The sequence below is a fragment of the Pseudomonas sp. JDS08PS003 genome, from assembly GCF_045013505.1.
Lineage (GTDB): Bacteria > Pseudomonadota > Gammaproteobacteria > Pseudomonadales > Pseudomonadaceae > Aquipseudomonas > Aquipseudomonas protegens_B.
Map to the genome: position 1 here is coordinate 114,226 of NZ_CP120724.1, position 53,610 is coordinate 167,835.

General features: G+C 63.2%; 58 protein-coding genes (2 of these 58 cut by a window edge). 32 read left to right on the forward strand and 26 right to left on the reverse strand.

Annotated features, from left to right (window positions below; translation table 11 throughout):
• Positions 1-110 carry the 3' end of a CHASE2 domain-containing protein gene (locus P7C00_RS00535; RefSeq protein ID WP_404937970.1) on the forward strand. 2,209 nt of this gene lie to the left of the window's left edge, so only the last 110 of its 2,319 coding nucleotides appear in the window; its start codon lies beyond the left edge, outside the window; the stop codon is at positions 108-110.
• Between the two features lie 181 nt (positions 111-291).
• On the opposite strand, the gene P7C00_RS00540 is transcribed toward P7C00_RS00535, so the two are convergent.
• The 4 genes from P7C00_RS00540 to glyQ all read right to left on the reverse strand — a co-directional run bounded on the left by P7C00_RS00540 (position 292) and on the right by glyQ (position 4,700).
• Positions 292-1,062 (reverse strand): 1-acyl-sn-glycerol-3-phosphate acyltransferase, encoded by a 771-nt coding sequence (locus P7C00_RS00540; protein ID WP_102862434.1) that lies wholly within the window; start codon positions 1,060-1,062, stop codon positions 292-294.
• 82 nt (positions 1,063-1,144) lie between these two features.
• On the reverse strand, positions 1,145-1,678 hold the full coding sequence (gmhB, locus tag P7C00_RS00545; protein WP_346634700.1) for a D-glycero-beta-D-manno-heptose 1,7-bisphosphate 7-phosphatase: 534 nt from the start codon (positions 1,676-1,678) through the stop codon (positions 1,145-1,147).
• Positions 1,679-1,695: 17 nt separating this feature from the next.
• Entirely contained in the window at positions 1,696-3,750 is a 2,055-nt protein-coding gene (gene glyS, locus P7C00_RS00550) for a glycine--tRNA ligase subunit beta (protein ID WP_123723720.1), read from the reverse strand.
• Entirely contained in the window at positions 3,747-4,700 is a 954-nt protein-coding gene (gene glyQ, locus P7C00_RS00555) for a glycine--tRNA ligase subunit alpha (protein WP_003177094.1), read from the reverse strand. Before glyQ ends, glyS begins: the two co-directional genes overlap by 4 nt.
• Before the next feature lie 81 nt (positions 4,701-4,781).
• On the opposite strand from glyQ, the gene tag reads away from it, so the two are divergent.
• The 3 genes from tag to P7C00_RS00570 all read left to right on the forward strand — a co-directional run bounded on the left by tag (position 4,782) and on the right by P7C00_RS00570 (position 6,587).
• Positions 4,782-5,345, forward strand: coding sequence for a DNA-3-methyladenine glycosylase I (tag, locus tag P7C00_RS00560; RefSeq protein ID WP_123723721.1), 564 nt, complete (start codon positions 4,782-4,784; stop codon positions 5,343-5,345).
• A gap of 42 nt (positions 5,346-5,387) precedes the next feature.
• Positions 5,388-6,275 (forward strand): lysophospholipid acyltransferase, encoded by an 888-nt coding sequence (locus tag P7C00_RS00565; protein ID WP_123723722.1) that lies wholly within the window; start codon positions 5,388-5,390, stop codon positions 6,273-6,275.
• Positions 6,276-6,347: 72 nt separating this feature from the next.
• Positions 6,348-6,587: a PilZ domain-containing protein gene (locus P7C00_RS00570; protein WP_346634699.1), complete on the forward strand. Its 240-nt coding sequence runs from the start codon at positions 6,348-6,350 to the stop codon at positions 6,585-6,587.
• A 17-nt stretch (positions 6,588-6,604) separates the two neighbouring features.
• Here the strand turns inward: P7C00_RS00570 and P7C00_RS00575 are convergent, their stop codons facing one another.
• The 5 genes from P7C00_RS00575 to def form a co-directional block, all read right to left on the reverse strand.
• Entirely contained in the window at positions 6,605-6,925 is a 321-nt protein-coding gene (locus P7C00_RS00575) for a tetratricopeptide repeat protein (protein ID WP_167365710.1), read from the reverse strand.
• A 30-nt stretch (positions 6,926-6,955) separates the two neighbouring features.
• The gene (gene trkA, locus P7C00_RS00580) at positions 6,956-8,329 is read right to left on the reverse strand and encodes a Trk system potassium transporter TrkA (RefSeq protein ID WP_011058408.1); all 1,374 of its coding nucleotides are present in this window, start codon (positions 8,327-8,329) and stop codon (positions 6,956-6,958) included.
• A 22-nt stretch (positions 8,330-8,351) separates the two neighbouring features.
• Positions 8,352-9,677, reverse strand: coding sequence for a 16S rRNA (cytosine(967)-C(5))-methyltransferase RsmB (rsmB, locus tag P7C00_RS00585; RefSeq protein ID WP_404937971.1), 1,326 nt, complete (start codon positions 9,675-9,677; stop codon positions 8,352-8,354).
• Positions 9,674-10,633, reverse strand: coding sequence for a methionyl-tRNA formyltransferase (fmt, locus tag P7C00_RS00590; protein ID WP_404937972.1), 960 nt, complete (start codon positions 10,631-10,633; stop codon positions 9,674-9,676). Before fmt ends, rsmB begins: the two co-directional genes overlap by 4 nt.
• Positions 10,634-10,702: 69 nt before the next feature.
• Complete coding sequence (def, locus tag P7C00_RS00595) at positions 10,703-11,209, reverse strand: peptide deformylase (RefSeq protein ID WP_102862442.1); 507 nt, start codon at positions 11,207-11,209, stop codon at positions 10,703-10,705.
• A 399-nt stretch (positions 11,210-11,608) separates the two neighbouring features.
• On the opposite strand from def, the gene dprA reads away from it, so the two are divergent.
• The gene (gene dprA / locus P7C00_RS00600) at positions 11,609-12,715 is read left to right on the forward strand and encodes a DNA-processing protein DprA (protein WP_346634696.1); all 1,107 of its coding nucleotides are present in this window, start codon (positions 11,609-11,611) and stop codon (positions 12,713-12,715) included.
• A 54-nt stretch (positions 12,716-12,769) separates the two neighbouring features.
• Positions 12,770-13,327 carry an L-threonylcarbamoyladenylate synthase gene (locus P7C00_RS00605; RefSeq protein ID WP_346634695.1) on the forward strand — a complete coding sequence of 186 codons (558 nt, stop codon included), beginning with the start codon at positions 12,770-12,772 and terminating at the stop codon, positions 13,325-13,327.
• A gap of 64 nt (positions 13,328-13,391) precedes the next feature.
• Here the strand turns inward: P7C00_RS00605 and P7C00_RS00610 are convergent, their stop codons facing one another.
• Positions 13,392-14,369 (reverse strand): NADPH:quinone reductase, encoded by a 978-nt coding sequence (locus P7C00_RS00610; RefSeq protein ID WP_346634694.1) that lies wholly within the window; start codon positions 14,367-14,369, stop codon positions 13,392-13,394.
• A gap of 168 nt (positions 14,370-14,537) precedes the next feature.
• Between P7C00_RS00610 and hemF the strand changes: the two genes are divergently transcribed.
• Positions 14,538-15,455 carry an oxygen-dependent coproporphyrinogen oxidase gene (gene hemF / locus P7C00_RS00615; protein WP_346634693.1) on the forward strand — a complete coding sequence of 306 codons (918 nt, stop codon included), beginning with the start codon at positions 14,538-14,540 and terminating at the stop codon, positions 15,453-15,455.
• 95 nt (positions 15,456-15,550) lie between these two features.
• Entirely contained in the window at positions 15,551-16,372 is an 822-nt protein-coding gene (aroE, locus tag P7C00_RS00620) for a shikimate dehydrogenase (RefSeq protein ID WP_404937973.1), read from the forward strand.
• 117 nt (positions 16,373-16,489) lie between these two features.
• On the opposite strand, the gene P7C00_RS00625 is transcribed toward aroE, so the two are convergent.
• The 3 genes from P7C00_RS00625 to betC form a co-directional block, all read right to left on the reverse strand.
• Positions 16,490-18,058: a SulP family inorganic anion transporter gene (locus P7C00_RS00625; protein ID WP_346634691.1), complete on the reverse strand. Its 1,569-nt coding sequence runs from the start codon at positions 18,056-18,058 to the stop codon at positions 16,490-16,492.
• 127 nt (positions 18,059-18,185) lie between these two features.
• Positions 18,186-19,103 (reverse strand): choline ABC transporter substrate-binding protein, encoded by a 918-nt coding sequence (gene choX, locus P7C00_RS00630; RefSeq protein WP_404937974.1) that lies wholly within the window; start codon positions 19,101-19,103, stop codon positions 18,186-18,188.
• A 15-nt stretch (positions 19,104-19,118) separates the two neighbouring features.
• Entirely contained in the window at positions 19,119-20,633 is a 1,515-nt protein-coding gene (gene betC / locus P7C00_RS00635) for a choline-sulfatase (RefSeq protein ID WP_404937975.1), read from the reverse strand.
• 114 nt (positions 20,634-20,747) lie between these two features.
• Here betC and P7C00_RS00640 point away from each other — a divergent pair, with 114 nt between their 5' ends.
• A complete protein-coding gene (locus tag P7C00_RS00640) occupies positions 20,748-21,698 on the forward strand; it encodes a choline sulfate utilization transcriptional regulator (RefSeq protein WP_404937976.1) in 951 nt (316 codons plus the stop codon).
• On the opposite strand, the gene P7C00_RS00645 is transcribed toward P7C00_RS00640, so the two are convergent.
• Positions 21,664-22,125, reverse strand: coding sequence for a DoxX family protein (locus P7C00_RS00645; protein ID WP_404937977.1), 462 nt, complete (start codon positions 22,123-22,125; stop codon positions 21,664-21,666). The genes P7C00_RS00640 and P7C00_RS00645 overlap by 35 nt on opposite strands.
• 53 nt (positions 22,126-22,178) lie before the next feature.
• Positions 22,179-23,087, reverse strand: a complete 909-nt coding sequence (gene ubiA, locus P7C00_RS00650; protein WP_404937978.1) for a 4-hydroxybenzoate octaprenyltransferase — start codon at positions 23,085-23,087, stop codon at positions 22,179-22,181.
• A gap of 231 nt (positions 23,088-23,318) precedes the next feature.
• Between ubiA and P7C00_RS00655 the strand changes: the two genes are divergently transcribed.
• Positions 23,319-24,317, forward strand: a complete 999-nt coding sequence (locus P7C00_RS00655; RefSeq protein WP_404937979.1) for a LysR family transcriptional regulator — start codon at positions 23,319-23,321, stop codon at positions 24,315-24,317.
• A gap of 105 nt (positions 24,318-24,422) precedes the next feature.
• The gene (locus P7C00_RS00660) at positions 24,423-24,749 is read left to right on the forward strand and encodes a DOPA 4,5-dioxygenase family protein (protein ID WP_402894600.1); all 327 of its coding nucleotides are present in this window, start codon (positions 24,423-24,425) and stop codon (positions 24,747-24,749) included.
• 86 nt (positions 24,750-24,835) lie between these two features.
• On the opposite strand, the gene trpA is transcribed toward P7C00_RS00660, so the two are convergent.
• Both trpA and trpB read right to left on the reverse strand, forming a co-directional pair.
• Complete coding sequence (trpA, locus tag P7C00_RS00665; RefSeq protein WP_404937980.1) at positions 24,836-25,648, reverse strand: tryptophan synthase subunit alpha; 813 nt, start codon at positions 25,646-25,648, stop codon at positions 24,836-24,838.
• Complete coding sequence (trpB, locus tag P7C00_RS00670) at positions 25,648-26,868, reverse strand: tryptophan synthase subunit beta (protein WP_346634685.1); 1,221 nt, start codon at positions 26,866-26,868, stop codon at positions 25,648-25,650. Before trpB ends, trpA begins: the two co-directional genes overlap by 1 nt.
• Positions 26,869-26,998: 130 nt before the next feature.
• Here trpB and P7C00_RS00675 point away from each other — a divergent pair, with 130 nt between their 5' ends.
• Positions 26,999-27,892, forward strand: coding sequence for a LysR family transcriptional regulator (locus P7C00_RS00675; protein ID WP_404937981.1), 894 nt, complete (start codon positions 26,999-27,001; stop codon positions 27,890-27,892).
• Here the strand turns inward: P7C00_RS00675 and P7C00_RS00680 are convergent.
• A complete protein-coding gene (locus P7C00_RS00680; protein ID WP_346634683.1) occupies positions 27,889-28,215 on the reverse strand; it encodes a DUF883 family protein in 327 nt (108 codons plus the stop codon). The genes P7C00_RS00675 and P7C00_RS00680 overlap by 4 nt on opposite strands.
• 158 nt (positions 28,216-28,373) lie before the next feature.
• On the opposite strand from P7C00_RS00680, the gene P7C00_RS00685 reads away from it, so the two are divergent.
• Complete coding sequence (locus P7C00_RS00685; RefSeq protein ID WP_016965134.1) at positions 28,374-28,589, forward strand: dodecin; 216 nt, start codon at positions 28,374-28,376, stop codon at positions 28,587-28,589.
• Positions 28,590-28,723: 134 nt separating this feature from the next.
• The gene (locus tag P7C00_RS00690; protein ID WP_102862460.1) at positions 28,724-28,948 is read left to right on the forward strand and encodes a DUF1161 domain-containing protein; all 225 of its coding nucleotides are present in this window, start codon (positions 28,724-28,726) and stop codon (positions 28,946-28,948) included.
• A 66-nt stretch (positions 28,949-29,014) separates the two neighbouring features.
• Here P7C00_RS00690 and P7C00_RS00695 read toward each other — a convergent pair whose 3' ends face one another.
• On the reverse strand, positions 29,015-30,016 hold the full coding sequence (locus P7C00_RS00695; protein WP_346634681.1) for an LLM class flavin-dependent oxidoreductase: 1,002 nt from the start codon (positions 30,014-30,016) through the stop codon (positions 29,015-29,017).
• A gap of 239 nt (positions 30,017-30,255) precedes the next feature.
• On the opposite strand from P7C00_RS00695, the gene P7C00_RS00700 reads away from it, so the two are divergent.
• The gene (locus tag P7C00_RS00700) at positions 30,256-30,687 is read left to right on the forward strand and encodes an OsmC family protein (RefSeq protein ID WP_123723742.1); all 432 of its coding nucleotides are present in this window, start codon (positions 30,256-30,258) and stop codon (positions 30,685-30,687) included.
• Between the two features lie 151 nt (positions 30,688-30,838).
• Entirely contained in the window at positions 30,839-31,072 is a 234-nt protein-coding gene (locus P7C00_RS00705; RefSeq protein ID WP_102862463.1) for a DUF1161 domain-containing protein, read from the forward strand.
• A gap of 6 nt (positions 31,073-31,078) precedes the next feature.
• Here the strand turns inward: P7C00_RS00705 and P7C00_RS00710 are convergent, their stop codons facing one another.
• Positions 31,079-31,498 (reverse strand): hypothetical protein, encoded by a 420-nt coding sequence (locus P7C00_RS00710; RefSeq protein WP_346634680.1) that lies wholly within the window; start codon positions 31,496-31,498, stop codon positions 31,079-31,081.
• Positions 31,499-31,780: 282 nt separating this feature from the next.
• On the opposite strand from P7C00_RS00710, the gene P7C00_RS00715 reads away from it, so the two are divergent.
• On the forward strand, positions 31,781-32,848 hold the full coding sequence (locus tag P7C00_RS00715) for an aminopeptidase (RefSeq protein WP_404937982.1): 1,068 nt from the start codon (positions 31,781-31,783) through the stop codon (positions 32,846-32,848).
• Between the two features lie 27 nt (positions 32,849-32,875).
• On the opposite strand, the gene P7C00_RS00720 is transcribed toward P7C00_RS00715, so the two are convergent.
• Both P7C00_RS00720 and P7C00_RS00725 read right to left on the reverse strand, forming a co-directional pair.
• The gene (locus P7C00_RS00720) at positions 32,876-33,526 is read right to left on the reverse strand and encodes an HAD family hydrolase (RefSeq protein WP_404937983.1); all 651 of its coding nucleotides are present in this window, start codon (positions 33,524-33,526) and stop codon (positions 32,876-32,878) included.
• 27 nt (positions 33,527-33,553) lie between these two features.
• Positions 33,554-34,099, reverse strand: a complete 546-nt coding sequence (locus P7C00_RS00725) for a gamma carbonic anhydrase family protein (RefSeq protein WP_123723748.1) — start codon at positions 34,097-34,099, stop codon at positions 33,554-33,556.
• A gap of 75 nt (positions 34,100-34,174) precedes the next feature.
• Here P7C00_RS00725 and prlC point away from each other — a divergent pair, with 75 nt between their 5' ends.
• Both prlC and P7C00_RS00735 read left to right on the forward strand, forming a co-directional pair.
• Positions 34,175-36,253: an oligopeptidase A gene (gene prlC, locus P7C00_RS00730; protein ID WP_404937984.1), complete on the forward strand. Its 2,079-nt coding sequence runs from the start codon at positions 34,175-34,177 to the stop codon at positions 36,251-36,253.
• Positions 36,250-36,528 (forward strand): YheV family putative zinc ribbon protein, encoded by a 279-nt coding sequence (locus P7C00_RS00735; protein ID WP_047290196.1) that lies wholly within the window; start codon positions 36,250-36,252, stop codon positions 36,526-36,528. The genes prlC and P7C00_RS00735 overlap by 4 nt, the downstream gene beginning before the upstream one ends.
• 126 nt (positions 36,529-36,654) lie before the next feature.
• On the opposite strand, the gene P7C00_RS00740 is transcribed toward P7C00_RS00735, so the two are convergent.
• The gene (locus P7C00_RS00740; protein WP_346634676.1) at positions 36,655-37,314 is read right to left on the reverse strand and encodes a tyrosine-protein phosphatase; all 660 of its coding nucleotides are present in this window, start codon (positions 37,312-37,314) and stop codon (positions 36,655-36,657) included.
• 295 nt (positions 37,315-37,609) lie between these two features.
• Between P7C00_RS00740 and P7C00_RS00745 the strand changes: the two genes are divergently transcribed.
• Genes P7C00_RS00745 through P7C00_RS00755 form a run of 3 tightly spaced genes read left to right on the forward strand, consistent with a single transcriptional unit; the run spans position 37,610 to position 41,466 of the window.
• Positions 37,610-38,362, forward strand: coding sequence for a gluconate 2-dehydrogenase subunit 3 family protein (locus tag P7C00_RS00745; protein WP_346634675.1), 753 nt, complete (start codon positions 37,610-37,612; stop codon positions 38,360-38,362).
• A gap of 2 nt (positions 38,363-38,364) precedes the next feature.
• Positions 38,365-40,149: a GMC family oxidoreductase gene (locus tag P7C00_RS00750; RefSeq protein WP_346634674.1), complete on the forward strand. Its 1,785-nt coding sequence runs from the start codon at positions 38,365-38,367 to the stop codon at positions 40,147-40,149.
• A 12-nt stretch (positions 40,150-40,161) separates the two neighbouring features.
• Positions 40,162-41,466, forward strand: a complete 1,305-nt coding sequence (locus P7C00_RS00755; RefSeq protein ID WP_404937985.1) for a c-type cytochrome — start codon at positions 40,162-40,164, stop codon at positions 41,464-41,466.
• 45 nt (positions 41,467-41,511) lie between these two features.
• Here P7C00_RS00755 and P7C00_RS00760 read toward each other — a convergent pair whose 3' ends face one another.
• Positions 41,512-41,868: a hypothetical protein gene (locus P7C00_RS00760; protein ID WP_404937986.1), complete on the reverse strand. Its 357-nt coding sequence runs from the start codon at positions 41,866-41,868 to the stop codon at positions 41,512-41,514.
• Positions 41,869-42,061: 193 nt separating this feature from the next.
• On the opposite strand from P7C00_RS00760, the gene P7C00_RS00765 reads away from it, so the two are divergent.
• The 3 genes from P7C00_RS00765 (at position 42,062) to P7C00_RS00775 (ending at position 45,724) form a co-directional block, all read left to right on the forward strand.
• Positions 42,062-43,120, forward strand: a complete 1,059-nt coding sequence (locus tag P7C00_RS00765) for a PA0069 family radical SAM protein (RefSeq protein ID WP_346634671.1) — start codon at positions 42,062-42,064, stop codon at positions 43,118-43,120.
• Positions 43,121-43,362: 242 nt separating this feature from the next.
• A complete protein-coding gene (locus tag P7C00_RS00770; RefSeq protein WP_102862473.1) occupies positions 43,363-44,097 on the forward strand; it encodes a carbonic anhydrase in 735 nt (244 codons plus the stop codon).
• Between the two features lie 91 nt (positions 44,098-44,188).
• Positions 44,189-45,724, forward strand: a complete 1,536-nt coding sequence (locus tag P7C00_RS00775; protein ID WP_404937987.1) for a SulP family inorganic anion transporter — start codon at positions 44,189-44,191, stop codon at positions 45,722-45,724.
• A gap of 67 nt (positions 45,725-45,791) precedes the next feature.
• Here the strand turns inward: P7C00_RS00775 and P7C00_RS00780 are convergent, their stop codons facing one another.
• The gene (locus tag P7C00_RS00780; protein WP_346634669.1) at positions 45,792-46,442 is read right to left on the reverse strand and encodes a hypothetical protein; all 651 of its coding nucleotides are present in this window, start codon (positions 46,440-46,442) and stop codon (positions 45,792-45,794) included.
• A 372-nt stretch (positions 46,443-46,814) separates the two neighbouring features.
• Here P7C00_RS00780 and coxB point away from each other — a divergent pair, with 372 nt between their 5' ends.
• The 4 genes from coxB (at position 46,815) to P7C00_RS00800 (ending at position 51,198) form a co-directional block, all read left to right on the forward strand.
• Complete coding sequence (gene coxB / locus P7C00_RS00785; protein WP_346634668.1) at positions 46,815-47,942, forward strand: cytochrome c oxidase subunit II; 1,128 nt, start codon at positions 46,815-46,817, stop codon at positions 47,940-47,942.
• 82 nt (positions 47,943-48,024) lie between these two features.
• Complete coding sequence (ctaD, locus tag P7C00_RS00790) at positions 48,025-49,620, forward strand: cytochrome c oxidase subunit I (protein WP_060836864.1); 1,596 nt, start codon at positions 48,025-48,027, stop codon at positions 49,618-49,620.
• 99 nt (positions 49,621-49,719) lie between these two features.
• Positions 49,720-50,277 carry a cytochrome c oxidase assembly protein gene (locus tag P7C00_RS00795; RefSeq protein WP_346634667.1) on the forward strand — a complete coding sequence of 186 codons (558 nt, stop codon included), beginning with the start codon at positions 49,720-49,722 and terminating at the stop codon, positions 50,275-50,277.
• Between the two features lie 33 nt (positions 50,278-50,310).
• Positions 50,311-51,198, forward strand: coding sequence for a cytochrome c oxidase subunit 3 (locus P7C00_RS00800; protein ID WP_346634666.1), 888 nt, complete (start codon positions 50,311-50,313; stop codon positions 51,196-51,198).
• A gap of 14 nt (positions 51,199-51,212) precedes the next feature.
• Here the strand turns inward: P7C00_RS00800 and P7C00_RS00805 are convergent, their stop codons facing one another.
• On the reverse strand, positions 51,213-51,416 hold the full coding sequence (locus P7C00_RS00805; protein WP_346634665.1) for a twin transmembrane helix small protein: 204 nt from the start codon (positions 51,414-51,416) through the stop codon (positions 51,213-51,215).
• A gap of 70 nt (positions 51,417-51,486) precedes the next feature.
• Here P7C00_RS00805 and P7C00_RS00810 point away from each other — a divergent pair, with 70 nt between their 5' ends.
• The 3 genes in view from P7C00_RS00810 to P7C00_RS00820 are tightly spaced (at most 10 nt apart) and all read left to right on the forward strand, a layout consistent with a single transcriptional unit that may run on beyond the window.
• Positions 51,487-52,227, forward strand: coding sequence for an SURF1 family protein (locus tag P7C00_RS00810; protein WP_404937988.1), 741 nt, complete (start codon positions 51,487-51,489; stop codon positions 52,225-52,227).
• Complete coding sequence (locus P7C00_RS00815; protein ID WP_346634663.1) at positions 52,193-52,783, forward strand: hypothetical protein; 591 nt, start codon at positions 52,193-52,195, stop codon at positions 52,781-52,783. The genes P7C00_RS00810 and P7C00_RS00815 overlap by 35 nt, the downstream gene beginning before the upstream one ends.
• A 10-nt stretch (positions 52,784-52,793) precedes the next feature.
• Positions 52,794-53,610, forward strand: partial view of a COX15/CtaA family protein gene (locus P7C00_RS00820; RefSeq protein WP_346634662.1) — the 5' portion only. The gene runs 263 nt beyond the window's last position; only the first 817 of its 1,080 coding nucleotides appear in the window; its start codon is at positions 52,794-52,796; its stop codon lies off the right edge, out of view.

Sequence of the window (53,610 nt, forward strand, 5' to 3'; positions counted from 1 at the left end):
TGTCCATGGTCAAGGCGGTGGTGGACCGGCATCAAGGGCGGATCAGTTGCCGCAGCGAGGTGGGCCAGGGCTCATGTTTCATCCTTGAGCTGCCCTTGTTGGAGGAATAAGAGCGCGGGGATATTCCAGGCGAAAAAAAACCGGCATCAAGGCCGGTTTTTTGGGTAGCGGTAAAACTTATGCACGTTTTTCCACATTTTATTAGCTTAGGAAATATACATATAAATCAGTGATTTATACGTCGATTTCAGCCGTTGTACGAATAGTCGTACACAGGTTATCCACAGAAGCTCATACAGCAATCTTATCCGTGGAAGTCGCCAATGGTGGCAATGAGCCCATATCCCGCTGGGCCTGTTCGTTCCAGGCGGCTACCCGGTCGTTAAGCTCGGCGATGGCTCGCGGGCCGCTGCCTTCGGCGTACATGGGGGCGCCAATGGTCACGGTGATGGTACCGGGCCGCTTGGCCCAGCCGGTCTTCGGCCAGAACTTGCCGGCGTTGTGGGCCACTGGCAGCACCGGCAGGTCGGCGTTCACCGCCAGGGCGCTGCCACTGCGGGAGAACTTGCCGACGGTGCCATAGGGCACGCGGGTGCCTTCCGGAAAGATCAGCACCCAGACATTGTCCTTGAGCAGCTCGTCGCCCTTGCTTGCCACCTGCTTGAGGGCCGCCTTGGGGTTGTCCCGGTCGATGGCGATGGGGCGCAGCATGGCCATGGCCCAGCCGAAGAACGGCACATACAGCAACTCACGCTTGAGGACCTGGCTCAGCGGCTCGAAGTAGGCCGAGAGGAAGAAGGTCTCCCAGGTGCTCTGGTGATTGGAGACGATCACGCATGGCCGCTCGGGGACGTTTTCAGCGCCCTTTACTTCCACGCGAATGTTCAAAAATACCTTGGTCAGCCACAGCGCGCAGCGACACCAGTAGACGTTGATAAAGCGGTAGCGCGCCTTGAATGGCAGGAACGGCGCGATAAAAAAGCTCAGGGAGCACCACAGCAAGGAACTGGTGCCCAACAGCAGGTAAAAGAAGAAGGTTCTGATGGCCTGCAGGATCGACATAGCGGCATTTACCATTGCGGGCTTGCCCGCCTGTTAAAAAGCGCTCTCCCGAACAGTCCTTGGTCAGGATGCCAGAAGGGGCCTAATTGTGGATAAGTTCAGCGGCAACGGCCGCCAGGTCGTCAAAAATCAAGGTGCCTACCGGCAGGGTTTTCCCCAGGGTCTTTTCGCCTTTCCCGGTCTTTACCAATACTGGCTGAGAGTCGACGGCTTTTGCGGCCTCCAGGTCACCGAGACTGTCACCGACAAACCATAGACCTGTCAGATCTGCCTGGTAATGCTCGGCAATGGTTCGCAGCATGCCCGGTTTCGGTTTGCGGCAGGCGCACCCTTCGTCGGGGCCATGGGGGCAATAGACGATCAGCCCGACCTCGCCGCCCTGCTCCGCCACTAGCTCGCGCAGGCGCGCGTGCATGGCGTCGAGGGTGGCCAGGTCGTAGTAGCCGCGAGCGATGCCGGACTGGTTGGTGGCGATCGCCACCGTCCAGCCGGCCTTGCTCAACTGCGCAATGGCTTCGATCGAGCCGGGGAGTGGAATCCACTCCTGCACCGATTTGATGTAGGCATCGGAGTCGTGATTGATCACGCCGTCACGGTCGAGTATCAGCAGTTTCACAGCAGTTCCTTACCTGATCAGCTCAGTACCGAAATGTCCGCCACACCCAGGAACAGGCCCCGCAGACGCGCCAGCAGCGCATAGCGGTTGGCCCGCACCTTGGCGTCCTCGGCATTGACCATCACCGCTTCGAAGAAGGCGTCCACCGGTTCGCGCAGGGCGGCCAGGCGGGCCAGGGTCTCGCTGTATTGACGAGCTGCGGCCATGGGCTGTACCGCCTGGTCCGCCTGCTGGATCGCCGAGTACAGGGAGAACTCGTTGGCGTTGTCGAAGTACTTGGCTTCGACGGTGGTCGGCACATTGCCTTCGATCTTGCTCAGCAGGTTCGACACGCGCTTGTTCACGGCGGCCAGGGCGGCGGCTTCCGGCAACTTGCGGAAGGCCTGCACGGCTTGCACGCGCTGGTCGAAGTCCAGGGCCGAGCCCGGCTTCAGGGCACGTACCGACAGGTAGGTGGCCACATCCACGCCTTCGTCTTCGTAGCGGGCACGCAGACGATCGAAGATGAACTCCAGCACCTGGTCGGCCAGGCCGGCGGCCTTGACCTTGCTGCCGAAGGCGCTGACGGCGAAGGCCACGGCGTCGTTCAGGTCGAGGTCGAACTTCTTCTCGATGAGGATACGCAGCACGCCCAGGGCCGCGCGACGCAGGGCGTAGGGGTCCTTGCTGCCGGTGGGCAGCATGCCGATGCCGAAGATCCCCACCAGGGTGTCCAGCTTGTCGGCGATGGCCACGGCGGCACCGGTCACGGTGCTTGGCAGCTCGGCGCCAGCGCCACGTGGCATGTACTGCTCGTTGAGGGCCAGGGCCACATCTTCCGGCTCGCCGTCATTGAGGGCGTAGTAGTAGCCGGCGATGCCTTGCATCTCCGGGAACTCGCCGACCATCTCGGTGGCCAGGTCGCACTTGGACAGCAGGCCGGCACGGGCTGCGCGCTGAGCGTCGCCGCCAATGCGCGGCGCGATGAAGGCGGCCAGCTTGGAAATCCGCTCGGCCTTGTCGTAGACGCTGCCGAGTTTTTCCTGGAACACCACGTTCTGCAGGCGCAGGTTGAAGTCTTCGAGCTTCTGTTTCTTGTCTTGCTTGAAGAAGAACTCGGCGTCGGTCAGGCGTGGGCGCACGACTTTCTCGTTGCCCTCGATGATCTGGCGCGGGTCCTTGCTCTCGATGTTGGCCACGGTGATGAAACGCGGCAGGAGCTTGCCGTCCACGTCCAGCAGGCAGAAGTACTTCTGGTTGTCCTGCATGGTGGTGATCAGGGCTTCTTGCGGCACTTCGAGGAAGCGTTCCTCGAACGAGCACACCAGCGGCACCGGCCATTCCACCAGAGCAGTGACTTCGTCCAGCAGGTCTGCCGGGACGATCGCCGTGCCTTCTTGCAGGGTTGCCAGTTCCGCGGTGCGCTTGCTGATCAGCTCGCGGCGCTCGTTGGCGTCGGCCAGCACGTAGGCGGCACGCAGGTCGTTGAGGTAGTTGGCTGGCGAAGTGATGCGCACGCTGTCCGGGTGGTGGAAGCGGTGACCACGGGAGTCGCGGCCGGCCTTCTGGGCAAGGATGGTGCAGTCGATGACGTCGTCACCCAGCAGCATCACCAGCCATTGGGTCGGACGCACGAACTCTTCCTTGCGCGCGGCCCAGCGCATGCGCTTGGGAATCGGCAGGTCGTTCAGGGAGTCTTCGACGATGGTCGGCAGCAGGCTGGCGGTCGGCTTGCCCTTGATGCTCTGGCTGTAGCGCAGTTTCGGGCCGCTCTGGTCGATCTCGCTGAGTTCGACGCCGCACTTCTTGGCAAAGCCCAGGGCTGCCTGGGTCGGGTTGCCTTCAGCGTCGAAGGCCGCCTGGCGTGGCGGGCCGTCGAGGTTGATGCTGCGATCCGGCTGCTGGGTGTCCAGCTGGGTGATCAGCACCGCCAGGCGCCGTGGCGCGGCGTAGACATGCTTGGCCTGAAAGCTCAGGCCGGCGCTCTGCAGGCCTTTCTCGATGCCGGCCAGGAAGGCTTCGGCCAGGGTGTTCAGGGCTTTGGGTGGCAGTTCTTCAGTGCCCAGTTCAACCAGAAAATCTTGCGCACTCATTGTGCCGCCTCCAGCTTAGCCAACACTTCATCACGCAGATCCGGGGTCGCCATCGGGAAGCCCAGCTTGGCACGGGCCAGCAGGTAGGCTTGCGCAACGGAACGCGCCAGGGTGCGGACACGCAGAATGTATTGCTGGCGCGCGGTAACCGAGATGGCACGGCGGGCATCCAGCAGGTTGAAGGTATGGGAGGCCTTCAACACCATTTCATAGCTCGGCAACGGCAGCGGCTGATCCAGTTCGATCAGGCGCTTGGCTTCGCTTTCGTAGAAATCGAACAGTTCGAACAGCTTCTCGACGTTGGCGTGTTCGAAGTTGTAGGTCGACTGCTCCACTTCGTTCTGGTGGAACACATCGCCATAGGTGACCTTGCCGAACGGGCCGTCGGCCCAGACCAGGTCGTACACCGAATCCACGCCCTGCAGGTACATGGCCAGGCGTTCCAGGCCGTAGGTGATCTCGCCGGTCACCGGGTAGCACTCGATACCACCGGCTTGCTGGAAGTAGGTGAACTGAGTTACTTCCATGCCGTTGAGCCAGACTTCCCAGCCCAGGCCCCAGGCGCCCAGGGTCGGCGATTCCCAGTTGTCCTCGACGAAGCGAATGTCGTGCACCAGCGGGTCCAGGCCCACGTGCTTGAGGGAACCCAGGTACAGCTCCTGGAAGTTCTCCGGGTTGGGTTTCAAGACCACCTGGAACTGGTAGTAGTGCTGCAGGCGGTTGGGGTTTTCGCCGTAGCGGCCGTCAGTCGGGCGACGACTGGGCTGCACATAAGCGGCGTTCCAGGTTTCCGGGCCGATGGCCCGCAGGAAGGTTGCGGTGTGGAAAGTGCCGGCGCCTACTTCCATATCGTAGGGCTGAAGTACCACACAACCTTGCTCGGCCCAGTATTGCTGGAGGGCGAGGATCAAGTCTTGGAAGGTACGCACGGCTGGCGTAGGCTGGCTCACGAAATTCACCTGTTACTTGGGCTGCGATTTAAGGAGCGGGAGTATACCCGATTCAGTCCTGCGCACGCCCCCTGGAGCCTTATGCCACGCTGCTTTTGGTGTTCCGAAGATCCGCTGTACATGGCTTATCACGATCAGGAGTGGGGCGTGCCGCTGCGCGATGGGCAGCGTCTGTTCGAGTTGTTATTGCTCGAAGGGTTCCAGGCCGGCCTGTCCTGGATCACCGTACTGAAGAAACGCGAGCGTTATCGCCAGGTGCTGTTTGGCTTCGATGTGCAGCGCGTGGCGCAGATGAGCGATGCCGAGATCGAGGACCTGATGCAGGACCCGGGCATCATCCGCAACCGCCTCAAGCTCAACGCCGCCCGGCGCAATGCCCAGGCCTGGCTGGAGCTGGAAGACCCGGTGGCCTTTCTCTGGTCCTTCGTCGGCGGCGTGCCCAAGATCAATCATTTCCGCGACCGCAGCGAAGTCCCGGCGGTGACCCCGGAGGCCGAAGCCATGAGCCGCGGCCTGCAGAAAGCCGGTTTCACCTTCGTTGGCCCGACCATCTGCTACGCGCTGATGCAAGCCTCGGGCATGGTCATGGATCACACGCAGGATTGTGATCGCTACGCCATCCTCGCCAACGCGCGGTTAGAATAGCCGGCTGCGACTAGGTCATGACCGACAGATCAGGAGTCATTTGTGGATAAGTTCAAAGGCGCCCTGCTGGTGGGTGCTCTGCGGTTGTTTGCCCTGCTGCCCTGGCGCGCGGTGCAGGCGGTCGGCGCGGCCATCGGCTGGATCATGTGGAAGACCCCCAACCGTTCCCGCGACGTAGTGCGCATCAACCTGGCCAAGTGTTTTCCACAGATGGACCCCGCCGAGCGCGAGCGTCTGGTGGGCCAGAGCCTGAAAGACATCGGCAAGTCCCTGACCGAAAGCGCCTGCGCCTGGATCTGGCCGGCGGAGCGCTCCATCGCCCTGGTGCGCGAGGTCGAGGGCCTGGACGTACTCAAGGATGCCCTGGCCTCGGGCAAGGGCGTGGTCGGCATCACCAGCCACCTGGGCAACTGGGAAGTGCTCAACCACTTCTATTGCAGCCAGTGCAAACCGATCATTTTCTATCGTCCGCCCAAGCTCAAGGCGGTGGACGAGTTGCTGCGCAAGCAGCGGGTCCAACTGGGCAACCGCGTGGCGGCCTCCACCAAGGAAGGCATCCTCAGCGTCATCAAGGAAGTGCGCAAAGGCGGTGCGGTGGGCATTCCCGCCGACCCGGAACCGGCCGAATCCGCGGGGATCTTCGTCCCCTTCTTCGCCACCCAGGCGCTCACCAGCAAGTTCGTGCCGAACATGCTGGCCGGCGGCAAGGCGGTGGGGGTTTTCCTTCACGCCCTGCGCCTGCCGGACGGTTCGGGCTACAAGGTGATCCTCGAAGCGGCCCCGGAAGACATGTACAGCACCGACACCGAAACCTCCTGTGCGGCCATGAGCAAGGTGGTCGAACGCTATGTCGGGGCGTACCCGAGCCAGTACATGTGGAGCATGAAACGCTTCAAGAAGCGCCCGCCGGGTGAGGCGCGCTGGTACTGACTGAGCTGGCACGATCTGTGGATAACCTCGCGTAGGGCGTTATCCACAGCACACAGAACAAGGGCGCAGATGATGTCCGAGCACCGCAAGTCGTTCCGTATCAAGATTTCCCACGAGAGCATCGGCGAATGCCTGGGGCAGACCCGCAACCTGTCTGCCAGCGGCGTCTATGTGCAAAGCCCGGCCCTGGCAACACTGCCCAAGGGCGCGGTGGTCTATGGCCAGGTGCAAGGCCTGCCGGTGATCGCACCACGGGTGCGCATGGAAGTGGTGCAAGTGGATGCGGAAGGGATCGCCCTGCGCTATCTCTGAGCAGGAGCGACTGGTGCTCAGGCCCCGGCTTGGCGCTCGAGCTTCTTGATGAACACGGTCATTTCCTTTTCCGCCTGCTTGTCGCCATGGCCGCGGGCGGCCTCCAGCCCCTGCTCCCAGGCCTGGCGCGCCCCTTGAAGGTCACCCTGCCCCTGGCAAGCCTTGCCCAGCAGCTTCCAGGCCGCTGAATACTTGGGATCGAAGGCCACACAGCGTTGCAGGTGCTCAACAGCCTTGGCGTACTCGGCCTGATCCAGATAGCCCTTGCCCAGACCAAAGCGCAGCAGGGCGTTATCCACACCCTTGGCGAGCATTTTTTCCAGCGATTCAAGCATCAGCGATTCCTCATCGTTGGCTGGCGCAGCGCGTCAGAAGAAGCTCAGGCCGACGTGGAACAGTTTCTCCACGTCGCGAATGTGTTTTTTATCCACAAGGAACAGGATCACGTGGTCGCCGGCTTCGATCACCGTGTCGTCGTGGGCGATCAGCACTTCTTCATCGCGAATGATCGCGCCGATGGTGGTCCCTGGTGGCAAGCCGATGTTCTCGATGGCGCGGCCGATCACCTTGCTCGACTTGGCGTCGCCGTGGGCGATGGCCTCGATGGCTTCCGCCGCACCGCGCCGCAGGGAGTGCACGCTGACGATATCGCCGCGGCGCACGTGGGCCAGCAGGGTGCCGATGGTGGCCAGTTGCGGGCTGATGGCAATGTCGATATCGCCGCCCTGGATCAGGTCGACATAGGCCGGGTTGTTGATGATGGTCATGACCTTCTTCGCCCCCAGGCGCTTGGCCAGCAGCGAGGACATGATGTTGGCCTCGTCGTCGTTGGTCAGCGCCAGGAAGATGTCGGCGTCGGCGATGTTCTCTTCCAGCAGCAGATCGCGGTCCGAGGCGCTGCCCTGCAGCACCACGGTGCTGTCCAGGGTGTCGGACAGGTAGCGGCAGCGGGCCGGGTTCATCTCGATGATCTTCACCTGATAGCGGCTTTCGATGGCCTCGGCCAGGCGCTCGCCGATCTGCCCGCCACCGGCGATGACGATGCGTTTGTAGGACTCTTCGAGACGGCGCATCTCGCTCATCACCGCGCGGATGTGGGCCTTGGCGGCGATGAAGAACACTTCGTCGTCGGCCTCGATCACCGTATCGCCCTTGGGCATGATCGGCCGGTCGCGACGGAAGATCGCCGCCACTCGGGTATCGACATTGGGCATGTGCTCGCGCAACTGGCGCAATTGCTGGCCCACCAGCGGGCCGCCGTAGTAGGCCTTGACCGCCACCAGTTGCGCCTTGCCCTCGGCGAAGTCGATCACCTGCAGGGCGCCGGGATGTTCGATCAGGCGCTTGATGTAGTTGGTCACCACCTGTTCGGGGCTGATCAGCACGTCCACCGGGATCGCGTCGTTGTCGAACAGCCCGGCGCGGGTCAGGTAGGCGGCCTCGCGTACCCGGGCGATTTTGGTCGGGGTGTGGAACAGGGTGTGGGCAACCTGGCAGGCGACCATGTTGGTTTCGTCGCTGTTGGTGACCGCCACCAGCATGTCGGCGTCGTCGGCGCCGGCCTGGCGCAGCACCGTCGGGAATGAGGCGCGGCCCTGCACGGTGCGGATGTCCAGGCGATCGCCGAGGTCGCGCAGGCGTTCGCCGTCGGTGTCCACCACGGTGATGTCATTGGCTTCGCTGGCCAGGTGTTCCGCCAGCGTGCCGCCCACTTGCCCGGCGCCGAGGATGATGATTTTCATCCAGTCACTCCCTTAAAACCGTTTAGCCGCGAGCCGCGGCGATCTTGATCAGCTTGGCGTAGTAGAAGCCATCGTGGCCGCCTTCTTGCGCCAGCAACTGGCGCCCGTGAGGCTGCTTGAGGCCGGCCGCAGGCTGCCCCAGTTGGCCGCCGATGTCCAATTCACGAGCACCCGGGGTGCGGGCCAGGAAGGCCTCGATCACTTCGGTGTTCTCGGTGGGCAGGGTCGAGCAGGTGGCGTAGAGCAGGATGCCGCCCACTTCCAGGGCTTGCCACATGGCGTCCAGCAGTTCGCCTTGCAATTGCGCCAGGGCGGCGATGTCTTCGGCTTGGCGAGTCAGCTTGATATCCGGATGGCGACGAATCACCCCGGTGGCCGAGCAGGGAGCGTCCAGCAGGATGCGCTGGAACGGCTTGCCGTCCCACCAGGCCTGGGTATCCCGGCCGTCGGCGGCGATCAGTTGGGCATCGAGCCCCAGGCGGTCGAGGTTTTCCCGCACCCGCACCAGGCGCTTGGCTTCCAGGTCCACTGCCACCACAGCGGCCAGCTCCGGCTGCACTTCAAGGATGTGACAGGTCTTGCCGCCCGGAGCGCAGCAGGCGTCCAGCACCCGTTGCCCCGGGGCCAGCTCCAGCAGATCGGCAGCCAGTTGTGCGGCTTCGTCCTGGACGCTGACCCAGCCTTCGGCAAAGCCTGGCAGGCTGCGCACATCACCGGCTTCGTCGAGGACGATACCGTCCTGGCTGTAGACGCAGGCCTTGGCCGCAACCCCGGCTTCGCTCAACAGCTTCAGGTAGGCATCCCGGGAGTGGTGACGGCGATTGACCCGCAGGATCATCGGCGGGTGGGCGTTGTTGGCGGCGCAGATGGCCTCCCACTGCTCGGGCCAGAAGGCCTTGAGGGATTTCTGCAGCCAGCGTGGGTGGGCGGTGCGCACCACCGGATCATGTTCCAGCTCGGCCAACAGGGACTCGCTTTCACGCTGGGCACGGCGCAGCACGGCGTTGAGCAGGGCCTTGGCCCACGGTTTTTTCAATTTGTCGGCGCAGCCCACGGTTTCGCCGATGGCGGCGTGGGCCGGCACTCGGGTGTAGAGCAACTGATAGAGCCCCACCAGCAGCAGCGCCTCGACATCGGCGTCGGCGGCCTTGAACGGCTTCTGCAGCAGCTTGGTCGCCAGCGCCGACAGCCGGGGCTGCCAGCGTGCGGTGCCGAACGCCAGGTCCTGGGTGAAGCCGCGATCACGGACCTCGACCTTGTCCAGCTGGATCGGCAGCGAGCTGTTGAGCGAGGCCTTGCCGTTGAGGACCGCAGTCAGTGCCTTGGCGGCGGCCAGGCGCGGGTTCATTGGGCGTCCGCCGTCTGGCCGAGGACGGTGCCGATGGCGAATTTCTCGCGGCGGCTGTTGAACAGGTCGCTGAAGTTCAGCGCCTTGCCCCCGGGCAGTTGCAGACGGGTCAGGCACAGCGCCTGTTCACCGCAGGCGACGATCAGGCCGTCCTTGCTGGCGCCGAGGATTTCCCCCGGGACGCCTGTGCCTTCGCTCAGAGTGGCGGCCAGGACTTTCAGGGCTTCGCCATTCAGCATGCTGTGGCAGATCGGCCAGGGATTGAAGGCCCGGACCAGACGCTCCAGCTCTACGGCTGGACGGTTCCAGTCAATGCGCGCTTCGTCCTTGTTCAACTTGTGGGCGTAGGTGGCCAGGCTGTCGTCCTGGACTTCGCCTTCCAGGGTGCCGGCGGCCAGGCCTTCGATGGCTTGCAGCACCGCGGGCGGGCCCAGTTCGGCCAGACGGTCGTGCAGGCTGCCGCCGGTGTCCTGGGCACTGATCGGGGTGCTGACCTTGAGCAGCATCGGCCCGGTGTCCAGGCCGGCTTCCATGCGCATCACGGTCACCCCGCTTTGCGCGTCACCGGCTTCTACGGCGCGCTGGATCGGCGCGGCACCGCGCCAGCGCGGCAGCAGGGAGGCGTGGCTGTTGATGCAGCCAAGGTGCGGAATATCCAGCACCACTTGAGGCAGGATCAGGCCGTAGGCCACCACCACCATCAGGTCCGGCTTGAGCGCCGCCAGTTCGGCCTGGGCCTCGGCATTGCGCAGGGTGGGCGGTTGCAGCACCGGGATCTGGTGCTCCAGGGCCAGCTGTTTGACCGGGCTTGGCATCAGCTTCTGTCCGCGCCCCGCCGGACGGTCCGGCTGGGTGTAGACCGCGACAATCTGGTAAGGGCTGTCGAGCAGGGCCTTGAGGTGTTCGGCGGCGAATTCGGGGGTGCCGGCAAAGACGATGCGCAGTGGCTCAGTCATGGGAATTCTCGATGTTAAACATGCGGAAAAGAAAAAGGCTTGCCGTAGCAAGCCTTTGCAAGACGGTCATCAAGCCTGCTGGCGATGCTGCTTTTCCAGCTTCTTCTTGATCCGGTCACGCTTGAGCGTGGACAGGTAGTCGACGAACAGCTTGCCGTTCAGGTGGTCGCATTCGTGCTGGATGCACACCGCCAGCAAACCTTCGGCGATCAGCTCATAGGGCTGGCCGTCGCGGTCCAGAGCCTTGATCTTGACCCGCTGCGGACGGTCGACGTTCTCGTAGAAACCCGGTACCGAAAGGCAGCCTTCCTGGTACTGGTCCATCTCGTCGGTCAGGGCTTCGAACTCGGGGTTGATGAACACCCGGGGCTCGCTGCGATCTTCGGACAGGTCCATGACCACGACGCGTTTGTGCACGTTGACCTGGGTCGCCGCCAGACCAATGCCTGGGGCCTCATACATTGTTTCAAACATGTCATCGACCAACTGACGCACTTCGTCGTCCACTACGGCCACTGGTTTGGCGATAGTGCGCAGGCGCGAATCGGGGAATTCGAGGATGTTTAAAATGGCCATAAGCGTAATTGCTACACGTGTGAAGTAAGGGCGGAGTCGGCGTCCTGGCAGGTCCTGGACCTGGGCCGCCGATGCAAAACGTGCTCTGCAAAGGAGCGAGCCGTGCAGGCTCTGGCGTTTTACGCGAACGCACATAATAAAGGGATTCAGCCCCTGAGGAAATGTCTGTTCGCCTTGCTGCTCTTGGGCTGGACCGCCATCGGTCGGACCTGCAAGCGGCTGCGTCAGGCCTGATTGGCGGGCTTGCGGTTGGCTGCACGGATTGCCGGGCAGAGCATGGCCGAGGTTGATAGATCGCGCCCACGGTGCAGCAACACACCTTTCCTCAACAAGTTACCAACAGACTTATCCACAGCTTGTTCCGGCTTTCGCCGGACCGATGACGATCAAGGATGATCCATGTCGCACTCGATCAGTGCTGCCATTTCCCCCGCGGAACTGGAAGCCCGTTTACGTTTGCATGGCCTGCCCGCCCTGGGGGCCATGCGCTTTGGGCGTTTGCTCCAGGCCTTCGGTTCAGCCTCCAAGGCCCTCAGTGCTCCGGCCCGCGCCTGGCACTCCCTGGGTTTGCCGACGGCCTGTAGCGATGCCCGGCGCAGCGTCGAAGTCCGGGAGGGCGCCCGCCGCGCACTGGCCTGGATAGACAACCAGGCCCAGCATTTGCTGATGTGGGACCAGCCCGACTATCCCCCGCTGCTGGCGCAACTGGAGGATGCGCCACCGCTGTTGTTCGTGGCCGGCGATCCGTCGATTCTTCAACGGCCGCAGCTGGCGCTGGTGGGCAGCCGTCGGGCTTCGCGTCCGGGACTGGACACGGCCGCAGCGTTTTCCCGGAGTCTGGCCGCCGCCGGATTCGTAATCACCAGCGGCCTGGCCCTGGGAATCGATGGCGCTGCGCACCAGGCGGCCCTGGACGTTGGGGGGCGTACTGTGGGCGTGTTGGGCACGGGCCTGGAAAATTGTTATCCACAGCGGCATCGGGCCCTCGCCAGGGCGATGATCGACCAGGGCAGCGCAGTGATTTCCGAGTTCCCCCTGGACACCGGGCCACGTCCGGAGCACTTCCCCAGGCGCAATCGGATCATCAGTGGCCTGTCCCTGGGGGTACTGGTGGTGGAAGCCAGTGTCGCCAGTGGCTCGCTGATCACCGCCCGTCTGGCGGCCGAGCAGGGCCGCGAGGTGTACGCGATCCCCGGTTCGATTCATCACCCCGGTGCCCGAGGCTGTCACCAACTGATCCGTGACGGCGCGGTGCTGGTGGAAAGCGTGCAGCACATCCTGGAAACCCTGCGAGGCTGGCAACACCTGCCGCCGCCCGCTGCGGTGCCGGTGGAGGTCAGTGAACATCCGCTGCTGGCCCTGCTCCAGGCGGCCCCCCACAGCAGCGAGGCCCTGGCGCTTGCCAGCGGCTGGTCCCTGCCCCGGGTGTTGGCGGCGCTGACCGAGCTTGAAATCGAGGCTCGGGCAGTCAATGAAAACGGCCGCTGGTTTGCGCGTCTGAGCTAGGTTTTATAGGCAGGATCGGTAAACTGCGCACAGCTTTTATCTGGAGATTCGGCAATGGTCAGCAGTTGGCGTGTGCAGCAAGCCGCACGAGAGATTCGCGCAGGGGCGGTGATTGCCTATCCAACCGAAGCGGTCTGGGGCCTGGGGTGCGATCCGTGGAATGAAGAGGCGGTGGATCGCCTGCTGGCAATCAAGTCACGGTCGGTGGACAAGGGCCTGATCCTGATCGCCGACAACATCCACCAGTTCGATTTCCTCTTCGAGGATTTCCCGGATACCTGGATCGAGCGCATGGCCAGCACCTGGCCGGGGCCCAATACCTGGCTGGTGCCCCATCAGAACCTGCTGCCGGAGTGGGTGACCGGGGTCCATGACACGGTAGCGCTGCGGGTCAGCGACCATCCGCTGGTACGTGAACTGTGCGCCTTGGTGGGGCCGTTGATTTCCACGTCGGCCAATCCCCAGGGACGGCCGGCGGCGCGTACGCGGCTTCGTATCGAGCAGTACTTCCGTGGGCAACTGGATCTGGTGCTCACCGGCAGCCTGGGCGGGCGCAAGAACCCGAGCCTGATTCGGGATCTGGCCACCGGCAAGGTGGTGCGGCCTTCCTGAACCGCTTCGCCGGCAAGCCCTCTCCCACGATGATCTGTAGGAGCCGGCTTGCCGGCGAAAGCGTTTAAGGCAACAACACGGTCGAGCCGGTCGTACGCCGTGCCGACAACTCGATATGGGCCTTGGCCGCGTCCGCCAGGGCGAAGCGCTGGCCAATCTCGATCTTCAGCTTGCCGCTGGCAATCATGCCGAACAGATCGTCGGCCATGAGCTGCAGGTTTTCGGCATTGTTGGCGTAGCTGGCGAGGGTCGGCCGGGTCACGTACAGCGAACCCTTGGCCGAGAGAATCCCCAGGTTCACCCCGTCCACCGCTCCCGAGGCGTTGCCGAAGCTGACCATCAGCCCGCGCGGTGCCAGGCAATCCAGGGAGGTCAGCCAGGTGTCTTTGCCGACACCGTCGTAAACCACCGGGCATTTCTTGCCATCAGTCAGTTCCAGCACGCGCTTGGCTACGTCTTCGTGGCTGTAGTCGATGGTTTCCCAGGCGCCGAGGGCTTTGGCGATGGCGGCCTTTTCCGGTGAACTGACGGTACCGATCAGTTTTACCCCAAGGGCCTTGGCCCACTGGCAGGCCAGGGAACCGACGCCCCCCGCTGCGGCGTGGAACAGTACGGTTTCGCCACCCTTGAGTTCATAGGTCTGGCGCAGCAGGTACTGCACGGTCAGGCCCTTGAGCATCACCCCGGCCGCCTGCTCGAAGCTGATGGCCTCCGGCAGGTGCACCAGGTTGGCTTCCGGCAGTACATGCACATCGCTGTAGGCGCCCAGTGGGCCGCTGCCATAGGCCACGCGATCACCCACCTTGAAGCGCGTCACCGCGCTGCCCACGGCCTCCACCACCCCGGCGCCTTCGGCGCCCAGGCCGGACGGCAGCGCCGGCGGGGCATACAGGCCGCTGCGGAAATAGGTGTCGATGAAGTTCAGGCCGATGGCCTTGTTGCTGACGCGAACCTGCTGTGGTCCAGGTTCGCCGGGCTGGTAATCCACATACTCGAGTACTTCGGGGCCGCCATGGGCGCGGAACTGGATACGTTTGGCCATCTGTACTCTCTCCTTGGTCGTGTCGTGAAAGTGCTCTATCGGACTCCTGTGCTTGACCTTCGTCAACTGCGGAGCGCCCCGACGCGGTGTTATGCTACGCGCCCATTTGCGCGCGTCCCCTGCTCCATCCCTAGCGCCGCGTAGCTTTGCCCGATTCAAGGTGATGCCATGACTACCCGCACCGAGGCCGTAAAAGCCTACCTGCTCGACCTGCAAGACCGCATTTGCGCTGCACTGGAAACCGAAGACGGCGGCGCACGCTTTATCGAGGACGCCTGGACCCGCCCTGCCGGCGGTGGCGGACGCACCCGGGTGATCGGCGACGGTGCAGTGATCGAAAAGGGCGGGGTCAACTTTTCCCATGTGTTCGGCAGCGGCCTGCCACCTTCGGCCAGTGCCCACCGTCCGGAACTGGCCGGCCGGGGTTTCGAGGCCCTGGGCGTGTCCCTGGTGATCCACCCCCACAACCCCCATGTGCCGACTTCCCACGCCAACGTACGTTTCTTCATCGCTGAGAAGGAAGGTGAAGAGCCGGTCTGGTGGTTCGGTGGCGGGTTCGACCTGACCCCCTACTACGGCAACATCGATGACTGCGTGCACTGGCACCGGGTTGCCGAGCGCGCCTGTGCGCCGTTCGGTGCCGACGTCTATCCACGCTACAAGGCTTGGTGCGACAGCTATTTCCACATCAAGCATCGCAACGAACCGCGGGGCATCGGCGGCCTGTTCTTCGACGACCTCAACGAATGGGACTTCGACACCAGCTTCGCCTTCATGCGCGCCATCGGCGATGCCTACATCGAGGCCTATCTGCCCATCGTCCAGCGCCGCAAGGCTGCCGCCTACACCGAGCAGCAGCGCGAGTTCCAGGAGTTCCGCCGCGGTCGCTACGTCGAGTTCAACCTGGTCTACGACCGTGGCACCCTGTTCGGCCTGCAATCGGGCGGTCGCACCGAATCGATCCTCATGTCGCTGCCGCCGCAAGTGCGCTGGGGCTACGACTGGAAGGCCGAGCCGGGCACAGAAGAGGCGCGCCTGACCGAGTACTTCCTGCAAGACCGCGACTGGCTGGCGGCCAGCAACTAAACCGCACCCGCTGTGCAGGAGCCGGCTTGCCGGCGAAGAGGCCTTCAAGGCGGACGCGGCTCCTGGCAGTGTGTGTTGAGCAAATGGGATGAGAGATGGATCAGTACGTTGTCTTTGGTAATCCGATCAGCCACAGCAAGTCGCCGCTGATTCATCGGCTGTTCGCCCAGCAGACCGGCCAGCAGCTGGAATACAACACCCTGCTGGCGCCCCTGGACGACTTCGCCGGCGCTGCCCGCAGTTTCTTCGTCCAGGGCCGTGGTGCCAACGTCACAGTGCCGTTCAAGGAAGACGCCTATCGCCTGTGCGACAGCCTGACCGAGCGTGCGCAGCGGGCTGGTGCGGTGAACACCCTGAGCAAGCAGGCCGACGGCCGCCTGTTGGGGGACAACACCGACGGTGCCGGTCTGGTACGCGACCTGACGGTGAACGCCGGGGTCAGCCTCAAAGGCAAGCGCATCCTTCTGCTGGGAGCCGGTGGCGCCGTGCGTGGAGCTTTGGAGCCCCTGTTGGCGCAGCGGCCAGCGTCGGTGGTGATTGCCAACCGCACCGTGGAAAAAGCCGAGTTGCTGGCGGAACTGTTCGCCGATTTGGGGCCGGTGTCGGCCAGCGGCTTTGACTGGCTGGAGGAGTCGGTGGACCTGATCATCAATGCCACTTCCGCCAGCCTGTCGGGGGACTTGCCGCCGATTGCCAGCAGCCTGATCGAACCGGGCAAGACGGTGTGCTACGACATGATGTACGCCAAGGAGCCGACGCCGTTCTGCCGTTGGGCCAGTGAACATGGCGCGGCGTTGGTGCTGGATGGCTTGGGCATGCTGGCCGAACAGGCGGCGGAAGCCTTCTACCTATGGCGTGGCGTGCGCCCGGACAGCGCCCCGGTGCTGGCCGAACTGCGTCGCCAGTTGGCGCAGTAACCCCCGCGTAGGAACTGGCTTGCCAGCGAAAGCGGCTTCAGGGCTGGCGCCAGGCTCAAGGTCCTCTTTGCCGGCAAGCCGGCTCCTACGTCGACTGTGGGCAAGGCGCCTGCGGATTCAGTCTTCGAAGTGGATCGGGCAGTGCTCCGGCCCTTCGAGTTTGATCAGTTCCTCTTTCACCGTCTGCCGCGCCCGGCGCAGGGTCAGGCTGCGGTCCTGGCGTTTCAGCCGGCGCGCCTCTTGGTGCAGCATCTCCACCCCTGAATAGTCGATGAAGTTGATCTGCCGGGCGTCGATCACCAGTCTCGGTGCGTGGCAGCGTTGCATGCGCACCTGCAGGTAATGGCTGGCGCCAAAGAAGATCGAGCCGCCCACCCGCAGGATGTCTTCATCGCCCTCGCTGGAATGCTGCACCCGGGGTTGGGAGGTGCGCTTGAGGTAGAAGAACAGCGACGCCAGGACCCCGGCATAGATCGCCGTCTGCAACTCCAGGAGCAAGGTGGCGATGCAGGTCAGGCTCATTACCACGAATTCGGCGCGGCTGACCCGGAACAGCGCGCGAATGCCCCGATGATCCACCAGGCCCCAGCAGATCAGCAGGATGCTCCCGGCCATGGCCGGAATCGGGATATGGGCGATCAGCCCGGCGCCGGCCACCGCGAACAGCGCCACCCACAGCGCCGAGAACACCCCGGCCAGGGGCGAGCGGGCACCGGCTTCATAACTCAAGCCCGAGCGGGTGAAGGAGCCGGAGGACAGGTAGCCGGAGAAAAACGCCCCCAGCATGTTCGACAGGCCCTGGGCGCGGACTTCCTGGTTGGCGTCCAGCAGTTGTTCCGAACGTGCCGACAGTGAGCGGGCAATCGACAGGCTGGTCACCAGCCCCAGCATCCCCACCGCCACGGCACTGGGCAGCAGCCGCAGGATCAGTTCCAGGTCCAGTGGCAACGGGCTCAAGGGCGGTAGCCGGCCCACGAAGGCGCTGACCAGCTTGACGTGGCCGAACACCCCCGGCAGCAGCCAGACCACCAGTGCACTGAGGACCAGGCTGAGCAACAGGCTTGGCCAGCGTGGCGCCAGCAGCTTCAGGCCGAGGCCGACGATCAGCGTGCCCAGCCCCAGCAACAGCGAAGGCTTGTCCACAGCGTCCAGGTGTTCCAGCAGCGAGGTCAGGCTATTGAGGGCGGTGGCCTGGTTCGGCAGGTCCAGGCCCAGGAGGTTGGGCAATTGCCCCAGGGCGATCACCGCCGCTGCGCCGAGGGTGAAGCCCAGCACCACCGAATGCGAAACGAAGTTCACCAGGGCGCCGAAGCGCAGCAGCCCCAACAGCCACTGGAAGATCCCCGCCAGCAGGGTCAGCAGCAGGATCAGGGTGATGTAGTCCTCGGATGCCGGCACCGCCAGAGGGCTGACGCTGGCATACAGAACAATGGAGATCGCTGCCGTGGGCCCGCAGATCAGGTGCCAGGACGAGCCCCAGAGGCAGGCGATCAGCACCGGGACTATGGCCGCGTACAGCCCGTACTCCGGCGGCAGGCCGGCGATCAGCGCATAGGCGATGGATTGCGGCAGGGCGAGAATCGCGCCGCTCAGGCCCACCAGCAGATCCCGGCCCACGCTGGCCCGGGTCTGCCGTGGCAGCCAGCTCAGAAAAGGCAGGAGTGAATGGCGGTTGGGCCAGGCCATGGTTACTCGCGGGTGGTTAGATTCAGGGGGGCCAGGGTAAAGCATTGTCCGGCCTTGGGCATGTGGCGAGGCCGGCCCCTCATCCCGTAGGAGCCGGCTTGCCGGCGAATGGCCGGTGCACCTCGGGCTACAACTTGCCCTTCACCGCCGCCAGGGCCTCTTTGTCATCGATGGTCCGGACCCCTTCCAGCCATTGCTCCAGCACCGCCGGATTGGCCTTGATCCAGGCCTTGGCGGCGTCGGCGTTGCTGACCTTCTTGTTCACCACCTCGGCCATGATGGCGTTCTCCATGTCCTGGGTGAACCGCAGATTGGTCAGGAGCTTGCCGACGTTCGGGCAGGCCTGTGCATAACCCTTGCGGGTCAGGGTGTAGACGCTGCCGCTGGCGCCGAAGTACTTCTCGCCCCCGGTCAGGTAATGCATTTTCAGCTGCACGTTCATCGGGTGCGGGGTCCAGCCGAGGAAGGTCACGAAGCGCTGTTTTTTCGTGGCCCGGGACACTTCGGCGAGCATCGCCTGCTCGCTGGATTCGATCAGCTTCCACTGGCCGAGGCTGAACTCGTTGTGCTTGATGATCTCCTGCAGCGACAGGTTGGCCGGAGCACCGGAGCCGATGCCGTAGATCTTCTTGTCAAACTTGTCGGCGAACTTGCTCAGGTCGGCAAAGTCATGCACCCCGGCGTCCCACACGTAGTCCGGAACCGCCAGGGTGAACTCGGTGCCTTCCAGGTTCTTCGCCAGCTGGATCACCTCGCCATTGGCCACGAACTTGTCGTAGAAGCCCTGCTGCGCCGGCATCCAGTTGCCCAGGAACACATCCACCTGGCCGTCCTTGAGGCCGCCGTAGGTGATCGGCACCGCCAGGGTGTCGATCTTGGCTTTGTAGCCCATGCCGTCTAGCAGAAAGCTGGCGATGGCGTTGGTGGCGGCGATGTCGCTCCAGCCCGGATCGGCCATCTTCACGGTTGCGCACGAGTCGGCCCAGACGGTTGTGCTGCCCAGAGCCAGGAACCCGACTGCCAGCGCTGTGGATAACTTTTGCATGCTCTTCCCCTTGGATTATTGGTTTTGGCAGGGTTGTGGATAACGAGCCTTGCGCTCCAGATCGTCGAGGTCGATGTGGTTGCGCATGTATTGCGCACTGGCATCTACCAGCGGCTGGTGATCCCAGCTCTTGCGCGTGCCCCGGCCCAGGGCGTCGGCCACCAGGCGGCGCCGGCGCTGGCTGGCCAGGACCTGTTGGTGAAGGGTGGGGATGTTCCACTTGGTCCGGGCTTCGGCGAGGAAAGCGTCGAACAGTGCTCGATGCTCGGCCGACTGGCTGAGGTCGCGGTGCTCCTGCGGGTCGTTGGCTACATCGAAGAGTAGGCAGGGGTCGTCTTCGCTGTAGATGAATTTGTAGGCGCCCCGACGAATCATCATCAGCGGGCTGATGGTGCCTTCGGCCATGTATTCGCCGAACACCTCATCGTGGCCGCCCTGCCCCAGCAGATGGGGGACCAGGGAGCGGCCGTCCAGGGGCAGGTCCGCCTCTACGCGGCCGCCGGCCAGTTCCACCAGGGTCGGCAGCAGGTCGGCGGTGGAGACGGCCGCGCTGACTCGCCCGGCGGCGAACTGCCCCGGTGCGCAGATCAACAGCGGCACCCGAGCGGCCATTTCGAACCAGTGCATTTTGTACCAGAGGCCACGCTCTCCGAGCATGTCACCGTGGTCGCCGGAAAACACGATCAGGGTGTCGTCCGCCAGCCCGGTGTCTTCCAGGGTCTGCAGCAGTTTGCCGACGTTGCTGTCGATGTAGCTGCAGGCGCCGAAGTAGGCCCGTCGCGCATCGCGGATCTTATCCACAGGCAGAGGCTTGCCCCACAGGTCGTAGACCTTGAGCAGGCGCTGGGAATGTGGGTCCAGTTCGCTTTGCGGTGGGGTCTGGGGCAGTGGGATTTCGTCGTCGCGGTACAGATCCCAGAAGGCCTTGGGAATGGTGTAGGGATCGTGGGGGTGGGTCATGGACACCGTCAGGCAGAACGGCTGGTCGCCGTCCTCGCGGACATGGTCGAACAGGTACTGCTGGGCCTTGAACACCACCTCTTCATCGAAATCCAGCTGGTTGGTGCGCACGCAGGGCCCGGCCTGCAGCACCGAGGACATGTTGTGGTACCAGCTGGGACGCACTTGGGGCTCATCCCAGTTCACTGCCCAGCCGTAGTCGGCGGGGTAGATATCGGTGGTCAGGCGCTCTTCATAACCGTGCAACTGATCCGGGCCGCAGAAGTGCATCTTGCCCGACAGCGCGGTGCGGTAGCCCAGGCGCCGCAGGTAGTGGGCGTAGGTGGGCACGTCGGCGGGAAAGTCCGCGGCGTTGTCATAGGCGCCGATCCTGCTCGGCAACTGCCCGCTGACCAGGGTAAAGCGCGACGGTGCGCACAGCGGGCTGTTGCAGTAGGCGGCATCGAACACCACGCCCTGGGCGGCCAGGCGGCTGAGGTGCGGCAGCTTGATCGGCGATGAACCGTAGAACGGCAGCAAGGGCGCGGCCATCTGGTCGGCCATGATGAAAAGAATGTTCTTGCGCTTCATGGATTCGCGGCATTCCATAGTCGATGGTTATGCGAAAGTGCTGCAATCGAGCATGGATTCCATGTCTTTGGCGGTAAAGCCCATGCACGGCAATGACTAGGATAAGCACAGCTTATGTATGAAGCCCTTGGTGACCTGTCCCTGGACCTGCTCCGGGTGTTTGAAGCAGCGGCCCGTTTGCGCAGCTTCACCGCTGCAGCGGTGGAACTGGGTACGACCCAGCCGGCCATCAGCCAGCAGATCAAACGGTTGGAGGAGCGGTTGAACGTGCGCCTGTTCGACCGGATCTACCGCGGTATCGAACTGACCGAGTCCGGCGCCTTGTTACTGGAACAGGTGCAGCTTGGTTTGCAGAGCATCGATGCCGGCCTCAGTGCCCTCAGCCAGCAGCATCAGCACGAGGTGCTGCAGGTGGCCACGGACTTCGCCTTTGCCGCCTATTGGCTGATGCCGCGCCTGCATCGCTTTCATCAGGCCAACCCCCAGGTGGACGTCAGCCTGGTGACCAGTGAACGCAGTCACAGCATGCTGCGCAGCGATATCGACGTGGCGGTGCTGTTCGGCGATGGGCGTTTCAAGCACGGCGAAAGTCGCTGGCTGTTCAGCGAAGAAGTGTTTCCGGTGTGCAGCCCGTTGCTGCTCAAGGACCGCGCCGCGCCCTTGTCTGTGCATTCCCTGCCGGAGTTGCCACTGCTGCACCTGCGGGGCGAGAACAGCAGCCACTGGTTCGACTGGAGCGGGGTGTTTCGCGAGCTGGGCCTGGCCAGCGCCCCGGCCCCCGGGCAATTGCGTTTCGACAACTACACCTTGCTGATACAGGCGGCCATCGGCGGCCAGGGCGTGGCCATCGGCTGGCGTCATCTGGTGGACAACCTGCTGGAGCAGGGCCTGCTGTGCCGGCCCATCGCCGAGACCCTGATCTCCCGCTATGGCTACTACGTGGTGCTGCCCCAGCGTAAGCGCCGTGGCCCGTTGATCCAGCGTTTCGTCGACTGGCTGATGAGCGAGCAGGTCGGCAGCGCCCAATCCCTCAAGGGGCTGTCGTTGCCGTCCATTGCCTTGTAGGCGGCGCCTTGAACAGGCTCAACAGGGACAGTGCGCCGTTGCCCAGGCACACCAGCGACACCGACACCACCGCCAGGAAGGCCAGGTATTCCCAGCCGCCGCCCGGGCTGGTGTAGATCCAGCCATGGGCGCCGTGGACGAAGACAATGGCCCCCAGCAGCATCGGCAGCAGACCCAGAGCGATCCAGCGCACGCCGACCCCGAGTATCAGCAACAAGCCCCCCACCAGCTCGGTGCACACCGCCGGGTAGGTCATCCACTCGGGCATGCCGGTGGCGCTGAACAGCTTGAGGGTGCCCGGCCAACCCAGGACCAGGACTTTGAACAGCGCATGGGCGATGTACATGGCGCCCAGGGCCAGGCGCAGGAACAGGGCGGCCCATTGTTCCGGTGCCGAGAGTGGTGATGCGATTGAGCGGGCAGGCATATGACAAGTCCTTGTGTGGTTGGGAGTGTTGCGGATTGCTGAGTGTTCAGCGGTTAAACGATGGCCACCGAGGCGCCGGCCAGTAGCAGCACGCCGACATGGACATTGCTGCGGAACAGCTCGTTGCAGGGGGCCGGGCTGTCCGGGTCGAACTGGCTGAGCTGGTACGCCAGGGACAATGAAATCGGTAGCAGCACAATGAAGAACCCGGGGTTGGCCCCGGCCAGCAGTCCGGCGGTGCACCAGCACAGCAAGGTCATGACGTAGAACCCGCCAATCCAGGTCTTGCCCCGTCCGGCGAACAGCGTCGCGGTGGAGCGCAGGCCCATTTTCAAGTCGTCATCACGATCGCTGTAGGCATAGAGCGTGTCGTAGCCCAACTGCCAGAACAGACAGCCCAGCCACAGCGCCAGCGCGCTGGGTTGCAGGCTGCCGGTGGTTTCCACACTGGCCATGAGCACGCCCCAGTTGAACACCGCGCCGAGAAACGCCTGGGGCCAGTGGGTGAAGCGTTTGAACAGCGGGTAGATCAGGGTCAGCGGCACGCAGCCCAGGGCCAGCAGCACCGTCAGTGGTTGCAGCAATGGCAGCAATGTGGCCGCCAGCAGCAAGAGTACGACCAGGCAAGCCAGGGCCTGATTCAGGCTCAGTGAACCGTTGGCCAGGGGCCGCTGGCGGGTACGGTTGACCTGGGCGTCGAAGCGTCGGTCGAGGATGTCGTTGATGCAGCAGCCGGCACTGCGCATCAGCAGGGCGCCGAGGGCGAACACCAGCACGGTGCCGACCTGCGCAATACGCCCGGCGCAGAGTATCAATGCGGCCAGGGTCGGCAGCAGGGTCAGCCAGGTGCCGATGGGCCGGTCCAGGCGCATCAGGCGGGCGTAGGCCTGCCAGGATCGGGGCAGCCGGGTCGAGACCCAATCATGGGCGCGAATGTCATTGAGGTCGGGGCTTGCGGGCATCTTCGTTCCCTGAGCGTGAGCGCTGTCTTGATCGCAACTGACGACGAGGTTTTGCTGTTCAAAAAACACTCAGGTCATTTGCGTTCACTGAACTTCGGGCAAGCCGTAGCCGTGATCGCACTGTTTGATTTTCAGTGCCATCTGCTCGCTTGTCGGATGCGCTAAAGTTGCCCGCGCCCGCCCCTTGGGGCAAGGGAACAATCCGCAATAGCCTCCTGCAGGATATGCAATATGCTCCGTGATGAAGTGCCCCGCGTCCCGCGTATCGACCTCAACCTGCTACGGGTTTTCGATGCCGTCTATGAGGACCGCAGCATCCTGCTGGCCAGCAAGCGCCTGCATCTGAGCCAGTCGGCGGTCAGCCATGCCTTGACCCGGTTGCGTGAGTCCCTGCAGGACGAGTTGTTTATCCGCACGGCCAAGGGCATGCAGCCGTCGGCCCGTGCCGAGGCGATTGCCGGCCCGCTGCGCGAAGCGCTGCTGACCATTCAGCGCACGGTGGGCGTGGAGGCTTTCGACCCCGCCAGCGCAACGCGTACCTTCACCCTTGCAGCCAATGACTATCTGAGTTCGGTGCTGCTGGCTCCGCTGTTGCGGCGCCTGGCCCAAGAGGCACCGGGGGTGGACCTGGTGGTGCGCCCTGCGACCCGTCTGGATCTGGCCGAGCAGATCGACGTCGGGCGTATTGACCTGGCGGTCGGGGTGTTTGCCGAGCTGCCGCAACGGGTGCACAGCGCCTGTCTCTGGCAGCAGCAGGATGTGTTGCTGATGTGTCCCGATCATCCTTTGCTCGACCTGCCCGTGTTGACCCTTGAAGCCCTGGCGGATCAGCCGTTGATCACACTGTCGGTAGGCGGGCAGGAGGAAGGTGCGGTCAACGGCTACATTCTTGAGCGCGGTATTGCCCGGCAGTCGGAGATGTTCGATCGCCAGCGCCTGGAGCAGGCGCTGTCGGCGATTGGCCGCAGCCCCCAATACAAGGTCACCCTGCCCCATGCCCTGGTGTTGCCGCAGTTGCTGGAACAGTCTCGGTTGGTGGCGATTGTGCCGGGGCCACTGGCCCGGGCCTTCGAGCAGCGCTTTGAGCTGTGTCAGCGGGCGCTGCCGCTGGAGGTTGAGCCGTCGTCGCTGTTGGCGATCTGGCATGGGCGCAACACTGCGGACCCGGCCCATCTCTGGTTGCGCCAGCAGTTGCTGGAGGTGGCAGGAGCGTTGGCGCAACCGCTTTGAGCTGCTCGGCTTTCGGTGTTTTCATGGGGCCGGTGTTTTTTCCACAGAGGGGGCTCAGCCTCTGTGACGAGCCTTGAAGGTTGGTCTTTTATCGCGAGGGTTTGCATGCAACGGATCAAGGGCTATCACGCCCACGTCTACTTTGACGCCAGCACCATCGACCAGGCGCGGGCCTTGTGCGAGCAGGCCGCGCAGCTGTTTGACCTGAAAATGGGCCGGGTCCACGAGCGGCCGGTGGGGCCCCATCCAGACTGGAGTTGCCAGTTGGCGTTCGCCCCCGAGGTGTTTGCCCAGGTAGTGCCGTGGCTGGCCCTCAATCGCCAGGGGCTGGTGGTGTTCCTGCACCCGGATACCGGGGACGATTTGCTGGATCACACCGATCATGCGATCTGGATGGGGGCCATGCGGCCGCTGGATCTGACCGGGTTCTAAGGGGCCGGTGATTCCTCGTGCACACAATGCAAAAAGGGGGCGCAACCTTGGTTGCGCCCCCTGATCTTGCGGTTTGGTCTTTACCTTCAGCTGACCCGAGCCTGACGTACGCCTTCGGAGAGGGCTGCGCACAGGCTCAGGACGCCATCCACCGCTTGCTCGGAAGACTCGGCATTGGCGATGTGGTCGATCAGCGCCGAGCCCACGACCACGCCGTCTGCCAGACGGGCGATGGCGGCGGCCTGCTCCGGGGTGCGGATGCCGAAACCGATGCTGATCGGCAGGTCGGTGTGGCGCCGCAGGCGGGTCACGGCCTCTTCCACATGCTCCAGGGTGGCGGCACCGGCACCGGTGACCCCGGCTACCGAGACGTAGTAGACAAAACCGGAGCTGCCGGCGAGCACCTTCGGCAGGCGCGCATCGTCGGTGGTCGGGGTGGTCAGGCGGATGAAGTCGATGCCGGCGGTCTGGGCCGGATCGCACAGCTCGCTGTTATGTTCCGGCGGCATGTCCACCACGATCAGGCCATCGACACCGGCTGCCTTGGCGTCGGCGATGAAGCGCGGCACGCCGTAGTGGTGGATTGGATTGAAGTAGCCCATCAGCACCAGCGGCGTGTCGCGGTTGCCTTCGCGGAACTCGCGGACCATCTGCAGGGTTTTCGCCAGGTTTTGCTTGGCCCCCAGTGCCCGGATGTTGGCCAGTTGGATCGCCGGGCCGTCGGCCATCGGATCGGTGAAGGGCATGCCCAGTTCGATCACGTCGGCACCCGCCGCGGGCAGGCCCTTGAGGATCGCCAGGGAGGTGTCGTAGTTCGGGTCACCCGCGGTGACGAAGGTCACCAGGGCGGCGCGGTTCTGTTGTTTCAGCTCGGCAAAGCGGGTTTGCAGGCGGCTCATCAGTGTTTCTCCTGCTGGGACTGTTGCATGTGGTGCATGACGGTCTGCATGTCTTTGTCGCCACGGCCCGAGAGGTTGACCACCATCAGGTGATCCTTGGGCAGGGTCGGTGCGCGCTTGAAGACCTCGGCCAGGGCGTGGGCACTTTCCAGGGCCGGGATGATGCCTTCCAGACGGCAGCACTGGTGGAATGCGGCCAGGGCTTCGTCGTCGGTCACCGAGGTGTATTCGACGCGGCCGATGTCGTGTAACCAGGCGTGTTCCGGGCCGATGCCGGGGTAGTCGAGGCCGGCGGAAATCGAGTGGGCGTCGATGATCTGGCCATCGTCGTCCTGCAGCAGGAAGGTGCGGTTACCGTGCAGCACGCCCGGTACGCCGCCGTTCAGGCTGGCGGCGTGCTTGCCGGTCTCGATGCCGTAGCCGGCGGCTTCAACGCCAATGATCTGCACGCTTTTATCGTCGAGGAACGGATGGAACAGGCCCATGGCGTTGGAGCCGCCGCCGATGCACGCCACCAGGCTGTCCGGCAGGCGGCCTTCCTGGGCTTGCATCTGCTCGCGGGTTTCCTTGCCGATCACTGCCTGGAAGTCGCGGACCATGGCCGGGTACGGGTGCGGGCCGGCCACGGTGCCGATCAGGTAGAAGGTGCTGTCGACGTTGGTCACCCAGTCACGCAGGGCTTCGTTCATCGCGTCTTTCAGGGTGCCGGTGCCGGCCACGACCGGGATCACTTCGGCGCCCAGCAGCTTCATGCGGAACACGTTGGCCTGTTGGCGCTCGATGTCGGTGGTGCCCATGTAGATCACGCAATCCAGGCCAAAACGCGCGGCCACGGTGGCGGTGGCCACGCCGTGCATGCCGGCGCCGGTCTCGGCGATGATGCGTTTCTTGCCCATGCGCCGGGCCAGGAGGATCTGGCCGATGCAGTTGTTGATCTTGTGCGCGCCGGTGTGGTTCAGCTCTTCGCGCTTGAGGTAGATCTTCGCGCCGCCGCAGTGTTCGGTCAGGCGTTCGGCGAAGTACAGCGGGCTCGGGCGGCCGACGTAGTCGCGCTGGAAGTAGGCCAGTTCCTTGAGAAATTCGGGATCTTGCTTGGCCTTTTCGTATTCACGGGCCAGGTCGAGGATCAGCGGCATCAGGGTTTCTGCCACATAACGGCCGCCGAACGCGCCAAACAGGCCGTTGTCGTCAGGACCATTACGCAATTGGGACTGGGTCATTGGAGCGCTCCCGGGGAAGTGTGTGGAATGACAAATTCGTGGAAGGACAATGGAGCCCACTCTACCCCTGACACTGGACCCTGAAAACCGATAAGATCGCCGCAACCTGTCAGGAAAACTCACCTATTCCATGAGCCGCGACCTGCCCCCCCTGAATGCCCTGCGGGCCTTCGAAGCCACTGCCCGGTTCAACAGTGTCAGCCAGGCTGCCGAACAACTGCACGTGACCCACGGCGCGGTCAGCCGGCAGTTGAAGGTGCTGGAAGAGCACCTGGGCCTGAGCCTTTTCGTCAAGGATGGCCGTGGCATTAAACTCACAGATTCCGGGGTTCGCCTGCGCGATGCCAGCAGCGAGGCCTTCGAGCGTCTGCGGGACGTCTGTGGCGAACTGACACGGGGCAGTGCCGATGCCCCCTTCGTTCTCGGCTGCTCCGGCAGCCTGCTGGCGCGCTGGCTGATTCCGCGCCTGGGGCGCCTGAACGCCGACTTGCCAGACCTGCGCCTGCACCTCTCCGCCGGTGAAGGAGACCTGGACCCCCGGCGCCCGGGCCTGGATGCCTTGCTGGTGTTTGCCGAGCCCCCCTGGCCGGCGGACATGCAGGTCTATGAGCTGGCCAGCGAGCGAATCGGGCCGGTGCTCAGCCCGCGCTATGCCGGTTATTCGCGCTTGCGCGAAGCGCCGGCGGCGGCCCTGGCGGCAGAATCGTTGCTGCACACCACCTCGCGCCCACAGGCCTGGCCCAGTTGGGCACGGCACAACGGCATCAGCGCCGAGGGGCTGAAGTACGGGCAGGGTTTCGAGCACTTGTATTACTTGCTGGAAGCGGCCGTGGCCGGGCTGGGCGTGGCAATCGCTCCAGAGCCGTTGGTGGCTGAAGACTTGCTGGCGGGCAGGCTGGTTGCCCCGTGGGGGTTTTCCGACACCCCGGGGCAACTGGCGCTGTGGTTACCCAAGCGCGCCGCCGATGGGCGCGCCCGGCAATTGGCGCAGTGGTTGAAAAACGAACTGCGCCAGGCGCTTTAGTTGCCGCGCTTGCACAGCAGGTAGGCAGCCAACAGGCCAATGGCGCCGACGGCCACACCTGCGGTGGTCCAGGGATGTTCCTGGGCGTAGTCGCGGGTGGCGATCCCGGTTTCACGGGTTTTGACTTTGACTTCTTCATAGGCATCGCTGAGCAGGCTGCGCGAGTGCTTCAGCGCGCTCTCGGCGTTGCCCTTGAGGGCCTTGAGGGTTTTGCGCGATTCGTCAGTCGCATCGTCCTTGAGGCTTTCCAGGGATTTGAGCAGGCTTTCGATCTCGGCTTCCATACTTTCCAGTGAGGCTTTGCGTAACGAGGTGTTGGCCATGTCGGCTCTCCTGCGGGGTGATGAATAGGCTGTGTAGGTTCCGACTGCGGCCTGTTGGGAAAGTGCAGAAAATCTGAACTTACCCCTTGGCATTGGCGCCCCAAGTAATAAGAAAAATCACTGCTAGGCTGTATTTCACAGCTAAAAAGGAGAGCGCCATGACCGATCATCACACCTACAAGAAAGTCGAACTGGTGGGTTCGTCGCCGAACAGCATCGAAGAGGCAATCAACAACGCGCTGGCCGAGGCGCACAAGAGCATCAAGCACCTGGAGTGGTTCGAAGTGACCGAAACCCGGGGTCATATCAAGGACGGCAAAGCGGCGCATTTCCAGGTCACCCTCAAGGTAGGTTTCCGGATTGCCAATAGTTGAAAGCTTGGGCTAGGCTCTGGAACTTGTGCGCTGGCCGAGTGCCATAGGAAGTGGCAAAGCGCTACAACTGTCTTGAGCCTCTGTCAGGCTGGCTTCAACGCCGCCTCTTTTGATCCGACCAGGGAATGTGACCGATGAAAAAACTAGTATTAGCTGCTGCTTTGTTGAGTCTTGCGGGAACTGCCCTTGCCGCCGGCAAGCCGTGCGAAGAGCTGAAAAGCGAGATCGCCGCGAAGATCGATGCCAAGGGCGCCACCCATTATTCGCTGGAAGTGGTCGACAAAGGCGCGGCGGCTGACGGCAAAGTGGTTGGCTCCTGCGAAGCCGGCACCAAGGAGATTGTCTACAAGCGCGGTTGAGCCTTTGTAGAAGCCCATTGAAAAGCCGACGCATCAGCGTCGGCTTTTTTGTGCCCGAAAGCCGCCTTAGCCCTTCATCACCTGTGCCAGCAACTCATAGGAGTGCAGGCGATCGGCGTGTTCGTACAGGTCACAGGTAAAGATCAGTTCATCGGCACCGGTCTGCTCGATCAGCACCTCCAGTTTGGCGCGGATCTTCGCTGGGCTGCCGATCATCGCCAACCCGAGGAAACTCGACACCGCCTCCTTCTCATGGGGCAGCCACAGGCCGTCCATGCTGTTGACCGGTTTGCGCTGGACCAGGCTCTGGCCGCGCATCAGGGCGAGAATCCGCTGGAACACCGAGGTGGCCAGGTAATCCGCGTGTTCATCGGTATCCGCCGCTACCAGAGGCACACCCAGCATCACGTAAGGCTTGTCGAGCACCGCGGAAGGCTTGAAGTGATTGCGATAGACGCGAATCGCCTCATGCATGTAGCGCGGTGCGAAATGCGAGGCGAAGGCGTAGGGCAAACCGCGCTCTCCGGCCAATTGCGCACTGAACAGGCTGGAGCCCAGCAGCCACACCGGTACGTTGGTGCCGGTGCCCGGCACCGCGATCACCCGTTGCTCCGGAGTACGCGGGCCCAGGTAGGCCATCAGTTCCGCCACGTCCTCGGGGAAATCGTCGGCGCTGCCGGAGCGTTCCCGGCGCAAGGCGCGGGCGGTCATCTGGTCGGAGCCCGGGGCGCGACCCAGGCCCAGGTCAATGCGTCCCGGGTACAGGCTTTCCAGGGTGCCGAACTGTTCGGCGATCACCAGCGGTGCGTGGTTGGGCAGCATGACCCCGCCGGAGCCGACGCGAATGCTCGATGTCCCGCCGGCCAGATAACCCAGCAACACTGAGGTGGCGGAGCTGGCGATGCCATCCATGTTGTGGTGTTCGGCGACCCAGAAGCGGGTGTAGCCGAACTTTTCCACGTGCTGCGCCAGGTCCAGGGAGTTGCGCAGGGATTGCGCCGGGCTGCCGTCTTCACGGACGGGCACCAGATCGAGGGTCGAGAATTTAACAGCGGACAGCGGTTTCATAGGCCTGCTTCTCCATAGGGGTGCAGGCCTTTGTCATGAGCCAAAACCTGCCGAAGTCTGTAAGTCAGACTCATGCAATGTGGGCATATACCCGAGTTTCAATAGTCAGAGTGAATTTGTCGGGTAAATAGACGTCGCGCACACCGGCTGAACTTTGCCGTCGGATCTATCCTCAGAACCCTTAGGCAACAGAAACAAGCGCGGTGCGACCCTTCGCACCGGTTCTTGAGGAGAAAGAGATGAGTATCAAAAAGAAAGCCTCGGCTCATTGGGAAGGTGATCTGAAAACCGGCATCGGCTCGATCTCGACCGAAACCGGGGTATTGCGCGAGGCGCCCTATGGCTTCAAGGCACGTTTTGAAGGTGGCAAGGGCACCAATCCGGAAGAGTTGATCGGCGCGGCCCATGCAGGCTGCTTCTCCATGGCGTTTTCGATGATTCTCGGTGATGCCGGGCTCAAGGCGGACAGCATCGATACCCAGGCAGAAGTGACCCTGGACCAGGTCGATGGCGGCTTCGCCATCACGGCGGTGCACTTGATCCTCAAGGCGAAGATCCCCGGTGCCAGCCAGCAGCAGTTCGAGGAGCTGAGCAACAAGGCCAAGGAGGGTTGCCCGGTGTCCAAGGTGCTCAACGCCAAGATCAGCCTGGAAGCGACGCTGCTGGGTTGATCGTTGCGCCGGCAAGCCGGCTCCTGCTTCAGTTGGTAGGAGCCGGCTTGCCGGCGAATGCGTCTGTGCGGCGGACAAGAACCTGTGGTCGAATACGCGACTGCGGCTTCAGCGCACGCTCGTGCGCGCCGTAGCAAGGGAGCTTGAGATCATGAAACGTTTTGCCTTGGCGGTTGTTTGTTGTGCGCTGGCCACATCGGCCTTCGCCGCCCCCAAGCCCTGCGAGGAACTCAAGGCCGAGATCGAAGCCAAGATCCAGGCCCAGGGCGTTGCCTCCTACACGCTGGAAATCGTCACCAATGACGAGGTCCATGACAACAACATGGTGGTCGGCAGCTGTGAAAACGGCACGAAGAAGATCATCTATCAAAAGAATGATCGCTGAGCCCTGTCAGGGCACGCAGTTGACCATGCGCTCCTCGGCGACGATCTCGCGCCTGGCGTTGTACAGCCGGGCGCTGGGGGTGAACGCCAGGTTGCGCGCTTCCAGACGATAGCGCTGGCCGGCTTCAAAATGGTCGTAGCGCAGGCTCAGGTAGCACAGTCGCTCCTGGGGATCGGTGGTCATGCCCATGCCGCCGCCGAACACTTCGAAGTCGAAACGCACCATCAGCTCGTGGCTGCCGGGGCTGACCTGGAAGAAACGACCGTCTTGCAGGCGCTGGTTGTCCAGGCGCTCGGCCATGACCAGCTTGCCCCCCGGCGTCGGCGTGGCCAGGTCGATCCAGGCCTGTTGCGGATCGACGCTGGGCAGGGGCGTGCTGCAGGCACTGAGGGTGGCAAGGGCAAGGATCAGCAGAAGTGGGCGCATGAGGGAGGCCGAATCAGCGAAAGGCCTTCAGCATAACGCCGATCAACTGCGCTGGCAGCCCGTCTGCTGGGCTTTGCCCGGCAGGGTGTGCTGCTCATCAGCTTGCAGGTGGCTGTCCTGGGACGGCGTGAGGTTGATCCAGGCTTGCGCCGGCTCCGGCAGTGAGCAGCAACACGCGCATGGCGAAACTCCAGGCTGGCGAGATAGTCTTGCGGGCAGACTCTCTGTGGATGATTCCAATTGAATAGGCCGCGTTCAAGCCATGGGTTACTTGATCCTCTTTTGCGCTTTTTGTTTTCGGCCCTAACGCTTTTGCTGCTCAACGGTTGCAGCAGCGTTGCCTATTACAGCCAGTTGGCCAGTGGCCAGATGCAGCTGTTGCGGGCTCGCACCCCGGTGGCCCAGGTGGTCGCCGACCCCACCCGCGACCCGACCCTGCGGGCCCATCTGGCCCAGTCGCAACAGGCCCGTACCTTTGCCAGCCAGCATCTGCACCTGCCGGATAACAACAGCTACCGGCTGTACGTCGACATCGGCCGGCCCTATGTGGTGTGGAACGTGTTCGCTACCCCGGAGTTTTCCCTGAGCCCGCAAACCCATTGCTTCCCCATTGCCGGGTGCGTGGCCTATCGCGGCTACTACAGCCAGGGCGCCGCTCGGGGCGAGGCGGCGTTGCAGCAGCAAAAAGGCATGGATGTGGCGATCGGCGGTGTGGAGGCCTATTCGACCCTGGGCTGGTTCGATGACCCGATCATCAGCTCGATGATGCATTGGGGCGATGAGCGTCTGGCGACCCTGATCTTTCATGAGCTGGCGCACCAGCGCTTCTATGTGAAGGACGACACCGAGTTCAATGAGTCCTTCGCTACCTTCGTCGAGCAGGAAGGCACCCGACAGTGGCGGGCCTATCGTGGGCTGCCGCCCCAGGACGACGCCGATGTTCGTCAACGGGATCAGTTCATCCAGCTGTTACTGGAGGCTCGCAAACGCCTGGAGCAGCTGTATGCCCAACCCTTGTCCGCCGAGCAGATGCGCCAGCGCAAGGCCCAGGAATTCGAGGTGCTGCGCCGGGATTATCGGCAGTTGCGGGACCGCGAGTGGGCCGGCTCCAAGCGCTATGACGCCTGGATCAACGCACCGTTGAACAACGCCCGGCTGCTGCCCTTCGGTCTGTACGACCAATGGGTGCCGGCGTTTGCCACGCTGTTCAAGGCGGTGAATGGCGACTGGCCGGCGTTCTTCCTTGCAGTGGAGAAGCTGGGGCGCCTGCCGGCCGCGCAGCGCAAGGCTGATTTGCTGAAGCTGCAGAGCGCCTTCGCCGGCAAGCCGGCACCCACACCGGAGCTGTAGCAGTCGGCTTGCCGGCGAACAGCGGTTCTAACGCCGCAAAAACGCCTGATGCAACTCGACCAGCGTCTCAAAATGATAGGCCGGAGCTTCTGCACTCAGCTCCTCACGGCTGCCGAATCCATACCCCACCGCCGCCGCATCCAGGCCATTGCGCTTGGCGCCGATCAGGTCGTGCTTGCGATCGCCGATCATCAGGGTGCTGGCGGGGTCCAGTTGTTCCTGCTCCAGCAAATGGGCGATCAGCTCCACTTTGTCGGTGCGGGTACCGTCCAGTTCGCTGCCGTAGATCACTTTGAAGTGGCGGGCGAAGTCGAAGTGGCGGGCGATTTCCCGGGCGAACACCCAGGGCTTGGAAGTGGCGATGTACAGCTGGCGCCCTTGCCCGCCGAGGGTTTCCAGCAGCGGCGCGACCCCGTCGAAGACCCGGTTTTCATACAGGCCGGTGACCTTGAAGCGTTCGCGATAGAAGTTCACCGCCTCCCAGGCCCGGGCTTCGTCGAAACCATAGAACTGCATGAAGGCCTGCAACAGTGGCGGGCCGATGAAGTGCTCGAGCTTGGTCAGGTCCGGCTCGTCGATCCCCAGCTTGCCCAGGGCGAACTGGATCGAGCGGGTAATGCCCTCGCGGGGATCGGTCAGGGTGCCGTCGAGGTCGAACAGGACGGTTTGGTAATGCATGGCAATTCCTCGGCAGTCAGTAGCAGATCAGGGACGGTCGTAGCCTTCGGCCAGGTGCAGGTCCTTGAGTTTCACGTAGTTGGCGGCGCTGTAGGTGAAGAAGGCGCGCTCCTTGTCGGTCAGCGGACGCGCCTGCTTCACCGGGCTGCCGACGTAGAGAAAGCCGCTTTCCAGGCGCTTGCCCGGCGGCACCAGGCTGCCAGCGCCGACGATGACATCGTCTTCCACCACCGCGCCGTCCATGACGATGCTGCCCATGCCGATCAGCACCCGGCTGCCGATGCTGCAACCGTGGAGCATGACTTTGTGGGCGATGGTCACGTCATCGCCGATCAGCAGCGGGAAACCCTCGGGGTTGAAGGGGCCGGCGTGGGTGATGTGCAGCACGCTGGCATCCTGCACGCTGGTGCGCGCGCCGATGCGGATGCGGTGCATGTCGCCGCGGATCACGGTCAGGGGCCAGACCGAGCTGTCGGCGCCGATCTCGACATCGCCGATGACCACGGCCGAGTGGTCGACAAAGGCCCGTTCGCCCAGGTTCGGGGTGTGGTTCTGGTAGCTGCGAATGGCCAAGTGCAAATGCCTCTCTGAGATTTATTAATGGGGGCTATAGCTGCGGTGGCTGTCGATTGTAATTAAGATGGCTCAATGTTTCTTCCAGCCAAGGTGCCCACCGTGAGTGTGAACAACCCTCTTCTGCAGCCCTACGACCTGCCGCCGTTCTCGGCGATCCGCGCCGAGCATGTGCAGCCTGCCATCGAACAGATCCTGGCTGACAACCGCGCCGCTATCGCTGAGATCCTCAAGACCCAGGCTACCCAGCCCACCTGGGCCGGCCTGGTGCTGGCCATGGACGAACTCAATGATCGCCTGGGTGCTGCCTGGAGCCCGGTCAGCCACCTCAACGCGGTGTGCAACAGCGCCGAACTGCGTGAAGCCTACGAGGCCTGCCTGCCGGCTCTGAGCGCCTATTCCACGGAAATGGGCCAGAACCGCGAGCTGTTCCAGGCCTTTGACGCCTTGGCCAAGAGCCCGGAAGCTGCCGGTTTCGACGTGGCTCAGAAGACCATCCTCGAACACTCCCTGCGGGATTTCCGCCTGTCGGGCATCGACCTGCCGCCCGAGCAGCAAAAGCGTTATGCCGAGGTGCAGAGCAAGCTGTCGGAGCTGGCCAGCCGTTTCTCCAACCAGTTGCTGGACGCTACCCAGGCCTGGACCAAGCACATCACCGACGTAGCGGCCCTGTCCGGGCTGACCGATTCGGCCAAGGCGCAGATGGCCGCCGCGGCCCAGGCCAAAGGCCTGGATGGCTGGCTGATCACCCTGGAATTCCCCAGCTACTACGCGGTGATGACTTACGCCCAGGACCGTGCCCTGCGCGAAGAAGTCTATGCCGCCTACTGCACCCGAGCGTCGGACCAAGGCCCTAATGCCGGTCAGAACGATAACGGCCCGGTGATGGAAGAGATCCTCGACCTGCGTCAGGAATTGGCCAAACTCCTGGGTTTTGCCAGCTTCTCCGAGCTGAGCCTGGCCACCAAGATGGCCGAGTCCAGCGATCAGGTGCTGAGTTTCCTGCGGGACCTGGCCAAGCGCAGCAAGCCGTTTGCCGCCCAGGACCTGGAACAGCTGCGGGCTTATGCCGCCGAACAGGGCTGCGCTGACCTGCAAAGCTGGGACAGTGGCTTCTACGGCGAGAAGCTGCGGGAACAACGTTACAGCGTGTCCCAGGAAGCCCTGCGGGCCTACTTCCCTATCGACAAGGTGCTCGGCGGCCTGTTCGCCATTGTCCAGCGCCTGTACGGCATCGAGATTGCCGAGCAGCAAGGCTTCGACAGCTGGCACCCGGATGTACGGCTGTTCGAAATCAAGGAAAACGGCCAGCACGTCGGCCGCTTCTTCTTCGACCTCTATGCCCGCTCCAACAAGCGTGGCGGTGCCTGGATGGACGGTGCCCGCGACCGTCGCCGCACGGTTGACGGTGTGTTGCAGAGCCCGGTGGCCAACCTGGTGTGCAACTTCACCCCGGCCGATAGCGGCAAGCCTGCACTCTTGACCCACGACGAAGTCACCACCCTGTTCCACGAGTTCGGTCACGGCCTGCACCACCTGCTGACCCGGGTCGAGCATGCCGGTGTCTCCGGGATCAACGGCGTGGCCTGGGACGCGGTGGAACTGCCGAGCCAGTTCATGGAGAACTGGTGCTGGGAGCCGGAAGGCCTGGCACTGATTTCCGGCCACTACGAAAGCGGCGAACCGCTGCCCCAAGACCTGCTGCAGAAGATGCTCGCGGCGAAGAACTTCCAGTCCGGGCTGATGATGGTGCGCCAGTTGGAGTTCTCCCTATTCGACTTCGAACTGCACGCCACTCACGGCGACGGCCGCAGCGTGCTGCAAGTGCTGGAAACCGTGCGCGACGAGGTTTCGGTGATGCGTCCGCCGGCCTACAACCGCTTTCCCAACAGCTTCGCCCACATCTTCGCTGGCGGTTATGCCGCGGGTTACTACAGCTACAAGTGGGCGGAAGTGCTGTCGGCCGATGCCTTCTCCAAGTTCGAGGAAGACGGTGTGCTCAACCCGGCCACCGGGCGAGCGTTCCGTGAGGCGATCCTGGCCCGTGGCGGCTCCCAGGAGCCGATGGTGCTGTTCGTCGATTTCCGCGGACGGGCGCCGTCGATTGACGCACTCTTGCGCCACAGCGGCCTCAGCGAGGACGCGGCAGCATGAGTGACGCACCCGTGAAGACCAAGAAACGCTTTATCGCCGGGGCGGTGTGCCCGGCGTGCAGTGAGCAGGACAAGCTGATGATGTGGAGTGAGGACGACGTACCCCATCGCGAGTGCGTGGCCTGTGGCTACTCCGACACCCTCAACGAGCAGGGCCTGTCGGTGCCCAAGGAACTCGGGACCCGGGTCAATAGCGCGACGCCCAAAGTGGCTGACACCAAGGTGCAATCGGTGCAGTTCTTCCCCAACCCCAAGTTGAAGAAAAAAACCGACTGACCACGCAAGAAAAAGCCGGCTCCCCTGCAGGAGCCGGCTTGCCGGCGAATCGACTCGCCCCCTTCCCTCGTCCCCTGCGCTTTCGCGAGCACGCTCGCTCCTACACAGGCTGTTGTGCTCAGTGGCTCAGTGGCTCAGCGGTTTGCTGACCCCCACCGTCTCGAACCAGCTCTTCACCGAACAGGTGGCGAACACGCTGGTGCTGCAATCACCGTTGGCCAGCGCGGTGCGCAGTTTGTCGACATCGGCCTGCATCATGTAGCGAATGCCGTCCTTGAAGTGGGAACTGTCGCCAAACCCGCCTTGGGTCATCTCATTCAGCGCTTCCTCTTTGCTCCAGCCCTGGACCACCACTCGATACATGGCGGACATCAGGCCGGTGCGGTCCGAACCATGTTTGCAGTGCATCAGCACCGGGCCTTGGGCTTCGGCGCTCTGGATCGCGCGCAGGGCCTTGAGCACGTCGGCGTCGTCCACATGGTTGGTGCGATAAGGCAACTGCACTTGATGGATGCCGGGGGCTGACAGCCAGCTGGCGTCGGACTCCGGCAGGAAGTTGATCACGGTCCCTACCTTGAGTTGTTCCAGCAACGGCACGGCATCTTTGTCCGGCAGGGCGCTGCGGTACAGGGTCGGTGACATCTGGTACAGGTTGTACTGCTTCTCCACGGGCTGGGCCCATTGCCCCGGGCGGCTGGAGGGGGCATCGGCGGCCTGCGTCTGTGGGCCGGCCAGCAGCGCCAGCAACGACAGGCAAAGTGCAGGAATGAAGCGGGTTCTCGACATGTGCGGGGGTCACTGATGAGGGGGGACGATGCCCTGCAGTGTCGTGTCCGTCCGGTCAAAGCCCCGTGAGCCCACTGTCAAAGAAACGTGAAGCTGATACGTGATTTTCCGCCGCTTCTGATCTTTTTTTCGCCTGAAACGATTTATCCGAATGCTTAGCCTGCTACCATTTGTAACCAAATTTTGCTGATGTGTTGATAAAAACCGGGTCTTGCCCGGCTTTCTGCGTTGCCAAAACACAAAGTCGCGCCATGACGCGGCTGACCATTCCATCAATGCCTGATGAGGTGCACCCATGTCTGATCAAGATCGAGACAACCCGCGGCGTGAGTTTTTGCGTAAATCCTTGACCTTGATCCCTGTGGTCACTGTCGCCAGTACCGGCCTGGGCAGTTCCATGCTGGCGGCCGCCCCCGAGACTGCCGCCCCTGCCAGGCCGGTGGCGTCGGGCAAGCTGCCCAGCGGCAGCCAGAACTATGAGCCCAGTTACTTCAGTGCCGAAGAGTGGGCCTTCATCAAGGCGGCGGTGGAACGCCTGATCCCGGCGGACGAAATGGGGCCAGGTGCCCTGGAAGCCGGGGTGCCGGAGTACATCGACCGACAAATGAACACGCCCTACGCCGCCGGCGCCCTGTGGTACATGCAAGGCCCGTTCAAGGCCGACGCCGCGCCGGAGATGGGTTGGCAGAGCAAGCTGGTGCCCAAGGAGATCTATCGCCTGGGCATTGCCGCTGTGGATGCATGGTGCAAAGACCTCAAAGGTCATGTTTTTGCTGCGCAAGACAGCGCTACCCGAGACGCTTTGCTCAAGCAGCTGGAGGCCGGAACCCCGCAGTTCGATGCGCTCCCGGCCAAGCTTTTCTTCAATCTGCTGCTGCAGAACACCAAGGAAGGCTTCTTCAGCGATCCGATCCACGGTGGCAATAAAGGCCTGGTGGGCTGGACCCTGATCGGCTTTCCCGGCGCTCGCGCCGATTTCATGGATTGGGTGGAACGCAACGAGCAATACCCCTTCCCGGCAGTATCGATTCGCGGCGAGAGGGCTTGAGCATGGCAACAGTGATGAAGAAGGTCGACGCAGTGATCGTCGGTTTTGGCTGGACCGGCGCGATCATGGCCAAGGAGCTGACCGAAGCCGGGCTCAACGTGCTGGCGCTGGAGCGCGGGCCGATGCAGGACACCTACCCCGACGGCAGTTATCCCCAGGTGATCGACGAACTCACCTACAGCGTGCGCAAGAAACTCTTCCAGGACATTTCCAAAGAGACGGTGACCATCCGCCACAGCGTCAATGACGTGGCCCTGCCCAACCGGCAACTTGGCGCCTTCCTGCCGGGCAATGGTGTGGGCGGCGCCGGCCTGCACTGGTCCGGCGTGCACTTTCGGGTCGACCCCATCGAGCTGCGCATGCGCAGCCACTACGAAGAACGCTACGGTAAGAACTTCATCCCCAAGGACATGACCATCCAGGACTTCGGCGTCAGCTATGAAGAGCTGGAGCCGTTCTTCGACTATGCGGAAAAGGTCTTCGGCACTTCGGGTCAGGCCTGGACAGTGAAGGGCCAATTGGTGGGCGACGGCAAGGGCGGCAACCCTTATGCGCCGGATCGCTCGGACCACTTCCCCCTGGAGTCGCAGAAGAACACCTATTCCGCACAGCTGTTTCAGAAAGCAGCCAATGAGGTGGGTTACAAACCCTACAACCTGCCGTCGGCCAATACCTCGGGGCCTTACACCAACCCCTATGGCGCGCAGATGGGACCGTGTAACTTCTGCGGTTTCTGCAGTGGCTATGTCTGCTACATGTATTCCAAGGCATCGCCCAACGTGAACATTCTGCCGGCCCTCAAACCGCTGCCGAACTTCGAGTTGCGTGCCAATTCCCACGTGCTCAAGGTCAATCTCGACAGCAGCAAGACCCTCGCCACTGGCGTGACCTACGTCGATGGCCAGGGCCGGGAGATCGAACAGCCGGCGGATCTGGTGATCCTCGGCGCCTTCCAGTTTCACAACGTGCGCCTGATGCTGCTGTCGGGCATCGGCAAGCCCTACGACCCGATCACCGGTGAAGGTGTGGTGGGCAAGAACTTCGCCTACCAGAACATGGCCACCATCAAGGCCTACTTCGACAAGGACGTGCACACCAACAACTTCATCGGCGCCGGCGGCAACGGTGTGGCGGTGGACGACTTCAACGCCGACAACTTCGACCACGGTCCCCATGGTTTCGTCGGTGGTTCGCCGTTCTGGGTCAACCAGGCCGGCAGCCGGCCCATCGCCGGGACTTCCAACCCGCCGGGCACCCCGACCTGGGGCAGCGCCTGGAAGAAGGCCACCGCCGATTACTACACCCATCAGGTATCCATGGACGCTCACGGAGCGCATCAGTCCTACCGTGGCAACTACCTGGATCTGGACCCGGTGTACCGCGATGCCTACGGTTTGCCTCTGCTGCGGATGACGTTCGACTGGCAGGAAAACGACATCAAGATGAACCGTTTCATGGTCGAGAAGATGGGCAAGATCGCCGAGGCGATGAACCCCAAGGCCATTGCCTTGCTGGGCAAGAAGGTCGGTGAGCACTTCAACACCGCGTCCTACCAGACCACCCACTTGAACGGTGGCGCGATCATGGGCACCGACCCCAAGACCAGCGCCCTGAACCGCTACCTGCAAAGCTGGGACGTGCACAACGTCTTCGTTCCCGGGGCTTCGGCCTTTCCTCAGGGCCTGGGTTACAACCCTACGGGCCTGGTGGCGGCGCTGACCTACTGGTCGGCCCGGGCGATCCGCGAGCAGTACCTGAAAAACCCCGGCCCGCTGGTTCAGGCATAAGGAGCGATGACCATGAAAGCACTCGTTATCGCTACCCTGGCGCTGCTGGGCAGCGTCTCTGTCAACGCCGCCGAAGTGGATCAGCAAGCCCTGGTGCAGCAGGGCGAATACCTGGCCCGTGCCGGTGACTGCGTGGCCTGCCACACCGCCAAGGACGGCAAGCCGTTCGCCGGCGGGCTACCGATGGAAACCCCCATCGGGGTGATCTATTCCACCAATATCACCCCCGACAAGACCGGCATCGGTGACTACAGCTTCGAGGACTTCGACCAGGCCGTGCGCCATGGCGTGGCCAAGAACGGCAGCACCCTGTATCCGGCCATGCCCTTCCCGTCCTATGCCCGGGTCAGCGACGCCGACATGCAGGCGCTGTACGCCTACTTCATGAAAGGTGTGGCGCCAGTGGTCAGGGACAACCAGGACAGCGACATTCCCTGGCCCCTGAGCATGCGCTGGCCGCTGTCGATCTGGCGCTGGATGTTCGCCCCAAGTGTGGAGACCCCGGCGCTCGCGACCGGCAGCGATCCGGTGATCAGCCGCGGTGCCTACCTGGTGGAGGGCCTGGGCCACTGCGGCGCCTGCCATACACCACGGGCCCTGACCATGCAGGAGAAGGCCCTGAGCGCCAGCGAGGGCAGCGCCTTCCTCTCCGGCAGCGCACCGTTGGAGGGCTGGATCGCCAAGAGCCTGCGCGGTGACCACAAGGATGGCCTGGGCAGCTGGAGCGAAGAGCAACTGGTGCAGTTCCTCAAGACCGGCCGCAGTGATCGCAGTGCGGTGTTTGGCGGCATGAGCGATGTGGTGGTGCACAGCATGCAGTACATGAGCGAGAACGATCTGACGGCAATCGCCCGCTACCTCAAGTCCCTGCCTGCCAATGATCCCCAGGACCAGCCGCACCCGTACGACAAGCAGGTGGCCGAGGCCCTGTGGAAAGGTGACGACAGTCAGCCGGGCGCGGCGGTGTACATCGACAACTGCGCAGCCTGCCACCGTACCGACGGCCAGGGTTACACCCGGGTGTTCCCGGCGCTGGCGGGCAACCCGGTGCTGCAATCGGCGGATGCCACCTCGCTGATCCACATCGTGCTCAAGGGCGGCACCTTGCCGGCTACCCACAGCGCGCCTTCGACCTTCACCATGCCGCCCTTTGCCTGGCGCCTGTCGGACCAGGAGGTGGCCGATGTGGTCAACTTCATTCGCGGCAGCTGGGGCAACCAGGGTTCGGCGGTGAAGCCCGGGGATGTGGCGGCGCTGCGCAATGGCGACCTGCAGAGCACCTCCAATGATGATCTGGGGCAGGTCACCCGCCACTAGCCCCAAGGCCGGCGCTCGCTGCGGGCGCCGGTCCGGGGTGGCTGTTCAGCCCTGGGTGAAGCGCTGGATGCCCAAGCGGCTTTCCAGCTGATAGCCGGTGATGCAGTCCGCCAGACCTGCATTCGTCAGGTCCTCCCAGCTTGCGGGGAGCAGGCCGATGCCGTCGTGGTAGGGGCTCCAGCACACCTCGGCGAACTTCGGGTCCGCTTCATCGAAGGGGTGCTGGCCGCTCACCGCGGCCTTTTCGATGTCCTGGGTGCACAGCTCGAATTCACAGGCCAGGCCCCAGAGCTGGCCATCGGGCGCCCTGACGATGATCAGGTCGGCGCCTTGTTCGTAGCTGGGGAGGTAGGCATCCGCCGCGTAGAAGATCTTTTCCAGCCTGCCAAGTGTCCTGGGCATGTTTGCGCTCCTGTTCTTTGAGCCTGCCTTATACCCCAACGCCACAAAACTGTAGGAGCCGGCTTGCCGGCGAAGGTGCGGCCTGCGTCGCGCTGGGGAGCGTTCACTTGCGGGGGTGGGTTTCGGTCCGGCGGTGCTGGCCAGATAAATCCGACTCCATTACTGTATGTTCATACAGTAATGGAGCGCTCCCATGTCCACCCCCTTGCCTCCCCGTGGTCGCGGTACCGCGAGCAACCCGCACAATCGTTTCGCGCCCAATCGTTCGGTGGCCGAGGATGACGGCTGGTACCAGGAGGTACCGCTGACCCAGGGCACCGAGGTGCGTTTTGAAACGGCGAAATCCATCATTACCCGCAACAGTTCGCCGGACCTGCCCTTCGATCGCTCGATCAACCCCTATCGCGGTTGTGAGCACGGCTGCATCTATTGCTATGCGCGGCCCAGCCATGCCTATTGGGATATGTCTCCCGGGCTGGACTTTGAAACCAAGCTGATCGCCAAGAGCAACACCGCGGCCTTGCTGGAGCAGCAACTGTCCAAGCCCGGCTATCGTTGCGCACCGATCAACCTGGGGTCCAATACCGACCCCTACCAACCCATCGAGCGCGAGCAGCAACTGACCCGACGTACCCTGGAAGTGCTGCTGCGCTATCGGCACCCGGTGACCATCGTCACCAAGGGCTCGCTGATCCTGCGGGACCTGGACCTGCTGGTCGAGCTGGCCCGGCAGCGGCTGGTGGCGGTGATGATCAGCCTGACCACCCTGGACGATGAGTTGAAGCGCATTCTCGAACCCCGGGCCGCGGCGCCCAAGGCGCGTTTGCGGGCGATTCGGGTGATGCGCGCAGCGGGCATCCCGGTGGGGGTGCTGTGCTCGCCGATGATTCCGATGATCAACGACAGCGAGTTGGAAAGCCTGCTCAGTGAGGCCCATGCCGCGGGGGCGCAAAGCGCGGCCTACATGATGCTGCGGTTGCCCCTGGAAGTGGCGCCGCTGTTCGAGGAGTGGCTGGCGGCCCATTACCCGCAGCGGGCCGCCCATGTGCTCAGCCTGATCCGCCAGAGCCGGGGTGGTGAGCTCTACGACAGCCGTTTTGGCAGCCGCATGCGCGGTGAAGGGCCCTTCGCCGATCTGCTGGCCCAGCGTTTCGCCAAGGCGCTCAAGCGCCTGGGGCTCGATCGGCGCGAAGGCTTCGATCTGGATTGCTCGGCCTTTTGTCCGCCGGGTGGGCAGATGTCGTTGCTGTGAGAAACATTGGCCTATGGTTGACTAGCGGATGTTGCTGGCGCAGGTACGCTGGTCACCTTTTGACATCGACCATAGTGGCGTTCTAGAGCGTTCCATTCAGTTTGAGTTAAGTTTTTACCGCTACCTTGTCCATCAAGTGACCGACGGGTCGCGGTTGGCGGCCCGGTTATTTTTTAATCGATTACTGGCGTCGTGCCGGATAATTCTGGAAAATTCACCAAATCCGACAGAGAGGCTGAATCATGAGTGACAAGGATAAACAGCCGTTGGCTGCGTCGGCTCCCGCACCCACCGAGGTTGCCGAAACTGCCGATGCAGCGCTGCAGCATATCGTTGACGGCTTTTTGCATTTTCATCATGAAGTCTTCCCGCAGCAGGAAGAATTGTTCAAGAAACTCGCCACCGCCCAGCGGCCACGGGCGATGTTCATTGCTTGCGCGGATTCGCGCATCGTTCCCGAACTCATCACCCAGAGCTCTCCCGGCGACCTGTTCGTGACCCGCAACGTGGGCAACGTGGTGCCGCCCTATGGGCAGATGAACGGCGGCGTTTCCACCGCGATCGAATACGCGGTGCTGGCCCTTGGGGTGCACCACATCATCGTTTGCGGGCACTCGGACTGCGGCGCCATGCGTGCGGTGCTCAATCCGCAAAGCCTGGAGAAGATGCCCACGGTCAAGGCCTGGCTGCGGCATGCCGAAGTGGCGCGGACCATGGTCCACGAGAACTGCGACTGCGCCGACGAATCCTCCAGCATGCATGTGCTGACCGAGGAGAACGTCATCGCCCAGTTGCAGCACCTGCGCACCCACCCTTCCGTGGCTTCGCGCATGGCCAACGGCCAATTGTTCATCCATGGCTGGGTCTATGACATCGAGACCAGTTCGATCAAGGCCTACGACGCGGACAAGGGCTGTTTCCTGCCGCTCGATGGCACTCATCCGATCCCCGTGGCGACGCCCAAAGCGCGCTTCTGAATCCTCCTAAACCCCTGTGACGTCGTGGTCAGGGCCGCCGTTCGCGCGGCCCGGCTTTGCCACGCCTGAAGAAAATGTCGGGAGAAAAGTCATGCGTGCAGCACAGCTGAAAAATGTCCTGCCCCGGGAGCTGTTGGCCTCCGTGGTGGTGTTCCTGGTGGCCCTGCCCCTGTGCATGGGGATTGCCATCGCCTCGGGCCTGCCGCCGGCCAAGGGCCTGATCACCGGGATCATCGGCGGCCTGGTGGTGGGCTGGCTGGCGGGCTCGCCGCTGCAGGTCAGCGGTCCGGCCGCGGGGCTGGCGGTGCTGGTGTTCGAACTGGTGCGCCAGCACGGTGTGGCCATGCTCGGGCCGATCCTGCTGTTGGCGGGGCTGCTGCAATTGCTGGCCGGGCGTCTGCGCCTGGGGTGCTGGTTCCGGGTCACGGCGCCGGCGGTGGTCTACGGCATGCTGGCCGGGATTGGTGTGTTGATCGTGCTGTCCCAGATGCATGTGATGCTCGATGCCGCGCCCCAGGCCTCGGGGCTGGCTAACCTTGTCGGTTTCCCTCAGGCGCTGGCCCAGGCCTTGCCGAGCCTGGGTTGGCAGGCGGGTTTGCTGGGGTTGTCGACCATCGCGGTGATGTGGGGTTGGGACAAGTGGCGGCCGCAATCGCTGCGCTTCATTCCCGGGGCTTTGCTGGGGGTGGGCTTGGCGACCCTGGCCAGCCTGTTCCTGGCCCTGGAGGTGAAGCGGGTCGAGGTGCCGGCCAACCTGAGCGAGGCCATCGACTGGCTGCGCCCCGCCGATCTGCTCAATCTGGCGGACCCCAATCTGCTGATCGCGGCCTTCGCCGTGGCCTTTATTGCCAGCGCCGAGACCTTGCTGTCGGCCGCCGCGGTGGATCGCATGCACAGCGGGGTGCGTTCGGACTTCGATCGTGAACTGTCGGCCCAGGGCGTGGGCAATATGCTCTGCGGCCTGCTTGGGGCCTTGCCGATGACCGGGGTCATTGTGCGCAGCTCGGCCAATGTCCAGGCCGGGGCCCAGACCCGCTATTCGACGATCTTCCATGGTGTTTGGCTGCTGGGTTTTGTCCTGCTGCTGTCCAGCGTGCTACAGAGCATTCCGGTGGCGAGCCTGGCCGGCGTGCTGGTCTATACCGGCTTCAAGCTGGTGGACCTGAAAGTCTTTCGCGGCCTCGGGCGCTACGGGCGGATGCCGATGCTGACCTACGCGGTGACTGCCCTGGCGATTGTCTTCAGTGATCTGCTGACCGGGGTGCTGATTGGCTTTGCCCTGACGCTGGCCAAGCTGGCGTTCAAGGCCTCGCGCTTGAAGATCAGCCTGATCGACCTTCCCGCGGCCGGCGAGATGGAGTTGCGTCTGATGGGGGCGGCGACCTTTCTCAAGGTGCCGGCTCTGACTCGGGTTCTGGCGAGCATTCCACCGGCGACGACGGTGCATGTGCCTCTCAACCACCTCAGTTACATCGATCACGCCTGCCTGGAACTGCTGGAGGAATGGACTCGGGCCAATCAGGCCAAGGGTTCGCGGTTGGTGATCGAGGCGCGGGGCTTGAAGCGTCGCCTGGAGGGGCGTTTGAGTAGCGGTGGCGGGGTTGGAGTGGCGTCGGCAAGAGTCTGATATCGGGGGCGGGGCTTGGCCCCTTCGCCACAAGGCTCGTTGCGAGCCTTGCTGGCGAGGAGTGGGGTCAGGCGGCGGGCTGGTCGAGCTCCAGTTCCACGCCCAGCTGGCGGGACAGGCAGGGCCAGCGTTTCCAGGCGGCCTCGGTGTCCGGGCTGTTGAGTTTGTCGCGGTAGGCTTCTACCGATTCCAGAGCGAAGCTTTCTTCGTCGAGCATGGCGTCGACCGCGTGGTGCACCGCTTCGTCCAGCTGGTTGGCGAAGGTTTCGCCGATCAGTTGGTGGGCGATGAGATTGGCAACCGTCATGTCCAGGGGGATCAGCGGACGGCCGAAGTGCTTGATGTACAGGTCGTTGACCTCTTCCACCAGGCGCAGTGCCAGGTAGGCTTCGTCCAGCAGGCTGTCGAGACCGATGTGGCCGTCCATGATGGCCGGTGGCTGGAGGAAAAATTGCTCGGCGATCTTCAGTACCGGTTTGATCTGCGATTCGATGCCGGCTTCACGGGCCACCGCATTGGCGGCGTCCAGCAGGTCCGGAACCTGGTCAATGTAGGCGCTGACGAAACGGGTCATGACGCCCTTGGCGTCGACTTCGGGCAGCTGGATGGCGGGGTGCAGGTGAGGCAGTTGCGTTTCCAACTGACGGGTCAGAAGGCCTGTGCTGGCTTCGTGTTGCCGGGCCAGTTGGATCTGCTCGCGCAATGCGGCGGTGTTCATGAAAACTCCAGGGAACAAGGGCAGTTGAATAGGGAGAACATAAGTTAGCCTGCTTACGAAAATGCTTAAGACGCATTTGTCATAATTATTTCATGCTTAGTCACCACGGTTATATCGTTTCGCCATCCAGCGCACTCGATCCCTTTTGTGCCGTGGCCTGCAAACCTCCTTTCCAGTGTTTCAGCTGATTTACGCCCTCGCGTTGCGAGGTGAGAGTCGCTGTCTATACTCGCCATTGTATGAAGTTAGCTGATGACGCCCGACTGCAAATGCAGCGAGGCCCGGCCGGTTTAAGTTCGTAGTCTAGGCAGCCGCTCCCTTGCCGCAGGTGTTAAGCCGGCGGGATAACAAGAACGATAAGGGGAACCCGCAATGATGCGACATCCACATGTCTGGATGGGCCTCCTGTTGTGGTCGATATTCAGCCAGGCGCAAGCCGCCTGGACGGTGAATATGACGCCTGGGGCTACCGAGATAAGCCACGCGGTATTCGACCTGCACATGACCATCTTCTGGATCTGTGTGGTGATCGGCGTCATCGTCTTCGGCGCGATGTTCTGGTCAATGATCGTTCACCGCCGCTCCACCGGCCAGGTCCCGGCCAAGTTCCACGAAAGCACCACCGTGGAAATCCTCTGGACCATCATCCCCTTCCTGATCCTGGTGGCCATGGCCGTACCGGCGACAGCGACCCTGATCAAGATGTACGACACCAGCGAGCCGGATGTGGACATCCAGATCACCGGCTACCAGTGGAAGTGGCACTACAAATACCTCGGCCAGGATGTGGAGTTTTTCAGCAACCTGGCCACCCCCGCCGAGCAGATCCACAACAAGAGCGTCAAGGGCGAGCACTACCTGCTGGAAGTCGACCAGCCCCTGGTGCTGCCGGTGGGGGCCAAGGTGCGGTTCCTGGTGACCGCTGCCGATGTCATCCACTCCTGGTGGGTGCCGGCCTTTGCGGTCAAGCGTGATGCCATCCCGGGTTTCGTCAACGAAGCCTGGACCCGGGTCGACAAGCCCGGCATCTACCGCGGCCAGTGCGCTGAACTGTGCGGCAAGGACCACGGCTTCATGCCGATCGTGGTGGAGGTCAAGAGTCAGGCCGACTACGACACCTGGATGGGCGAGCGCAAGGCCGAGGCCGCCAAGCTCAAGGAGCTCACCAGCAAGGAATGGACCCTCGATGAACTGGTGGCCCGTGGCGACAAGATCTACCACACCACCTGTGTCGCCTGTCACCAGGCGGAAGGCCAGGGCCTGCCGCCGATGTTCCCGGCCCTCAAGGGCTCGAAGATCGCCACCGGACCCAAGGAGGCTCACCTGAGCCTGGTGTTCCACGGCAAGCCGGGTACCGCCATGGCCGCCTTCGGCAAGCAGCTGTCGGAAGTCGACATCGCTGCGGTCGTCACTTACGAGCGCAACGCTTGGGGCAACAACAAGGGCGACATGGTCACGCCAAAAGAAGTGCTGGCGCTGAAACAGGCGGAAAGCAAATGAGCCGGCTTATTGGGTATTTCCGCAACCGCTCGGGGTGCAGTGTCCCTGAGCGTCCAGCCCACCCGTTTGCAGGAGACAGGGCATGAGTGCAGTGATCGATGACCACGGCCACGCCGGCCATGATGACCACGCCCATGGCCCGGCCAAGGGCCTGATGCGCTGGGTGCTGACCACCAACCACAAGGACATCGGGACCCTGTACCTGTGGTTCAGCTTCTGCATGTTCCTGCTCGGTGGTTCGTTCGCCATGGTGATCCGCGCCGAGCTGTTCCAGCCAGGGCTGCAGATCGTCGAGCCGGCGTTCTTCAACCAGATGACTACCATGCACGGCCTGGTGATGGTCTTCGGCGCGGTGATGCCGGCCTTTGTCGGCCTGGCCAACTGGATGATCCCGCTGATGATCGGCGCGCCGGACATGGCCCTGCCGCGGATGAACAACTTCAGTTTCTGGTTGCTGCCGGCGGCCTTCCTGCTGCTGGTCTCGACCCTGTTCATGCCAGGTGGCGGGCCAAACTTCGGCTGGACCTTCTACGCCCCGCTGTCCACCACCTACGCCCCGGAAAGCGTGACCTTCTTCATCTTCGCCATCCACCTGATGGGCATCAGTTCGATCATGGGGGCGATCAACGTGATCGCCACCATCCTCAACCTGCGTGCCCCGGGCATGACCCTGATGAAGATGCCGCTGTTCGTCTGGACCTGGCTGATCACCGCCTTCCTGCTGATCGCGGTGATGCCGGTGCTGGCCGGTTGCGTGACCATGATGCTGATGGACATCCACTTCGGCACCAGCTTCTTCAGCGCCGCCGGCGGTGGTGACCCGGTCCTGTTCCAGCACGTGTTCTGGTTCTTCGGTCACCCCGAGGTGTACATCATGATCCTGCCGGCCTTCGGCGCCGTCAGCTCGATCATCCCCACCTTCAGCCGCAAGCCGCTGTTCGGCTACACCTCGATGGTCTATGCCACCGGGGCCATTGCCTTCCTGTCGTTCATCGTCTGGGCGCACCACATGTTCGTGGTGGGCATCCCGCTGGTGGGCGAACTGTTCTTCATGTACGCCACGCTGCTGATTGCCGTGCCCACCGGGGTCAAGGTGTTCAACTGGGTCAGCACCATGTGGCAGGGCGCGCTGACGTTCGAGACGCCGATGCTGTTCGCCGTGGCCTTTGTCATTCTGTTCACCATTGGCGGCTTTTCCGGGTTGATGCTGGCCATCGCCCCGGCGGACTTCCAGTACCAGGACACCTACTTCGTGGTGGCGCATTTCCACTACGTGCTGGTGCCGGGGGCGATCTTCGGGATCTTCGCCTCGGCCTATTACTGGTTGCCCAAGTGGACCGGTCACATGTACGACGAAACCCTGGGCAAGCTGCACTTCTGGCTGTCCTTCGTTGGCATGAACATGGCCTTCTTCCCCATGCACTTCGTCGGGCTGGCGGGCATGCCGCGACGGATTCCGGACTACAACCTGCAGTTCGCCGACTTCAACATGGTGTCCTCCATCGGTGCCTTCACCTTTGGCGCGACGCAGATCTTTTTCCTGTTCATCGTCATCAAGTGCATTCGCGGCGGCAAACCGGCCCCGGCCAAACCGTGGGAAGGGGCCGAGGGGCTGGAGTGGAGCATTCCATCGCCGGCGCCGTACCACACCTTCGTCACGCCACCGGAAGTGAAATGAACATCTGTGTTGTAGGAGCGAGCTTGCTCGCGAAGGCGCCAGAAGGTGGTGTCCGGTTCGCCGGCAAACCGGCTCCTACAGGTTCGGGAGGACGTTGAGATGGCCGATGTCTCGCTGAAGAAGCTGGTCACCCGCCTGTTGCTGGTGGTGGTGGCGATGTTCGTCTTCGGCTTTGCTCTGGTGCCGATCTACGACGTGATGTGCAAGGCCCTGGGCATCAATGGCAAGACCGGCGGGCAGTACGCGGACCAGGGGCAGCAGATCGATGCTTCGCGCCAGGTGCGGGTGCAGTTCCTGTCCACCAATGCCATCGACATGGTCTGGGAGTTCTACCCCAAGTCCGATGACATCGTGGTCCACCCGGGGGCGGTTAACGAGATGGTCTTCATCGCCCGCAACCCCAGCGACCACCCGATGAGCGCCCAGGCCATTCCGAGCATTTCCCCCAGCAGCGCGGCCATGTACTTCCACAAGACCGAGTGCTTCTGCTTTACCCAGCAGGTGCTGCAGCCCGGGGAGAAGATCGAGATGCCGGTGCGTTTCATCGTTGACCGCGACATGCCCAAGGATGTGAAGCACCTGACGCTGGCTTACACGCTGTTCGATATCACCGCGCGTCATCCACCGGTGGCGGCTACCGCCAAGACCGGGGGATAGACGATCTGGCGTGCCCGATAAGGAGAACAACCCATGGCGACTCATGAGCACTATTACGTTCCTGCCCAGAGCAAGTGGCCGATCATTGCGACGGTGGGCATGTTCGTCACCGTGTTCGGCCTGGCGACCTGGTTCAACGACCTCAAGGCGGCGCGCCCGGAATCCCATGGCCCGCTGATCTTTTTCGTTGGCGGCCTGCTGCTGGCCTACATGCTGTTCGGCTGGTTTGGCGCGGTGATCAAGGAAAGCCGCGCCGGCTTGTACAGCGCTCAGCTCGACCGCTCGTTCCGCTGGGGCATGAGCTGGTTCATCTTTTCCGAAGTGATGTTCTTCCTGGCCTTCTTCGGCGCGCTGTTCTATGTGCGGCACCTGTCCGGACCCTGGCTCGGTGGTGAGGGGCACAAGGGCATCGCCCATATGCTCTGGCCGAACTTCGAGTTCGTCTGGCCCCTGCTCAACAACCCCGATCCAAAACTCTTTCCATCGCCCAAGGGCACCATCAGCCCCTGGGGCTTGCCGCTGCTCAACACCGTGCTGCTGGTGAGTTCCAGTGTCACCGTGACCATCGCCCACCATGCCTTGAAGAAAGGCCATCGTGGTGCGCTGAAGATCTGGCTGGCGCTGACCGTGCTGCTGGGGTGCGCCTTCCTCGGCTTCCAGGCCGAAGAGTACATCCACGCCTATCACGAGCTGGGCCTGACCCTGGGCTCGGGGATCTACGGCGCCACCTTCTTCATGCTCACCGGTTTCCACGGGGCCCACGTGACCATCGGCACCTTGATCCTGTTCGTGATGCTGATGCGCATCATGCGTGGGCATTTCGACGCCGAACATCAGTTCGGCTTTGAAGCGGCCAGCTGGTACTGGCACTTCGTCGATGTGGTGTGGATCGGTCTGTTCGTTTTTGTCTACGTGCTCTGATGACCTGCCGCGCCCTACCAGGGCGCGTGGGACACCAGCTGGCCGCTGAAGAAACCCCAGGCGATCAAGCCCACGGTGATCGCGGCCAGGCACACCCGAATACTCAGGGCGGTCACCAGGCGTTTGGATTGGCTGTCGTCCTTGACCAGAAAGAACAGGCCGCTGAACAGGCTGATAACCGTGGCAATCAGCGTCAGGACGATGGCTGCTTTGAGCATGGTGGGACTCCGGGGGAAACGCGATGTACAGCAGTATAGCGAGTGGATTTCTCAGCCTGGCGGGCCGGTCATGAAAGGCTTCCGGCCAGGAGTCGTACCGACCCTGGTGGTGCTGTTGCTGCTGCCTGTGCTGGTTTCCCTGGGCTGCTGGCAACTGAGCCGTGGCGAGCAGAAGCGCCAACTGCTGGCCAGTTACGCCGAGCGCCGCGTGGCCGAGCCGGTGCCTTTGTTCGAGTTGCTGGCGGTCGAGGACCCTTCCTTTCGCCGGGTGCGCCTGCACGGTCATTTCGATGCCGATCACAGCCTGTTGCTGGACAACCGCCTGCACGACGGCAAGGTCGGGGTCGAGCTGTTGCAACCCTTCCTCGATCAGGCCAGCGGGCGCTGGTTGCTGGTCAATCGCGGTTGGCTGCCCTGGCCCGATCGGCGCACGCCGCCGGCATTCAGCACCCCGGAGCAGAGCCTCAGCCTGGATGCCTGGGTCTACGTTTCTCCGGGCGCGGCGTTCCAGCTGCATGCCGACCCGGCCGGTGCTCGCTGGCCACGATTGATCACCGCGGTGGCCCCGGAGGCACTCTGGGCCGAGCTTGGCCGCAGCGGCTTCAACCATGAAGTGCGCCAGGAGTCCGGTGCTGGCGCCTACCTCACAGCGTGGCCGGTGGTGGCCATGGGGCCGGAAAAACACTTGGGCTATGCCGTGCAGTGGTTCGCCATGGCCCTGGCCCTGCTGCTCCTCTATCTCTATTTCGGCTGGCATAACGCACGGGAGAAACGCCATGGGAACGGCCATGAATCCACCCAACATCTCTGACGCCCAGGTGCCCAACCGGCGTCGCGGCCGCTGGCAACTGATCCTGATCCTGCTGATGGTGATCGGTCCGATGATCCTTGCCACGGGCATGTACAAGCTGCAGTTCTGGGTGCCGGAAAGCCGTAGTTATCACGGTGAGCTGATCGGCAACGGCCAGACCCGGGCGCAGATCGGTGTGCAGTCCGAGGAGGATCGCTGGCAGATCCTGGTCACGGCCCCCAAGGCGTGCGATGCCGATTGCCAGCAACTGGTGTACCTGGCGCGGCAGATCCAGGTGGCCCTGGGCCGCGATGCTTCGCGGGCCAGCCATGCCTTGGCCAGCGCCCAGCCGCTGAGCGCCGAATACGAAGCCAGGCTGCAGCGCGAGTACCCGCAGTTGCAACGCTACCCCCTGGACCTGGGGACCTTTGTCAAAGGCGCCAACGACAAGGATGCGCCGCAGCTGTGGATAGTCGACCCCCACAGCAATCTGGTGCTGCGCTACGACGCTCGGGTCAAGGGCAAGGATCTGCTCAACGACCTGCGGCACCTGCTGAAACTGTCGAACATCGGATAAGGGCATCGTCATGGCCAAACCTGGATTTCGCCTCGCGTTGTTTGCCACCTTGCTGGCACTGATCGTGGTGCTGCTGGGCGCTTACACCCGGTTGACCCACGCGGGCCTCGGCTGCCCGGACTGGCCCGGCTGCTACGGTTTTATCAGCGTGCCGAAAAGCGAAGCCCAACTGGCCCATGCCGAACTGCATTTTCCCGACACCCCGGTGGAAGCCCACAAGGGCTGGAACGAAATGATCCACCGCTATTTCGCCGGCACTCTGGGGCTGTTGATCGTGCTGCTGGCGGCCCGAGCCTGGACCCATCGGCGGCATCCCGGGCAGCCCCTGAAGCTGCCGCTGTTCCTGATGGCGGTGGTGTTTGCCCAGGCGGCCTTCGGCATGTGGACGGTCACCCTCAAGCTCTGGCCGCAAGTGGTTACGGCGCACCTGCTGGGGGGCTTCGCCACCTTGAGCCTGCTGTTCCTGCTGACCTTGCGCCTGTCCGGCGTGCTGCCGGCGCTGATCGTGCCGCGCCGCCTGCAATACTGGGCCACGGCCGGGCTGGTACTGGTGATCGGGCAGATCGCCCTGGGCGGCTGGGTCAGCTCCAATTACGCCGCCGTGGCCTGCATCGACCTGCCCACCTGCCATGGCCAGTGGTGGCCGAACATGGATTTCGCCAACGGCTTTCACCTGACTCAGCACATCGGCCCCAACTACCTGGGTGGGCAACTGGACAGTGACGCCCGCACCGCCATCCACATGACCCACCGGGTGGGCGCGGTGCTGGTGACCCTGGTATTGCTGGGGCTGGCCTGGCAGTTGCGGCAAACCGGCATGACCCGTC

What these genes read in the sequence shown, in the direction of transcription:
- P7C00_RS00540 (WP_102862434.1), bottom strand. Translation starts at nt 1,062, where the DNA reads ATGTCGATCCTGCAGGCCATCAGAACCTTCTTCTTTTACCTGCTGTTG.
- glyS (WP_123723720.1), bottom strand. Translation starts at nt 3,750, where the DNA reads ATGAGTGCGCAAGATTTTCTGGTTGAACTGGGCACTGAAGAACTGCCA.
- tag (WP_123723721.1), top strand. Translation starts at nt 4,782, where the DNA reads ATGCCACGCTGCTTTTGGTGTTCCGAAGATCCGCTGTACATGGCTTAT.
- P7C00_RS00570 (WP_346634699.1), top strand. Translation starts at nt 6,348, where the DNA reads ATGTCCGAGCACCGCAAGTCGTTCCGTATCAAGATTTCCCACGAGAGC.
- trkA (WP_011058408.1), bottom strand. Translation starts at nt 8,329, where the DNA reads ATGAAAATCATCATCCTCGGCGCCGGGCAAGTGGGCGGCACGCTGGCG.
- rsmB (WP_404937971.1), bottom strand. Translation starts at nt 9,677, where the DNA reads ATGAACCCGCGCCTGGCCGCCGCCAAGGCACTGACTGCGGTCCTCAAC.
- fmt (WP_404937972.1), bottom strand. Translation starts at nt 10,633, where the DNA reads ATGACTGAGCCACTGCGCATCGTCTTTGCCGGCACCCCCGAATTCGCC.
- def (WP_102862442.1), bottom strand. Translation starts at nt 11,209, where the DNA reads ATGGCCATTTTAAACATCCTCGAATTCCCCGATTCGCGCCTGCGCACT.
- dprA (WP_346634696.1), top strand. Translation starts at nt 11,609, where the DNA reads ATGTCGCACTCGATCAGTGCTGCCATTTCCCCCGCGGAACTGGAAGCC.
- P7C00_RS00605 (WP_346634695.1), top strand. Translation starts at nt 12,770, where the DNA reads ATGGTCAGCAGTTGGCGTGTGCAGCAAGCCGCACGAGAGATTCGCGCA.
- P7C00_RS00610 (WP_346634694.1), bottom strand. Translation starts at nt 14,369, where the DNA reads ATGGCCAAACGTATCCAGTTCCGCGCCCATGGCGGCCCCGAAGTACTC.
- hemF (WP_346634693.1), top strand. Translation starts at nt 14,538, where the DNA reads ATGACTACCCGCACCGAGGCCGTAAAAGCCTACCTGCTCGACCTGCAA.
- aroE (WP_404937973.1), top strand. Translation starts at nt 15,551, where the DNA reads ATGGATCAGTACGTTGTCTTTGGTAATCCGATCAGCCACAGCAAGTCG.
- P7C00_RS00625 (WP_346634691.1), bottom strand. Translation starts at nt 18,058, where the DNA reads ATGGCCTGGCCCAACCGCCATTCACTCCTGCCTTTTCTGAGCTGGCTG.
- choX (WP_404937974.1), bottom strand. Translation starts at nt 19,103, where the DNA reads ATGCAAAAGTTATCCACAGCGCTGGCAGTCGGGTTCCTGGCTCTGGGC.
- betC (WP_404937975.1), bottom strand. Translation starts at nt 20,633, where the DNA reads ATGAAGCGCAAGAACATTCTTTTCATCATGGCCGACCAGATGGCCGCG.
- P7C00_RS00640 (WP_404937976.1), top strand. Translation starts at nt 20,748, where the DNA reads ATGTATGAAGCCCTTGGTGACCTGTCCCTGGACCTGCTCCGGGTGTTT.
- P7C00_RS00645 (WP_404937977.1), bottom strand. Translation starts at nt 22,125, where the DNA reads ATGCCTGCCCGCTCAATCGCATCACCACTCTCGGCACCGGAACAATGG.
- ubiA (WP_404937978.1), bottom strand. Translation starts at nt 23,087, where the DNA reads ATGCCCGCAAGCCCCGACCTCAATGACATTCGCGCCCATGATTGGGTC.
- P7C00_RS00655 (WP_404937979.1), top strand. Translation starts at nt 23,319, where the DNA reads ATGCTCCGTGATGAAGTGCCCCGCGTCCCGCGTATCGACCTCAACCTG.
- P7C00_RS00660 (WP_402894600.1), top strand. Translation starts at nt 24,423, where the DNA reads ATGCAACGGATCAAGGGCTATCACGCCCACGTCTACTTTGACGCCAGC.
- trpA (WP_404937980.1), bottom strand. Translation starts at nt 25,648, where the DNA reads ATGAGCCGCCTGCAAACCCGCTTTGCCGAGCTGAAACAACAGAACCGC.
- trpB (WP_346634685.1), bottom strand. Translation starts at nt 26,868, where the DNA reads ATGACCCAGTCCCAATTGCGTAATGGTCCTGACGACAACGGCCTGTTT.
- P7C00_RS00675 (WP_404937981.1), top strand. Translation starts at nt 26,999, where the DNA reads ATGAGCCGCGACCTGCCCCCCCTGAATGCCCTGCGGGCCTTCGAAGCC.
- P7C00_RS00680 (WP_346634683.1), bottom strand. Translation starts at nt 28,215, where the DNA reads ATGGCCAACACCTCGTTACGCAAAGCCTCACTGGAAAGTATGGAAGCC.
- P7C00_RS00685 (WP_016965134.1), top strand. Translation starts at nt 28,374, where the DNA reads ATGACCGATCATCACACCTACAAGAAAGTCGAACTGGTGGGTTCGTCG.
- P7C00_RS00690 (WP_102862460.1), top strand. Translation starts at nt 28,724, where the DNA reads ATGAAAAAACTAGTATTAGCTGCTGCTTTGTTGAGTCTTGCGGGAACT.
- P7C00_RS00695 (WP_346634681.1), bottom strand. Translation starts at nt 30,016, where the DNA reads ATGAAACCGCTGTCCGCTGTTAAATTCTCGACCCTCGATCTGGTGCCC.
- P7C00_RS00700 (WP_123723742.1), top strand. Translation starts at nt 30,256, where the DNA reads ATGAGTATCAAAAAGAAAGCCTCGGCTCATTGGGAAGGTGATCTGAAA.
- P7C00_RS00705 (WP_102862463.1), top strand. Translation starts at nt 30,839, where the DNA reads ATGAAACGTTTTGCCTTGGCGGTTGTTTGTTGTGCGCTGGCCACATCG.
- P7C00_RS00710 (WP_346634680.1), bottom strand. Translation starts at nt 31,498, where the DNA reads ATGCGCCCACTTCTGCTGATCCTTGCCCTTGCCACCCTCAGTGCCTGC.
- P7C00_RS00720 (WP_404937983.1), bottom strand. Translation starts at nt 33,526, where the DNA reads ATGCATTACCAAACCGTCCTGTTCGACCTCGACGGCACCCTGACCGAT.
- prlC (WP_404937984.1), top strand. Translation starts at nt 34,175, where the DNA reads ATGTTTCTTCCAGCCAAGGTGCCCACCGTGAGTGTGAACAACCCTCTT.
- P7C00_RS00735 (WP_047290196.1), top strand. Translation starts at nt 36,250, where the DNA reads ATGAGTGACGCACCCGTGAAGACCAAGAAACGCTTTATCGCCGGGGCG.
- P7C00_RS00740 (WP_346634676.1), bottom strand. Translation starts at nt 37,314, where the DNA reads ATGTCGAGAACCCGCTTCATTCCTGCACTTTGCCTGTCGTTGCTGGCG.
- P7C00_RS00745 (WP_346634675.1), top strand. Translation starts at nt 37,610, where the DNA reads ATGTCTGATCAAGATCGAGACAACCCGCGGCGTGAGTTTTTGCGTAAA.
- P7C00_RS00750 (WP_346634674.1), top strand. Translation starts at nt 38,365, where the DNA reads ATGGCAACAGTGATGAAGAAGGTCGACGCAGTGATCGTCGGTTTTGGC.
- P7C00_RS00755 (WP_404937985.1), top strand. Translation starts at nt 40,162, where the DNA reads ATGAAAGCACTCGTTATCGCTACCCTGGCGCTGCTGGGCAGCGTCTCT.
- P7C00_RS00760 (WP_404937986.1), bottom strand. Translation starts at nt 41,868, where the DNA reads ATGCCCAGGACACTTGGCAGGCTGGAAAAGATCTTCTACGCGGCGGAT.
- P7C00_RS00765 (WP_346634671.1), top strand. Translation starts at nt 42,062, where the DNA reads ATGTCCACCCCCTTGCCTCCCCGTGGTCGCGGTACCGCGAGCAACCCG.
- P7C00_RS00770 (WP_102862473.1), top strand. Translation starts at nt 43,363, where the DNA reads ATGAGTGACAAGGATAAACAGCCGTTGGCTGCGTCGGCTCCCGCACCC.
- P7C00_RS00775 (WP_404937987.1), top strand. Translation starts at nt 44,189, where the DNA reads ATGCGTGCAGCACAGCTGAAAAATGTCCTGCCCCGGGAGCTGTTGGCC.
- P7C00_RS00780 (WP_346634669.1), bottom strand. Translation starts at nt 46,442, where the DNA reads ATGAACACCGCCGCATTGCGCGAGCAGATCCAACTGGCCCGGCAACAC.
- coxB (WP_346634668.1), top strand. Translation starts at nt 46,815, where the DNA reads ATGATGCGACATCCACATGTCTGGATGGGCCTCCTGTTGTGGTCGATA.
- ctaD (WP_060836864.1), top strand. Translation starts at nt 48,025, where the DNA reads ATGAGTGCAGTGATCGATGACCACGGCCACGCCGGCCATGATGACCAC.
- P7C00_RS00795 (WP_346634667.1), top strand. Translation starts at nt 49,720, where the DNA reads ATGGCCGATGTCTCGCTGAAGAAGCTGGTCACCCGCCTGTTGCTGGTG.
- P7C00_RS00800 (WP_346634666.1), top strand. Translation starts at nt 50,311, where the DNA reads ATGGCGACTCATGAGCACTATTACGTTCCTGCCCAGAGCAAGTGGCCG.
- P7C00_RS00805 (WP_346634665.1), bottom strand. Translation starts at nt 51,416, where the DNA reads ATGCTCAAAGCAGCCATCGTCCTGACGCTGATTGCCACGGTTATCAGC.
- P7C00_RS00810 (WP_404937988.1), top strand. Translation starts at nt 51,487, where the DNA reads ATGAAAGGCTTCCGGCCAGGAGTCGTACCGACCCTGGTGGTGCTGTTG.
- P7C00_RS00815 (WP_346634663.1), top strand. Translation starts at nt 52,193, where the DNA reads ATGGGAACGGCCATGAATCCACCCAACATCTCTGACGCCCAGGTGCCC.